Consider the following 57,671-nt stretch of genomic DNA (forward strand, 5'->3'; position numbering starts at 1 on the left):
CCCACGGCATTGAAGGGCCCCGGAACGGGGGCTCCGTCTGTCGTCCCGAAAAAGGCCGTCGTGGACTGGAAATCCAGGCTGGATCCATCGGGTCGTGTAAAGGTGACCGGCCCGCAACGAATGGGACGATCCGGATTACCTCCCGTACTCTCGTAGTAACAGATGGTATCCAGCTTGTAATCCAGATTGGTGGTCCACGTTCCCACGTTTGTCGTGCATGGAGCGTTGGATCCAGCGCAGGAAAAACGGGAGTTGTAATACCTTTCGAAGGTCAGACCCATTTCGCCGGGTTCGGCGAAATCGGTAATCTTTTCTATCTTGCTGCCTGAGCTTGTATCAATAGGATCGGCGACGGTTGCTGCGCTCTTTTGTGGCGTAGCTTCATCGCATGGGGTTTTTGGATGTTTGCTGTTCTGCTGGTTGGCCGTGGCCTGAGTACTGTTACTGGTATGTACAGAACCGGCACCGTCTGGGCCCGCGCTAACGGAACCATTTCCGTAGCCTCGATCATCGTTAACCCAAACCCACCCACAACCGCCACCGGTGACGTTGGTAGTTACCGTTCCATCATCATTAGGAGAATATGAAATTGTTTGCCAAGTGCTTCCGCACTCCCACTCCATACGGTCCACCGCCTTGGCCTGGCGGGGTGCAGCGAGTAGCCCCAAGGCCATAGCAAGGAACAAGAAAAAACACGGCAAGGAAGTCATTCGGACCTGTGGCCATAGCGTACTGGGTCTGAAGCTTTTTCCTTTGTCTTGCATCGCAAGCGAAGCCAGTGCGACTGCCGACAGGCAGTTCCCTTGCCAATTCAGCTTCATGTCTGTCCCCTGTCTGGTATGACGTCTAAGCCCCGTCCGAAGACTCCAACTACGACAACGGCACTGTCAACAAGCAAGTTCTTGCGGATGGTCCTATATGGGTCTTCAATGCATGCACCTCTAATCTCCCAAAACGGACTCGCCTAGAGCCAGTCACGTCGGCCGGCGGAAACGCCATATAATCAAGCCTATTGCCAACTGTGCGCGGTAATCCCCCGCAGGTTGGCTGACGCCAGAAGTGGAATTTTCTCGTAGTCTTTCCCGAGGAGGTTCCATGAAAAAGTCCCGATTCACCGATAGCCAGATCCTGGCCGTACTCAAGCAAGCCGAAGCGGGAACACCGGTGCCGCAGCTGTGCCGCGAGCACGGCATCAGCTCGGCGACGTTCTACAAGTGGCGCAGCAAGTTCGGCGGCATGGATGCGTCGCTGATGTCCCAGCTCAAGGAGCTGCAGGACGAGAACCGGCGCCTGAAGAAGATGTACGCCGACACGCAGCTCAGTGCTGATCTGCTGAAGGAGGCGATGGCAAAAAAATGGTGAGGCCATCTCAACGCCGGGAGATGGCCCGATGGGCAGTGGAGAACGGGCGCACGAGTATCCGGCACGCCTGCCAGACGTTTGCACTGAGCGAGACCGGCTATCGCTACCGGGCCAAGCCGAGGGCTCGCTCCGAACGGCATCACTGTCGAGGCATGATCCCGCCTGACTCCGCGAGAATACGCTGAATCGACGAATGGTTACGGTCAAACAGCTGTGCGATTTGCTGCTGCGACTGACCCTTTTGCCAGCACTCCCACATCTGCGCCTTCTGGCTATCGCTGTAGTAAATCCGATGGCGATACTTCATCTGCAACACTCCTGCTGCTCAAGGCAGCGTCCAGTGTGTGTTGCATCCACCGATTGAATCCGCCGCCGAAGTTGGCCGTTCGACCCCCGCCGCTGGCGAGCCCGGCCAGTTCTACTGGCAATGGGGACAGGCTCGAAATCAGGATGTGGGCAACGCGATGGCGGTGATGGGTAGCGTGGCCGCCGGCCGCGGTCAGTTTCGCTGGCGAAGCTGGTCAGCTGCTGTGGCGAAGATGGGCAGGTGGCTGGCGCTTTTTGCATCAACTGCGGTCAGCGCTGGTAACCACCATTGCTGAATGGCTTCTCGCAACACATTTTTTGGGATGCCGGTTTCACGTATCAAATAAGCCAAGAGTCCTTTCCGTGACAGTGGCTTGCTGTGCCTTAGACGCCAAGTCTGGATTTCGTTGAAAGTGGCCTCTCGAGCTTGAATTTTCTTTCGGTTGAGCTCTGCTGTGAGATGGCCGGCCCACGCCAACGACAATCGATTCACAAGCCCAGGAAAATGGTAGCGCATGGCTCCGACTGTGGTCCCAATGTCTCGCGCAGCTTGCCTCAACGATATTGGGGTACTTGCTTCCAGCCCAGCTAGCAGCCTCTCCTCGATCGCCTTAGTGTCGACTTTTGATCCACGTTTATTTGGTTGCATGGACTCCGGCAGAAGTTGCTCTGTCGCAAAGCCAAATGACTGTACGGACGGAAAGTCACCCTGGAGGAGCTCGCAGAGCGGCATTTCCAGCAGATAGGCAATTCGGCGCGCGGCAGGCAAGGTTACTGGTTCGTCGGCGGACGCGTACCTGATGCACTCATCGCGAGGCAGCCGCTTCCAGAGTTCTCTCTCGCGCTCGCTCGCCCAGGCCGCGTTGAATACTTGGTCAACATAACGATTGGTGGCCCCATCAGGGAACGGGGCATTCCTGTGCACTAGATCACCAACGAACCTGATCAGATCAGGCGCTGTTGCCTCTGGGTCGATCTCAAGAACATCATCAGCGCTTACTCTGTTCAAGGGTGCCGCACAGTGCTGGCAGGCCGCGAAAGCGCCCCAACGGTTCATTGGACGGGCCATCTGTTGGCAGATCGGGCATCGATCCCGGAGTCGGATACGGTGGACTGCACAGGTCTCCACTCCATTCAGAAACCAAACTAGTTTCAGATAATCGGCACCGTGCTCAACCTCCTGTTCGCCCAGACATCCCGGACACCATCGAACAGTATTTGTATAGGTGTTCGCTGACCGCTTGAGCGCGGGCATGAGATGAGCAAATGTTCCATGAATCAGCGTATCGAGCGGCTCGATGACATGCGTAGAAGTACATTTGAGAACCCCCAACGTAGTCGCATTCGGGCGTACCAAGCCCGCAAAAGGCTGCGATTGGACCCCCGCTGCCAACGCGTTGCATGTACCTGCGTCCTCCGCGAGCAACAGTCGCAATAGGTGCCCCGTGGTGATGCCGTGGCTGGACGCTAGGCGGATGAGATACGACGGGAAAGCTTCAATATCCTGCGTTCCCATTCCGATCATCTTTAGCGGAAGTAGGTCGGCCATTAGGCTCGCCCGCCGGCCGCACTGCGCCGCGATTTTCGTTGAAACGGTTTTCGGGTCGACGTTTTCTTCTCGCTCGCAGGTTTAGGCGCAGAGCTTTGGACAGGAGGGGAAATTTGCTCGTGGGCACGTTTGAGGTCCTCTTCTCCGATCAAAATTTCCGCGAGAAGATCGCGCTCTTGCAACGAAGGAAGTCTAGTGGACTGGAGACGTTCGAGAGTTACGGTATCGGCCTCGTCGGCCAGCATCGAAGCCAGGCATGCACGAATCCATTGGGACAACAGACCAACGCAGCCCAACGAGCCATCAAATAGCGTGCGATTCCAAGTACTGAGCGATTCGCCGTCTTTGAGCTGAAGCAGTTCATTGAACTCGCGCAGCACCTGTTCCCAATTCTCTACCTCAGTACGAGAAGTTGCTTTGTAGCGACCGAAATTAAGAGGTTGCTGACGCCCAATCAGATGAGGCGCAAGACCCAATAGCGAGAGGAGCTTGTAGGAACCGGAGAGTACGAGTTTGACCTTGGCCTTGCTGGCCAGACATTTCCACGAATCAAGCACTCGGGTAGCCGCATTGTCCCCACCCGCGACATATTGAACGTGATGAGCCTCATCAATGACCAAGTACTCGACCTGTCGCAATTTCAGGGCGCGCTCAAATGCGTCGCGTAAGGTAGCTTCAGATGTCTTATGCAGCAGCTGATCGAATTTGGACCCCCAGAGGTCATCGTTTGCCGGACCTCCATAGATGGGATGTCGGATCGCTTTGAGGCAAGCGACCATAAAAGCCTTGGTCGAGAATTCTCCGCCTTTAGACGAATTCTCCGCCTCGACCATCACCACGCGCATCGTGCCTTCGGTATCAGGCACATTCACAAACGGAACAGAAAGCGCGTCGCTGATACAGCGTGACTTGCCAACTCGCGAAGGCCCCACTAGGACGATCAGTTCTCCAGGCCAGATGGCACGCACGCCGGAAAGGATGCGTCTTCTGATATGGACGTATCGTTTGTGCTATATCTTTCGGTCACCGATGGCATCGATCGCTTTTGGTATCCAATCTCCCTTCTTCACCATTGCGGCGTCTCCAGCTTGTGAAGCTCGCTCGACGCTGCTTCGGCGAAGAAGTCCACTGCTCCCGGCGGCTCGACGGCTTCAGTCATGAGAGGAGGTGCCGTCGCGGCGGAGCTTTGGAAAGTAGAGCCTGCCTGACGCGCGCGAACGGCATGGACCAGATTGCGGTCGGCGTCTTCTTTCACGACCTCGCGCATCTTGCTGCCGTCCAACATCACGACGCCTTCGACCGCCTGCGCCAGTGACGTCTGGGTGAGGTAAATGGGTGCCCTAGACGCCAGACAAGTCACCCATGTCTCTCTAACCAATGCATAGACACGGTATGGGTCTTCGGGATCAATGCGCGCCTCAGCGGCACCACGGCGACGCAGTCCCGATAGCCGCGGATCCCAGTAATAAAACGCGCCGATATGCAGACCGCGCTGCGGATCGAGCTTGTAGGTCTCCGCATCCACCGCTGTAGCGATAACGAACGTGTCGTCGTAAGCGCACTTCCGGCCCGAGCAACCATACTGGGCCAACCCTCGCTGCATGAGTACCCTGGGCGCCGCGAGACTTGAATCGGTAGCGTAGCTATCGAACCATGTGTTGAAGACAAGCAGATCTTCCCAGAGGTCGAGCAGTGTCAGGCACGCATGCCTTTCCGGCCGATGGCTACCGGAAACACTTCGAATCTCTTTGATAGAAATCTTGTTGCCTGGGCGAAGCGATAGCCAAAGGTCCTTGAACTGGCCGAAGAATCGTTCACTTTCGCACCCATAACGAGGGTGCCCCGAAGGGCGGCGCATCAAGTTGACCTTGCAATGTGCCAGCAGCCCGGAAAAGTACACCGAAGAAAAATCTGCACCACCATCAACGATGATCGTTTCGGGCAATCGCCCGTGAGTGCGCAAGCACTGACGCATGATCAGTGCACAATTGCGGCGACTTGGCGCCTTCAACTGAAGCCAGAACGCCAACACCGACTTCGTATAGCAGTCCCGTAGCACAGTGAGCCAAGGCAGCATCGCATAGGTCATGCCGTTCGCATCAAGCACCTCGCAGTACAGGTCGATGAGGTAGTGATCACAGGAGGCCAACTCGAATGGCCTGCTGGCCTGGAGCGCACGATCCATGACATCCGTCGGCTCTTCCACGGCGTTGGCGGCACGGTTGCCTCCACGCGCGCCCGCAAGTGCATCCTTGAGCTCGTCAAGAATTTTGCGAAACGTGGGTTTGGTCAGCGGCTTGTAATCCGGATGAAATGCCTCTGCATCGGTCCAATAAATGCGATATAGGGCTCTTGGTGTCGGTCGCTCCATTGCCGGCCAGCAGGTTCTAATCACATGCTCGGCGAAAGCCAGTACGACCTCCGGTCGTTTCGGGTCCCGGTTTCCCGAGAGATGATGTTTTGGTGTGAGCGCTACTACCGGAGAGAGACCAGCTAGTTCTCCTTCTCGAAGCTTGCTTTTCCAGCGTCTTGCGCTTCTTCCTACCAGCCCATCCTTCAATTCCTCAACAATGGCGACGCCTCGCTTCAGGTACCGGGCCGAAGGCAGCTGAAGTCGACCAGCTTGTCCCGCGAGTTGATGATCGGGATCGCGGGACAATTGAAGCCAAGCCCCATACACTTCTTCGCGAAGCAGGCATGGATCGTCGGTTATGAAGCACGCTTCCGGCTGAGTCAGTGAGAAGCGAGCCAAGTCGGTGAATAGCCGACGATGAGCCAGCAGCCCCAGCAGGGGGGTCAAATCTACCAAACCTAAAGCCCTGGCGACTTCGCCTAGCGAGCTAATTCCCGACTTTCGCAAGTACGCTAGGCATGCTTCTGTCGTCGCGTCATCCGCGGAAGGCTCGTCCAGAGATTGAATGAGCAGCGCAATATTTGAAGTTCGTTGTCGATCCAAATCTGCGCTACACACCACTTTGTGCGGAAGACCGACGCGGGATAGGCCTTCCTCTGCAGCGATGTCTCGATAGATCCCCCTCTCGAAAACCCAGTCCGCCGAATTACCCACCAACTTATCGAGAATATGTTTGGGCTTGATCTGCGCGAGGAATGGGCCGTCTTTATGCAGTACCAACATGTCGGGAACATAAGTCGTCAGCCTGCGCTTTCCTGACTTCAGGGATCGACTACAGTCAACTTTTGGAGGTTGCTCAAAAAAGCCTACGACCATGGGGTCAAAATCTAAGTGGATGGCATAGGACAGCTCACCCGTACGGCTCTCGGTGTTGACGGAGAAACCCATTTTGTATGACTGATATTCGGTTTTGATGCAGGTGTAGTTATTTCCTCCCACATCTCTCGCAAGGCCCGCTGCCGCATAGCGAATGTAGTCGGCAGTTTCTTGAGCTAGCTCGTGATCAGAAATGTAGGCTTCAAGGTCGGGCCGTGAAAAGGACATAGTCACCCCTTCGCCGCGTGCGGCAAATTCGTTGCAGGAGAGTTTGCCCACGACAAATCAGAAGGCTGCGACTGTCGATCAGACAGCACCAAGCCTCCCGGCCTGATCGGGGCTTGCAGTCAAGTCGAAAAGGGGGTTACAGTCAGAACACGCGCTACCAACGCTGGTCTACGACAACCTCGGCCCCAAGCCGGGGTTTGTCGTTTCTGGCCCCCTATTGCCTAGCCCATAGGGGGTTCCTCCTTAGAACAAAACCACGACTCTGACGAGCGGTGGCTTTTTGACTGGACGAATCCTCGGCCGTCTCGCACCGGCCTGATGAGGCCATCGCCACTTTGGCCCACCAGGTGGGTGAGTTCGCGCGCTTCATGAAGCAGGACGGAACTCGGACAACTGCTCGGAAAGGCGATAGGCAGCTGATAGCCATTTCGCCACATCAAGGCTTCGCAGGAAGGTTCCACGACGTCCGGGAAGCGAGACACAGGGAATAGGAAGCGAACCTCTGGAAGCCGCTTTGCGCGCCACATCCAAGCTTGGATAGGACAACCTTCGCCAGATACGAGAGAGCGGAATGTATGGCCCGTACTCATCATCCAATTCTTGGCGAAGCAGTTCGTACTTTGCTTTCATGCGACCACCCGAGCGACCTTCAATCAATCGCGTTATTCGAAATAAACCACGTCGTCCGGACATAGACAAGTACTTTTGGACGTCCATATGCTCAATTGTTCGTCGTGCAATGTTTTTGCAAAAGTACGAATCCGCGGCGTTAAAAACATGTCTTTCCGATGTTGTGTTTAGTCACTACAAACACGAAGGCATCAAACTGCTGTAGTTGTCCCGGATGTACGTACCTGCACGATTGGATGCAATTTCTAGATGCCTTGCGCAAGGCGCAGGCGATTGCTGCCGATCTGCACTGGGAGGTGCCGCGTGACGGCGTGGTCTATCACTGTAAGACTTAAACTACGAATAGATGGTTGGACGCGTTGTGAGACTTTTTCTCGATGTGGAATGGGCCGATGTGCTTGCCAGCGAACTGGTGTCGATTGCGTTGGTTTCCGACGATGATCAACACCAGTTCTATGGCGAGCGAGATCCACTGCCTGCCGAACCTTTGCCGTGGGTGGCTTCGGTGGTGTATCCGCTGCTGGAGCGTGGGGCGTCAGCGATGAACGATGCTGCCCTCACCCGCTTCTTGCGCGAGTTCCTGTCCACGATTCCGGAACCATGGATCTGCTATGACTCGGGTCAAGATCGAGGTCTCTGCCAGTTCGTCATCGATGGCATGAATGAAGTCGAGCCCGATGGGCCCACGGTCGAAGTGTGCTGGCAGCGTCTCGAAGACATGGCTTCGGCGTGTGAGCGGTGGTGGAAAGACCATCCGGAGCATCGATTACAACGGCACCACGCGCGCTTCGATGCGATGGCGTTGCGCGGGGCCTATTTGAGCCGCTGGAGCACGTGAACGCATGCGGATTTTCTTCTGCGGTGATCCACATGGCCACTTCGAGCACATCCATGCTGCTGTGCGTGAGCATCGCCCGGCCGCGATTGTGCTGTTGGGCGACTTGCAGCCGCCGGAGCCGCTGGAGCATGCCTTGAAGCCTATCTTGGGTCTCACCGAGGTCTGGTGGATTCACGGCAACCACGACACCGACAGCGATGCCGACTATGACAACCTGTTCGGATCAGCACTGGCCGACCGCAACCTGCATGGCCGAGTGGTGGAGGTGGCTGGAACGCGTGTCGCGGGACTGGGTGGCATCTTTCGAGGACAAATTTGGAATGCACCCGACGTGCCACTATATGCGTCGAAAAACGATTTCCTTGCTCGCTGCGGAAAGGGGAATCGTTGGCGTGGGGGGATGCCACGGAAGCATCGGAGCACCATCTTTCCTGATGACTACCAAGCACTCATGAACGAACGGGCCGACATCCTTGTGACCCATGAAGCACCAAGCTGCCATTGGCATGGTTTTCGAGAAGTCGATAATCTTGCGCGTGGCTTGAAGGTGAAAACGACTTTCCATGGCCATCACCACGAACAGATCGACTATGGTCAAGACGAAATCGAGCGGCTTGGCTTCACGCCTTACGGTGTCGGGTACTGCGGGATTCGAGATCAATTCGGGACGATCGTTCCGATCGAAAATCGACGTCCCGCAAAGTTTTGAGTAGCACACCGGTTTGGAGTCCAATCCCCCACTTGAAGGAGATTGGACGTGAAGAAGCGGTTTACCGAAGAGCAGATCATCCGACCGCAGGCTTGGCACTAGCCTTGCTGACCGTGAGACAGGCAGCAGACAGGAAGAAGATGACATGGGGAAGAAGTCCCGAGAGAAGCGGGAGCGTAGACTTGCGCGAACGGAAGCCGATCCTAACTTTCTGCTGCGTGGAATGCTCGAATTTCACAAGCGGATCGCCTCCGAGGTAGATCAGGAAAACCCTTTTCACAAGCGCCTTGAGGCGACACGAGCGTTACTACGCCAATTTGAGCGCCTCGACGCAGCGATTGCTTTGAGTGTCTCCGAGCTGTGGCCGGCCAACACTGGAAGCCCTGTCAAGCACATCTTCGCCTGGGGTGTTCTGCTAGCCCTTCCGCACGATGGTCAAGGCGGAATGCCCATCGCCAGCTATGCAGACTTCAAGGCATTTGTGGAGGCTATGTACGAGGCATGGCCCGAGTTCCCGATGCTTGAGGACTTCTCTCCCGAGGCCGATTGGGGTCAAACCAAGGTACGCCTTGGTCGGGCCTTCGTTCCGATGTTCTACGGTAGCTGCATAGAGCGCACACCTGACTTCGCAGAAGCATTCCGCATCACGTATGCACACGTTCCAGAAGCCCAAGCCCACATGGATCTCGCCATCGCGCTGCAAGCACGGATCATCGAATCGATACCTGATCTGGGGGCGGCAGCTGCAGAGGAGTCACAACGAGCCCATGTCGAGGTGCCTCCCGAAGACTTCTGGTTGGCTTGCAGGTCGACGCTTTTGCAGATCGGTGTTGATATTGCTGACTGGCGAGATAAGGCGGGGCGCGCGCTCGAGACTCGTTTTGGTGCTTTCAAAGCGCCACTGACTTGGGACGCTTTCGGCGACGCGGTAATGCAGGGTACGGCCCTTCCTTTTTTAGCGATCGAAAGCGACGGCACTTGGGTGCCGATGTCAGTTCGTAGCGCCCCAGGGGTCGTCATTGACCATTGGGCCAACAAAGAAGTGGTTGGGGTCAGTGCGCATACGCATCGGAGGCTTGCTCGGTTCGTTGCCGAGCGATTCCGAGGGACGGTTATGGGCCCTCTGACGCTCTTCGTCGGTGACGCCGTCTGTGAAGATCTCGCAATCAGCTGCATCATCTCAGCCGACTCCGGTGTATACCTCATTTGCGCATGCGACCACGCATCGAACGAGCGGCTGTCAAACGCAGCAAAAGCTACGTACGCCAAGATGAGGTGCGACGCGCCGATCCACTTCCGTCTCGCAGACGGGCGCGGACTCATGTTGTCCAAGAATGGATCCACTGGACCAAGCGCCGACGAACTTCGCATCGTCATTGTGGTCACCCAGGCAGGCACAGCATTCGGCTCTATAAGCGTTCCCGATAGGCCCACACGCTTATTGCCACTGGCGGACTTCATCACTATCTGCGATAGCCTGAATGACCTCGGCGAACTGGAGCGCTACTGGAAATTCGTCGACTCTCATAGACGCTCTCTCAGCCCCTTCTCGACCGGCCCCGCGGATCTGTATGCGTCATTCAAGGACACACACGGCGTACTTGTGGAAGGGGCGATTTCACCCACTCTTATCGGATTGGACACCCATTGGGGAACCTCTTGGCGTTTCAAAGCGCTTACAGACTTCTGGTCTCATGCTCCGAGAGTGTTCCCAGATGGCTCCGCTGGTTGGCGGCTATCTCCTGAAACTAAAGGCGTCGTTGAGCTCCAATCGCGCCATCACAAAGCTGTTGCATATTCAACATCGGTTGGCTCCTGCACCGTTCAAACCTTGGTGGAAATCTCTGAAGGCCTGCGGATTGAGGATGCTCGGCTGGTCGACCTCTTCGCCCAACTCCTTGCGGACTGCACCTATCGCTGTAGCGAACTGATGCCGGACATCCCGCTGTTTCGACAGCCACATGTTCTGTTTATCTGCGACCCAGATACCTACAGCCTTGTTGATGCGGAGGAAACTCCTCAGCCAATAGAGGGATTCGCGCGAGTAGTGAATTCAGCGGAAGAAGATGACGCTCGTAAGGGCCTGTTTCATCTGCAAGTTGACACTCGCGCAGTACTTTCAGGATTAAATGCAGCCCAGGACGAATCGTTTGAAGTTCGTTGCTTACTGGAGACGCTCGAAAGGTGTCACGCTGCATGCGGATTGGAATTGCCAAACGATCTTGAAGACCGGCTTTGCGGCAGAGCGTCGGAGCCGGCTCGTTACCACTTAAGAGTCGTTGCCCGAAACGTGGATGTCCCTGACTACGTGGATCCCGTCATCCCCTCGCCCAGCGATTACAAGCTTGCACGCAAGCATTTGGCTGCGGAAATCATGGCGCTCGGTCTTTCCCCAGGGCGATATGAGCTGTCCGATGCCAAGACCAGGATTGATCCTGCCGGTGCCCGCCTGAGTCTTCACATCGAGAATCGGCTTGCATCGCTCGACAGGCATCAACGTCTACAGGCATTCATTGAACAGCATGATGCACTCCTGGTCACCGAGAGAATGAAGATTCAACGGGCCCGTCAGAGCCTAGCCCATGATGTGGAATACGACAGACTAGATGCCGTTGAGCAAGCTCGCAAAGAGTTCGGCTCGGTAGCTCGCCACTATCGATATCTGCTGGAGAAGACTGTCAGCTCACCGGCGACCGGCAACGGGAAGGTCACTGATGACGTACTGCGTGAGCTGGTTGGCCTAGTTGATTGGTACATGGTACTGACCGGAGCCAGCGACGTCCTTCACAACGGCATAGACGTTGGTGGCGTTGTGATCGATGATTCGTATATTCCAGAGGTTTTCTACTCGACCGGCTCCGACAACCGAGAGTCGGACTTCGCACGCGAGTATGCGAAGTCAAGACTGGGGCTTGGAGCAAACAACGAAGATGTTGTGGAAGGCTCGTCGGAAGACTTGCTGCCATCAGAGAAGCTCAAGAGTGCTTTCACCGCCGACCTAGGATTTGACCTGCAGAGCATGGTGACCGCTCTTGCGGTTCTGTCGCAAGCTGAGAGGTACGGTTTCGGCGATGAGCTCTCGCTATCCTATGCCGCCGCTCCAAGCCGTGTCGCTCAAGGACTGACCGAGAGCATTGAGAGGCTTGATCTTGCAGAGGCGGAAAGGATTGTGGCGTTCCTCACGCTTTCGGAGAAAGGCGTTCGCAGGCTATCCGGGAGGGATGTTGACGAGGCTGATGTCCCGTACTGGGAACACCGTAAGCGAATCCATCGATACGCAATCAGGCCGCTGGTTGTCGATGGCACAGACTTGCGTTGGGGTGCAGAGGCAGTCAGCAGATCGATGTACAACTGGATGTCGGCGGTGCGGGACGGCTACCTCCCTGCGGACTTCGAGTGGCCCCATGTTGAACCGGTCATCCGGGAGGTCAAGGAGAGCATCGAGAAACGGCTGGAGCTTCGCACCGAGGAGATATTCCGTCGGTACACTCCATTCGTCCAGCGAGGCATCGACTTTTTCAGGAGGTTCCGCGGCGAGGGGTTCGAGGACGTTGGTGATTTCGATGTCTTCGCTTATTGGCCAGATGAGAACCTGCTCGTGACGGTGGAGTGCAAGTACAACCAACCACCCTACACAGTGAAAGATGGCCGTCGACTACGCGACCGAATATTCGGCAAAGCGGAGGAGGACAAGGCTGGGCAGTTCAGTCGAATCCTACGCCGCAGGCAATTTCTCGAGAAGAACCGCTCAAGGATGCTTGATCTGCTGAAGTGGCCGAAATCGGAAACCACGCCTTCCAGGAATGTAGAGCTTTACGTGAGCCGCGACGTGTACTACTGGATGGTTCATCCGCCTTACCCTGTTCCGACCAGGTTCGTGCGAGTGGATGCCCTGGACACCTGGATAAAGACTGAGCTCATCACGTCGCAAAACCATGTCTGAGAACATCAAGAACACCGCAATCACTGCGGCCGGCTACATTTACCAAAATCGGCAGGGTCTCAAGATCCTGTGTGATTGGCTCGACGCGCCGGCTCGCTACAGCCGGGTGAAATTCGAGTGCGACGATGAAAACGAAGCACCTCAAGGGCTGGATGACATCGCCATCGAACGAAGCGATGGTTGTGTTGACCTTCAACAAGTCAAGTTCACCCCCGCCCCTGACACGCATCTGCTTTCCTGGGATTGGATGCTTGAGAAGGCCGGCAAGACGGCACGGTCGAGGTCGATGCTTCGCAAGTGGTTCGATGCCTTCAAGAAGCTCGATCTCGCTCGCATTGGCGAGATCTCGTTGACGACAAACCGCCGGCCCGATGCCGCCATCGAGGCCTGCCTGAATGCTGGCAGGATTTCCTTTGCCAAGATTCCGGAGCCCAAGCGATCGGAGGTGATCGCTGAGCTTGGCAGCGCTGAGGACTGTGAAGCATTTTTCGACCAGTTGCGCATTCGGCACAGTGATAAGGGGTACACCGCGCTGGAGCACGACATCGCTGCGCGCCTTCGGCTGCATGGTACCCCTGAAGGGATCGCGAACCTCAAAAACGTCGCCCTGAACTGGGCGACACAGAAGAATATCCCGGCCCCGGATGGTTGGGTCACGCTGGCAGAGGTCCGCACCATCTTGCGGGCGTCGCCGCCGGCGCCGCTGCCGGAGGACTTCGTAGTTCCCAAGGGGTATGAGGTTCCTGACGAGACGTTCCACCAGGAGTTTGTCCAAGACGCAATCAACGCTGTCGGGAAGGCGATTGTTCTGACAGGGCCGCCTGGCCGCGGAAAGAGCACCTACCTGAGCGCCTTGTGCGACTCGCTCACCGAGCGGGACATCCCGACGGTTCGCCATCACTACTTCCTCTCTACAACGGAGCGTGGCCGCGATCGGGTCAATAGCTATACTGTCGAGCAATCCATCCAGGCGCAGGTCGAGCAGTTTCACGAGGGTGTCCCGAAGACGGCAGGAGGCTTGCGTGCGCTCCTGGAGGCCTGCGCTTCCTACTACAAGGCTCTGGGCAAGCCGTTCGTGCTCGTCCTCGATGGCCTGGATCATGTCTGGCGCATCAACGCTGAAGACAAACGGCCGCTGGACGATCTTTTCTCTCAGGTGATCCCTTGCCCGGACAACATGGTGCTGCTCGTCGGCACCCAACCTGTGGATGACGCTCAGTTGCCGACTGATCTGCTCGCCTCCGCACCGAAGGTCGAATGGCGCACGTTGCCGGCGATGTCCGAGAACGCAGTCCTTTCCCATCTTCGTAAAACGGTTCAAGAGGGCAGGCTCACAACTGGCTTCGAAGGTGAGGTGCAGGCCGAAGAGCAACTGCAAGGTGCAGCATCCGCGCTCTGTTCAAGAACCAACGGCCATCCCCTTCACGTTATCTACGCGACTGCGGAGTTGGAGCATGCTCGTCGCAGGCTGTCCAGTTGGGATGTTGAGCAGTTGAAGGGAGATCTGAGCAAGGACGCAAAGTTCTACTATGCATCGCTATGGGAAAGTCTTCTTCCCAGCCTGAAAGACACGCTGCGGCTCGTCTGTGCTTTTCCGTTCTTCTGGCCAAGGACAGCGTTCGCTGAGATCGCCGCTGCAATCAAGACGGCTGAGCCTGAAGTCGGGAACGTGGAACATTTGCTTTACTCATCGGCGGCCGGACTGAAGGTCTTCCACGAGAGCCTGGCGGTCTTCGTGCGCGCGACCGCAGGCTACGAAGACCGCATCAAGGAGCTGATGCCTTCAGTCGCGAGTTGGCTGGAGAGCTCCGCGCCCACCTCGCTACGAGTGAACTGGCTATGGACGGTTCAAGCGAGGCTCGGCGACCCCAAGAACCTCATCACGGGACTGACCCGCGACTGGATCATGCTGCGCCTTGAAGAGGGGTATCCAGAGTCGCTGTTCGACACGCTGCTATCAGACGCCCTGGTTGCAGCGCTTGAGACCGCCGCATTCGCAGATGCCTATCGACTGGAGCACCTAAAGGCCCGGATGGTTGGTGGCAGCGAGTTCCAAATGCAGAACGACGAGCTGGCTAGGCTCATCTCCTTCACGTTGACGCTAGCTGTGGAGGAAGGCGTCATACGTGAGGCCGTTGCCTCCAGACATGAGGCGGATATCTTACGTGTTGCCGCGCTCGGGTTGGCCTTGCGCTCGCGAGGCGATCAGGTTCTGTCTGAAACGTGCGGTGAAGAGGCGCTTCGTCGGCTCAGGGGTTTGAGCCGGTTCTCCAGCAGGTATGGATCGAGAGCTGGCTCTGATGAGTTTAAGTTCTTGATCGGCGCCTTCGCGCGACTTGGCGCCATGGGCACCACCACCGCAGCACTCGCCAGATTGGTGGCCAAAAACGGCCCGGCCGTATGGCTACCTCGGGTTCAGATATTGGTTGAGGAGGGCAACCTGGACGACTTGATGGCGGTTGTTGCTCAGCTCGCCAGCGGAGAGAACAAAGACGTCATCAGCGATGCTTGCATCCGTGCGGCTGCGAAAGCTGGTGCAAGTATTGCTGAGCGCGATGACTTTCACGCGCTTGCCCGGACCCCCTTCGTTGCTGCAGTAGAGGCGGCGCTCACGCGGTCCTCTCAACCACTGAATGAGCCGATCCCAGTGGATTGGCTGAAAGGCGACTACTACGAACGCAAGGAAAACCTCGCGACGCTCGCGCACCACTGGTTCTTCAGAGCGGTGCATCTAGGCCTTTGCATGGCCGCAGAAGACCAGGCTGCCCTCGAGTACACCCAAGCCCCTGTCTATGAAGGCAGAGAAAACATTACCGCTTTGCTCAATGCACTCTCTACCATCGGTGCTCAGGTCGCCTATCGCTGGTGGCACAGGGAGTTTGTGGACTTCCATGAGCTTTTCGAGCTGCTCAAGCCAGTGGAATTCCGGCGGTTCAGGCAGAGCCATGATTGGAGCTCCGCCGCCGAGGACTTCCGAGGGGCGCTGCATCACATCGCTTGCGACATCCACCTTGGCAGCATCCTGCTGAACACCGTCGACTATGCAGCTCTCACCAAAGAAACCATGGACGCGGCCAGGCAGTGCACTTGGTTCGACAGCGCATCTTTTCGCACCCAGTACGCAGCTGGATCACTGACGAGGATGGCCGACGAAGCGGCTGAGGCGTTCGTTCGGTCTCAACGTTCGCTGCTTGATGCGGAGGTCTGGGAGGAGACCAGCGTGCGCCTTCAGACTCCGCTGCAGCTCTGCGCGATTGCGCTGGCCCACGACTTGACCTCAGAAGCTCGTGAACTCTGCAAGCAGACCTGGGAGCTGACGACCGGCTATGGACATCGCAAAGATCCGACGCTGAACAATACCGTCGACGCCATCGGCTACCTAGTCGACGTTGCAGCAGAGGATGCTCGCCGGTTGCTTGGCCAGATCGCGCCGCAGATCCACCATGTTCTGAATTACACGGACGGAAAGGGCACAAGGCATGTCCTAGCGGATGCTGATCGGCTGTTGGCGAAGCTGATGCCTTCAGCACTGGTGGTCAAGTATGAGGAGCACATTCATGCGGGCGACTGGTCGCAGGCAGAGAACAGCCTGCGAGCGTACGTCCAGCAGGGGGTGAAGGACGGTTGGCCCCTTGACGCACTGATGCGCACAGGACCGCACTCCGAAATACGCGATACCCTTCAGCAGCTGGCACGGGACGGCAGCGCGAGCGCTGCGGAGCGGCTTCGCGTTCTTCAGGAGCACGGCGGTTGGGACGTGGGCTTGTTGCGGCGTCAAGAGCACTCTGGGAGTGGCATTGACAGCAGGCCCTATGAGGGCGATGTCACGATCTTTGAGCCCGAACAATTGGACGACCTGCTCAATAGTTTGTCAGCGAGCCACAACGAGCGAACGGTGCTTCTTCGTGCCTGGTATCAGCACTGGGCAACCAAGGGTCAGGGCAGGAGGTTGCTCGAAGCACTCGACGGCCTGCTTCTGTCAGAAGAGGGGCGGCAAAAGGACGTCCTACTCCTGTCCGACCTCGCCTTTCAAACGAGGCGCAAGCTGAGTGGGGCGAACGCGGCATGGAAGTACCTTGTCCGTGCACAGATCTTGAGCGGCGGGTGGATTGGGTACATGGAGAGCGAGACGAAGACCCGCAGCAGGCTTGATCTGGTCGCCCAAAACTACCCACAGCGCTGCGACGCGTTTGTGGTCGAGACGACCTATGGCATGTTCGACGGCCTCGCGCCACTCCGTGTCGCGCCCAAGGAAATCATGGTCTATTTCTACCTACGGCAGGGCCGCATTGTGGAAGCCGTGAAGTTCGCGGAGACGATGGTCAATTGCGTCATCGACGATACCCGTACCCTCCCGTTGGAGCAGCCTCGCTGGGCGGTTGAGCTGACCTCACCTCCCGTCTTGAGAGCTTGATGAACGATCTTCGCATTCTCATTGCCCGTCTCGGGTGGCCTTCCACGTCAGCACGATGGTGGACCATGCAAGAACTCGCAGCTCGCCTGGGAGAGCCAGCTGTGAGGATCGAAACCGAGTCCGGGCTGCTTCAGTTGCTGCGCTCGCGCAAGCTTGAGGCCGAGGTTGTTGAGGTGCTGTGCATTTTCTGGATAGCGGCGAAGGAACACGGTTACTCCCCCGCCGCAGAGCTGGCGGAGAGCATCGTAAGGCCCTCTCTGCTCTCAGATCTGCTGGCAGCGAGTCTAGGGCTGTCAGTTCAAGTCGACGACACGGACTTAAAGGAGGTTCCGAAGGGCTTCGAGATCCCAGATGACTTCGACGGTGTACAAGGCGTGGACTTGCCCAGGATCTTCCGGACATCCATGAGCGGGCTCGAGGCCCATTCCGGGCTTCCGTTCGTCCGGCAGATGGCCTTTGAGTGGGCAGAGAATCGAGCGACTTACCCAGACGCGCCATACCAAGGCGACCCGTGGCACTTTACGCGATCGCTGGGTGATGGTCTCGTCGGTCAGCTTTCCGCACGTGCCGCGCTTCGCGCCATTTCTGCCTACCTTCGTGCGCTGGCGGTGGCCAAGAAATTCTGGAACATGCCGTCGAAGTTGACGGATGAGAATTCGCTTTTGGCGCTGCCACTCCATCCGACTCTGGCTTTGCTCAGGCCACAGCGCCCTGACTGGTTCCCGGCATCAGCTAACTTCGATGGCGATACCGAGGCGATCGAAGCAACATTTCGAACCCTGATTGCCAGCGTCGAGGCGGTGCGTCCTGGTGATGAACTGATCTCCTTCATCTCGCCAGTTGTGATATCGATGGAACGGTGTGTGGAGGTTTCTCTGGTGAGGTGGTCGCAGGGCCTAGGAAGCAGCGTTGACGATGCGAACCTAGCGGCTCATCTCGACGCCTTCTGGACACGCGCGGGGATGCTTCCCAGCGCAGCTGCAGAACCTATCAGCACAACGACCATCGTAGCTCCACCGACTCTCGAACAACTGGTGGACAAGGACTGCAAGGCTTGGCCTCTGGCCGCAACGCTCGATTTCGACCGGATCGGCTATCTCCAGCATGACCTGTATCCCTCGCGGCTGTTCTTCCCGACGATGCCTGGTTTGCATGAGGTTGAGATCGCGCCTCGTGACGGACAGTTAGAGGTCAAGGTAGAAGATCAGGTCGTCGCTGATTTTAGCTACTGGAACGCTGGGTGGGGACCGGCTCGACCAAAGCAGCTTCGTGGAAATTGTGGGACGGCACTCATTTCACGCGGCAAGGCGTATCGCGAGGGAGCGAGCTCTGAAGCCAGGTCGCTGCGCGCGTTCTATCTTTGGCAGATGCGTACGCTTCACCGAAGCGGCAGCTTTGGCGCGTTCAGCGAGACATTAACTGTAGGCGCCATGTTCGTTTAGCTCATCCTTCGTAGCTTCAGATTCAACCTTCAGCCATCGAGCTGCGTGCCTCGCTGCTGCAGGTTGTTTGCAGCGTGCGCAGCGAGCGGCGGCTGATGGAATAGCTCATCTACAACCTGCTGTTTCACTGGTTTGCCAGCCTAACATCGACGATCCGATGTGGAATCACTCGACTTTCTCCTTCAATTGCCAGCGGCTGTTCGACGAGGCCATCGCCCAGCACTTCCTCGAGCACATGGTGTTGCTGGCGAGCCTGCGCGAACGACGGGGTACGTCGCCTTCGCCAGAGACGGTTCCGCTGCCCACCGCAAAGGCGGTCGACAAACCTCATAGAGTTACCACCGCGGGGCCAAACTATGGTTTCAATGAAAGGGTAGTTTGGCCAGATGTGCATGTGCTTCCTCCTCATTGCGACCAAAGTGCGATGTCAGGGTGACCTGATTAGCTTCGAGCCACAGCCGTGTGTCGCGTGATCTGCAAAGGCGTCGGAGAGGACTCAGATTCGTTCTGAACAACTGGTCAGCTCCAAGTTTCCGCCGTCTCCAACTGTGGAGTGAGCCATGAGTCGTCGAGCAGCTCCTCGACGATCGCCAACGGAACTGTGCGCCAGCCGTATCGGTCCATGACGGGCGAAAAGTACTGTGGAAAACGTCGCTGAAGGAATGTCCGCTCGTCCTTCAGAAGAACCACTTGATCGTCGACCCACGCATATATCTCGTAGGGACTTTTCGCCGATTTCAGCAGGAGCTGGATGCGCTTTCCATCCACCCGCCAATACTCCCTGTCAGGGTGATCGAGCGTAGCGGTCAACACGTCGGAACCTTCGCATACCGCTCGCTTCAAGAAATCGACCACGCACCGATGGATCGGAAAGACGCTGACCCTGACGCCCCTAAGAACGGCACCATCACCATATTTGTCCGTCAACCATGCTCGCGCCGCTATCAAGCGATGGTTACCGTTGCCGCATTCGGCCACCCCACCGTAGACCAATAATCTCAGCTGATAGCGGCTGTTCGGCGCCGGGAAATGCTCTTCTTTTGTCTGCGACTCGAAATAGTCAAAAACTGCGCTCGACCAACCTTCACCTTGAAGGTGATACGTTATCGTTCGCCAGGTATCGCCCGGTGACCAGAAGTCCCGTCGACCCAACGCGACGATTCTGACAACCGGTACGTCGACATAGACCGTCTGCCTGGCTTCAAGGTCGACGAGTCCATACAGCCCAAGATCGTTGTCCAGGTAGACCCGTCGATCCAGCGATTTGCCACGAGCAGCTCTCGCTGCGTCGTGAATGCGTTCAATGGCAGTAGGCGACATCATATCGTGCTGGCACGTGGATTCTCCCCAGTATGCCCAAAGTTCCCTACTAACCGCCGCTTGGACCGACCGCGATTGATCGCCTGGCTGCGCGGCCAAACTATGCTTTCTTAGTTCGGTCAAACTATGCTTTCCAGAACACTTTGTGCGAGAAACCATAAAGTGGCCACTTTGGCCACTTTATGATCTCGTTGAAAGCACGACGTCCCCCCCGCTTTGAGTAGCGGGACGGTTTAGAGTCCGGAGTTACTTTAGCTGCTTCGCGTCGGCGGCAGGTGTCAACTCGTCCTTGGCTCGTGTGCGCTCAAACAAGTTGTCGAGCGCCGCCCGCACTTTACCTAGGAACACCGCTTCTAAAGTCGATGTTTCTTCATCCACGGCTTCCGCTCCATCAAGTCATTCCGCCGCTCTGTTCGCAAGGTCCGCTTCGGGTCGACCTATGCCCGTCGCAGCTTGCCCGGCCATCACCAGCACTGCAAGGGCAACCATCGGCGGAAGCCGACATTAGAAATCGGAGACGAATTCACCGAATGCAAGCACTTTGATCAAAACAGGTGAATGCCAATCACTGCGATAAGAGCGGCATAGTGATTCAGCGGTTCGCGGGGGCCACGTGCTCAAGAGCCCGGATCAATTCTTTAGCCTCTGGGCCCATTTCGGTGGCGCCTCCCTGATCCTTGTAGCTTTGTTGATCGCGTAGCCGTACGTAAGATACGGAGTGCGGCGGCACCACATACTCTCGAAATTTAGATTTTGCGGTCCACACGGCGTTACCCGCGCACACCAGCCTAGCTACGTCGGATTCGCTGAGTTTGACCCAACGTACCACGATGATATGGGTGACACCGCTCTCCGTACGAGTGAAACTCGCAGCGAACTTGTCCGATGGGGCGGGAGCCTCGGGGAGAGGTTCAGAGCCTTCCTTTGAACAATCCCTAGCCGAGTACGCCATTCGGCGTTCGATATCCGCTGCCACAGTGGATCCGCAGCTGAAGCCAGAAGACTCAAAGGCCATGCCACGCGTGATCTCAGGGATCTCAGGCGGAAGTCCGAAGACTTTGCCTGTTACGCCGACTGGTTCAACCTTGATCGCACCGAATTGCTGCCCGCGACATGCCGGTGCGACGGAGGCACACGCACTCAACATCCATGCCATGACGACTACGACGATGTAACGCATCCGCTGTTCCCTCTGCTTGGCCGAAATGTGGCGACTTGTCGACGCGAAAACGCCTGCTTCGGGTCGAGCGCGCATGCCAACGGGCCAGCGATGAACGCCGCTGCCGTCGGTGCCAAGAATATCACTCAGCACATCAGCTCCTACCCGATATGCGATCATGGACTTCGTGGCCAGAGGCCTTTGCCAGAATGGCGGAAGCAGGGGGGATGGATGCGAAAGTTGGGAATTTGGTTGTTACTTTGGCTAGGCACAATGGCTATTGCGCTAATAGCTGGATACGTCGAATACACGCATGCGGCAGCAAGTCTGACCTGGCCAACCACGTCCGGAGTCGTTGAGGTGGCACAAGTAAATCAGGTTGGTGGTCGTTATTGGCCCAAACTCGTCTATGCGTACCAAGTTCAAGGCGTAGATCATAAGGGCCACAATATTGGCTACTTGGATCTGATGCATGGCCCTTCGCTGAATGGCTCTACCGATCCCCAGTGGCCCCGTGACCACTTGGCGCACTTTTCGTTCGGTGACCGCGTGACGGTGCACTACGATCCCTCCAAACCTAGTCAATCATTGTTGTTGGTCGCGCCAATCAACTTCTGGCAATGCGTGCCAGGATGGGGATTCTTCTTGCAGCTGGTTGGAGCCACTGCGCTAATGCAGCGGCTGTTCGTTACAAGAAAGGTGTGGCTCATCGTGCCTGGTCTCTTTTGCATTTTCGCATTGTGGGTGTGCTTTTTCATTTCTATGAGGCCACCCGACTGAAGTGCCCGCTTGGGATGGCGAAAGTTTCCGCCACGGTCGATCGAGGTTGCGCATGCATCCCGTCTCGACGCGCGGCGCGGCCTGCAGCTGCCCGCCTTACGCATCCTGTGCCCGCGCGAGACGCATGCGGATCGATGCCCTCGCCCGGCATTCGGCCGTATCGGCGCCGATGAAGAAATGTACGGTCGGCTCGCCCAGCACCACGCGTACACAATCACGCTGCAAATCGACCACACGTAGACCGTTCGCAGTGAGGTCGGACGTCTCGTAGGGATGGCTGACCTGCGTAGTGACAGGCAAACCGGCCGCGTCGCGCAGCGTGTTGCCATCGGCATCCACGGCCCGGGCGCGCGCGTTGACATGGGTGGCACCGGTCAGCTCGGCCATGGTTTCGATCCCCACGGCGATCAGCGCATCGGTATCCAGTTGCACGATGATGTCCTGAAAGCGCGCCCACGGGGGTTGCGGATCAAGTTTCACGTGCGAAGGTTGGTTGGCGCTCATGGTGGTTTCGTGGCGTGGCGTTGGGCAGCCGCCCGCTAATTGCCAAACGGCGGCTCCACACCCGCTGCCATATGAAATTGACTGATGCCCTCGAACAGCAGGGGCAACGCCGCGCGTTCGGCCGCACTCAGCTCCGGGTGCCAGGCGTCCAGCACCAGGGCCGTGCACGGGCCAGGGCCGTGGTTCCATAATTCATGCGCAAAGCTGCCGTCGTACGCCACGCACGCCCCCATGCGCCAGGTTTCCTCATGACCGGCAACGCTGCGCACGCAACGGCCGTCCACTTGCAGAGGAATCTCCATGTTGACCCGGGCGTTGGTGATGCCGCAGCTTGGCAAGATATGCGTACCGGGAGCAAGCGTGGCGAAATACACGTTGGGGCCGAGGTTCTCCACCTGCACGCGTTGCGGCAGCGATTCCACCGCCGCCAACGAGCGTGGCAAATGTTGCCGCGCGGCCGGCTCCCGGTCGCCATTACGATAAAGGAACCACGCGGTGAGCCGCGCGCCGGTGTCGCCGTCGAGCACGCCCTGTTCACGCAACAGCGCCAGGTCATGCGTGCCGAAATAGGGCTCACCCAACTGCTCGGCGGCAGCTGTATCCAGCTCGGCCAGCCAGGTGTCGCCGGCGGTCGCCAGCGCCACCATGCCTGGCATGTGCGCGGCATCCAGCATCGGTTCGGCGGACAGGCCCGGTATGTAGAAAAACGCGCAACTTTGCCGCGGATCGGGGTATTGCGCCGCTGCGTGCTTGAGGTAAATGGCAAGGCCCTGCTCCACGCGCGCAAGTGCTGCGGCTCCGTACTGCGCGCGCACCGGTTGCATGAGTTCCATGAAAATCTGCTGCTGGTTGCGCTGAATGTAATCGATGGCGTGCCGCACCACCGGCTGCAGCACCGGTGGCGTAGTGTTGCGGTTACGCCAGCTAAACGCCGCCTGCGCGGTAGCGATAGCGTGGTAGTACGCCGCCGTAGCGTCGTAGGTGCTGCCCAGCTGTTCCAGCGCGGCCGCCCGATGCAGCGGCGCCGAGAGCTCCTTCGGATCCATCGCGATCACTTGATCGAAGGTGTCGATGGCATCCTGCGCGTGGCCCAGTGCCAGCTGCAGGATGCCGAGGTTCTTGCGGAAATTGGCTTCCTCCGGGTCGATGTGCACGGCCTTTTCGAGGTGCTCGCGGGCGCTGTCAAACTCGCCCCGACCCAGCTCGCACATCGCAACGAAGTTCAGCGCTTCCGCGTTGTCCGGCTGCGTTTCGAGCGCCTTGCGGTACAGCGCTTCCGCCGCCTGCGCGCGGTGCACCATCACCTCGCCGCGCGCGCGCAAAATGGGATCGCTTTCGGCGCCACTCGTTGTTGTCATGCCGGCCTGCCCAATCGACTGCATGGGACAACTATGCGACGTTGTACAAATTCTTCCATGACCTGGCACAAGCCCCGCCATCGCAGTCGTGCCGAGCGGCTGGCTCTGCACGCCCGGCGGCCGTTCCAGCGCCGAAGCTGATTCAGGTCATGGCGCCGGTGCGCCCACCCGCTACCGTGCAGTGGCTTGTCATGCGCGAAGGTGCCCGTGTCGCTTCCGCTTCTCCTACCGAGCACGCCGCTCCCGAGCGGCTGGTCGATCGATCCGGTTACTGGCCACTGTGTGCGCATCAGCGATGGTGCCCAGTTCGGGCCGGCCACCAGCCGCGCTATCGCGTGGTCCACCCAGGACATTGCCATGCGGCTGCCCACGGCAACCGGTCTTGCCGTGGATGTCGCACGACTGCGCAACGCGCTCGGTTGCGTGGCCACCGCTACGGACGCGGCAGCGGCGGCCGACGACGATCCCGTCACGGACGAAGCCGTCCATGCCGTCGGGATGGAGCTTGTCGCGCACGGATCCGATACCTGGCAATGGCAACCGCCCCGCAGGATTACGGCCCGCTTCCATCAACGCCTTGGCTGTTTTCTCGATGCCATCGGCGTGGACCGCGCACATCATCCGGCCACCCAGGCACCGGCCGGTGAACTCTGGCTGCTTACCGGGCGTATCGGTCATCTGGCGATACGCAGCGAAAGCATCGTTCGCGGCACCGCGGACGTCACCGTCATGCTGCTGGCGCAAGGTTGCGCCAGCGCCGGTGACGCCATGCAGCGCGCCCGCACCTGGGCCATCGAGGCCGCCTGCCAGTACCTGGTCGAGTCGGCCGAAATCGCGCTGGCCCTCGTGCGCCAGGTGCCGTTCCACGAGCACGACTCCGGCTGTGCCGCAGTAACGCACGCCGTGCACCAACTCTTCGCGGGTTTGTCATCAGCAAGCGCAGAACGCCGGCCGGCCACCCCGCCCCGCCCCGGAACCACCCATGGCCATACCTGACTTGTCCGTCATCATCTCCGCGCCCGCCGAACACGACCCGACCCAACCCACGCCGGAGGAACTTGCCGCCATGCATCACTTGGCGGAAGTGGCACTCGGCAACTCGGGCCAGGCCAGCCGCTGCGCCAACTTTCTGCTCGCCTGGGCGGATGCCGACAGCTTTGGTGCCTACGACCCCACCGACATCTGGGCGTGCGACCCGACCGTGATTCGCGACACCGTGACGGTTTTTGGCCTGATTGCGCGCGTATCCGAATGCCCGGAATTGCTGGATCCCACGATCCGCGACGAGCTGGCCGCGATTGCCACCAAATGGCGTCGTTAGCCGGTTCGAATCGCGCGTTTGCAGCGCATACGCCACGTTGCGCACGAAAGAGCTTGATGGAGGTCAGGGCGTCGCCGGTGGCACTCGCTACCATCGAGCAACCAGCGCGAGCGTGCGATGGGCGGTGCCGATCGGGTGTGGCTGCGGTGTACGTCGAGTTCGTCATTCTCACACGCACGTTCCCGTGTCAGGACGAATGGGCCGCGCGGCGCCGCTCGCTGCCGGGTGATGAAACGCCGGATCCCGCACTCACGTGCGAAACGCTCAGCGGCCGCCGACTGCAGCCGCGTCGGCGGAGTTATTGCCGGGCTGACCGGACAGCTTCAGGAGGTTTTTGCCGTGCACAATCCACGCCCCCTTTCACCGCACCTCGGCATCTACCGCTGGCGCATCAACATGGTGCAGTCTTCCTTGCACCGCCTGACCGGGCTGTTTCTTTCCATCGGGGCCGCAGTATTGACGTGGGGCCTGATCGCCGCCGCCGCCGGCCACCATGCGTGGCAACTGTTTGCGGATTTTTCCGGCAGCTGGATCGGCCTCATGGTGTGGTTCGCGTGGATCTGGGCACTGCTGTTCCACCTTTGCAACGGCATCCAGCATTTGTTTCACAGCCTGACTTGGGATTACGGCCCGCAGCACACCCGTGACCGCACGCGCAACCCCTCGTACTGGGCCACCGGCTGGGTGGTAGTGGGCGTGAGCACGGCATTGACCGTACTGACTTGGGTGTTGTTGATCATCAAGTTGACGGGAGGTGCGGCATGAGCGAGTTTCCGGGCCAATCAGGCATGCGCGATCCGCTCAAGACAGCCCGCCACTGGGGGCCATCGCGCACCGGCGTTCAGCACTGGTGGGTGCAGCGCCTGACGGCGGTGGCGCTGATTCCGCTGACTCTCTGGTTTTTGTTTTTTGTCGCCGGCCTGCTACACGCCGACTATGACGCCGTGCTGGCGTCGATCGGGCAACCCGTTCACGCGTTCCTGCTGATCGTGCTGACCGTGTGCAGCTACTGGCACGGCATGCTGGGGCTGGACGTAATCATTGGCGACTACGTGCATGCGCGCGGGCAGGAAGTCACGTTGCAGATTGCCTTGCGCTTCGGTGCGTTGCTCGGTGCGTTGGCCACGATCCTGGCGGTACTCGCCGTCTGGTTCACGCGCCTGCATTGATTCCACTTTGATTTGAAAGGACAACGTTCAACATGCCTGCCGAAGCGTACAAGGTTGAAAAGCATCAATACGACGTGGTGATTGTCGGCGCGGGCGGCGCCGGCCTGCGCGTAGCGCTGGGCCTGGCTGCGGCCGGGCTGTCGGTAGCCTGCGTAACCAAGGTGTTTCCCACCCGTTCACATACGGTGGCTGCCCAGGGCGGCATTGCCGCGGCCCTCGGCAACATGGGCGAAGATGATTGGCGCTATCACTTCTACGACACCGTCAAGGGCGGCGATTGGCTGGGCGATCAGGACGCCATCGAGTACATGTGCCGCGAAGCGATTCCTGCCGTCATCGAGTTGGAACACTTTGGCGTGCCGTTCTCGCGCACCGAAGACGGGCACATTTACCAGCGCCCGTTTGGCGGTCACACGGTTCGCCACGGCGAAGCGCTGGCGCAACGCAGCTGCGCAGCGGCCGACCGTACCGGCCACGCCATTTTGCACACCCTGTACACGCAGGCGTTGAAGCACAAAGTCAAATTCTTTGTCGAATATTTTGTTACCGATCTGGTGACCGATCCGCGCACCGGCGACGTTGCCGGTGCGCTGGCCATCAACCTCACCGAAGGCAGCGTGCACTTTTTCCGCGGCCATGCGGTCATCCTGGCAACTGGCGGCTACGGACGCACGTACTTTTCCTCCACCTCGGCACATACCTGCACGGGCGATGGCGGCGGCATGGCGCTACGTGCCGGAGTGGCCCTGCAGGATCTGGAATTCGTGCAATTCCACCCTACCGGCATTTACGGTTCCGGCTGCCTGATTACCGAAGGCGTGCGTGGCGAAGGTGGTTATCTCACCAACGCCGACGGCGAGCGGTTCATGGAGCGCTACGCGCCGCACGTGAAGGATCTGGCTTCACGCGACGTCGTCAGCCGCGCCATCACGGTCGAAATCCGGGAAGGCCGCGGCGTGGGCGAACACAAGGATCACGTGCTGCTGAACCTGGCGCATCTGGGCAGCGACACGCTGCACGAACGTCTGCCGGGCATTTCCGAAACCGCGCGCATTTTCGCCGGCGTGGATGTGACCAAGGAGCCCATTCCGGTGCTACCGACCGCGCATTACTGCATGGGCGGCATACCCACCAACATGTACGGCCAGGTGGTGCAAAAAGTGGGTTCGGACAACGACCACATCATGCCGGGCCTGTTCGCCATCGGCGAAGCGGCGTGTGTATCGGTACACGGCGCCAACCGCCTGGGCACGAACTCGCTGCTCGATTTGATCGTGTTTGGCCGCGCTGCCGCGCAGCGCTGCGCCGAGCTCATCAAGCCGAACACGCCCTTTGCCGGATTGCCGACCGACGCGTTGGATCCGGCGCTGGCCCGGCTTGACAAGGTGCGTCACGCCAAAGGCGGTACGCCCACGGCACAGCTGCGCGAAAAAATGCAGCGCACCATGCAAAACGACGCGGCGGTCTTCCGCACGGCCGAAACGCTCCAGCAGGGTTGCGAGCGGATTGACGCGATCTACGCCCAGTTCGAGGACGTGCACGTGTCCGATCCGTCCCTGATCTGGAACTCCGACCTCATTGAAAGCTTCGAGCTCGACAACCTGCTGGTGCAAGCCGTAGGCACCATGCATTCAGCGGCGGCGCGGCCGGAAACCCGCGGCGCCCACGCGCGTGACGACTTTCCCGAGCGCGACGACGTCAACTGGATGAAGCACACCCTCGTCAAAGTCGATGACAAGGGCCGATGCACGCTCGACTACCGGCCGGTACACATGCAGCCGCTCGACGACGAGGTGGAAACCATCCCGCCGGCCAAACGCGTGTACTGACGGATGCACCGCGGCACCCGCCGCGGGCAGACAAACTGTTTCGTTCAAGGGAGAATTTCATGGCCCAGTTTCGATTGCCGCAGATGTCCCGGGTACAGAAGGGCAACTACTTTGCCGCCGAACCGGGCGCCAAGAAAGTCCGCAAGTTCAAGGTCTACCGCTGGGACCCGGAGGTCGGGGGCAATCCGCGCACCGACACCTACGAGGTCGACGTGAGCGACTGCGCGATGGTTTTGGACGTGCTGCTTAAAATCAAGAACACCATCGAACCCACGTTGACGCTGCGCCGTTCATGCCGCGAAGGCGTGTGCGGTTCGTGCTCGATGAACATCAACGGCGAGAACACGCTGGCATGCACCAAATCGCTGGACGATTTGCGCGAGGGCCAGGTGAATATCTACCCGCTGCCGCACATGCCGGTCATCCGCGATCTGGTGCCGGACTTCACCCACTTCTACGCGCAATACGCCTCCATTCAGCCCTGGCTCAAGACCGACAGCCCGGTGGGCTCACGCGAGCGCCTGCAGTCGCCCAAGGATCGCAAACAGCTGGATGGCCTCTACGAGTGCATTCTGTGCGCCTGCTGCACGGCCTCGTGCCCAAGCTACTGGTGGAACCCGGATCGTTTCCTCGGCCCGGCCGTCTTGCTGCAGGCCTACCGCTGGATTTCCGACTCGCGCGACGAGGCCACCGGTGACCGTCTGGACGAGCTCAACGACCCCTTCAAACTGTACCGCTGCCACGCCATCCTGAATGGCACCAACACTTGCCCGAAGGGCCTGAACCCAGCCAAGGCGATTGCCAAAATCAAACGCCTGATTGCCGAACGCACCATCTGAGGGCGCGGGGCGCGGGTCGGAAACCACGCCTGCCGGCACCGTACCGCCCCATGAACGCGCCCAGCACGGCAGCGCGACCGTGTGCCCCGTGGACGGCCATGGCGCGGGTCATCGGCAACATGATCGGAGTTGGCACTTCGTGCTGCCGCATCACTCGCACCGTATGGCCTGAACGCACTGTGGGCGTGGGCGGTGGTGCGCGTTGGCGCGCTGGCACTGGCCGGCACCTTTGCCGGGCTGGCGCATCCGTTGCCGCGCTCCGACGTCCGGTACGGCTATATGCGGCAAACCCCGGGCGAGATGCCAGCACCACTGGCGCTCTGCGCCTGCCGGGTATCGGTGTGGCTGTCCAACGCCACGAGCGGCTCACATGCCGTTGTAGATCGGCCCTTCGCCACCGTGCGGCGTCGTCCAGACGATGTTTTGCTTCGGGTCCTTGATATCGCACAATTTGCAGTGAACGCAGTTGGCGGCGTTGATCTGCAACCGCACCGCGCCGTCCGGTCCATGCACGAATTCGTACACGCCCGCCGGGCAGTAAAAGGCCTCCGGGCCGCCGTATTTTGCCAGGTTCACTTGCACCGGCACCGCAGGATCCTTCAACGTGAGGTGCGCCGGCTGGTTCTCGTCGTGGTGCGTATTGGACAAGAACACCGAGCTCGCGCGGTCGAACGTGAGCTTGCCGTCGGGTTTCGGATACTCGATCTTCACGCACTCCGAGAGCGGCCGCAGCCGGGCATGATCGGGCGTGTGGTGATGCAGGTTCCACGGGATGTGCCCGCGCAGCAGCCATTGCTCCACTCCGGTCATCACCGTGGCCACGCGCCGGCCGTAGTGGAACCACTGCTTGAAGTTGCGCGATTTGCGCAGCTCCCGATACAGCCACGAGGCACGCAACGCCTCGGGATAGCGCGTGAGTTCGTCATGGCTGCGTCCGGCCACCACCGCATCGAACACCGCGTCGGCCGCCAGCATGCCGGTTTTGATGGCCGCATGGCTGCCTTTGATGCGCGACGCGTTCAGCACACCGGCTTCACAGCCGATCAACGCGCCGCCCGGAAATACCATTTTTGGCAGCGACGCCAGGCCGCCAGCCGTCAGCGAGCGCGCACCGTAGGCAACCCGTTTGCCGCCATCGAATACCGTGCGGATGGCCGGGTGGGTCTTGTAGCGCTGCATCTCTTCGAAGGGCGACAGCGTGGGGTTGCGGTAGTCGGTGCCAATCACGAAACCGACGGCCACCAGATTGCGCTCCAGGTGATACAGGAACGAACCGCCATAGGTCTGCGCGTCGAGTGGCCAACCGGCCGTGTGCATGACCAGACCCGGATGCGCCTTTGCCGGATCGACCTCCCACAATTCCTTCACGCCAATGGCATAGCTCTGCGGATCGCAATCGGCATCAAGATGAAAGCGCTCGATCAACTGGCGGCCCAGATGCCCGCGCGAGCCCTCGGCAAAAACCGTGTAGCGCGCCACGAGCTGCGTGCCGGACTCGTAGGCATCGGTATGCGTGCCGCCCTTGGCTACGCCGGTTTCGCCGGTTTCCACGCCGCACACCGCGCCATGCTCGTCGTACAGCACCTTGGCGGCGGCAAACCCCGGAAAGACATCCACGCCCAGCGCTTCGGCCTGCACGCCCAGCCAGTGCACCACGTGCCCCAGCTGCACCACGTAGTTGCCCGCATTGCGGAAACAGGGCGGCAGCAGCCAATGCGGCGTTGCGCGTGTGCCGGTCTGGGTGAGAAACACGAAGCGATCTTGTGCCACCGGCAGCGTCAGCGGCGCTCCGCGCTCGGCCCAGTCGGGAATCAACTCGGTGAGCGCGCGCGGATCCATGATGCAACCGGAGAGGATCTGCGCGCCAATCTCCGGCGCCTTTTCCAGTACGCACACGTTGATATCGTGCTGGCGTTCACGGGCCAACTGCTTCAGGCGAATGGCTGCAGCCAGCCCGCCCGGGCCGCCGCCCACAACGATCACGTCATATTCCATCGCCGTGCTGTCGCTCATGCACCACCTCGTTCAAAGCCTCATTCCGGCGTGTCTGCTTGCGCGCCGAACCATTGTCCATGATCGGACCAACCGGCCAAGCACCGGGCCCCGTCACCGGCCAGTTCGATCTAATCCATCCGTATCGTGGGCCGTGCGCTGGCGTTCAAGCGGTCGATCAGCCATAGCAGCCAGCCGCGCAACACGCCATGCAATTGCATCTGATGGCGGCGATAGAGCAACACGTGGCTGAAGTGCGCCAGGCGACCGCGAAACGTGACACTCTTCATCAGACCGTAGTCCCCGAGCGAGCCGAACGCGTCGTAATCGGCCAGCGATACCAGCGCGCCGAAATCGTGATAGCGGAACGGTGGTACTGACCTGCCGTGGAGCACCGCATCGGGCAAGTAGCGAATCAGGTGCTGGGCCTGCTGGTGCGCCACCTGCGCGGTTGGCGGCAGTGGCCGTTCGGCCCCCGCGAGCCGCAAGCTGGAACAATCGCCCACGGCAAAAATATGCGGATCATTGGTGGTGCACAACGACGCCGTCACCACCAATTGATTGCCGCGCGTGGTCTCCAGCCCATCCAGCGCGGCCAGGAACTCCGGCGCTTTCACGCCGGCCGCCCAGACTTTGAGCGAGGCTGGAATGCGGTCCTTGGTATTGAGGATGAAGGCATCCTCCGTCACCGAGTTCACGGCCGTGTGCGTCAACACCCGAACGCCCAACGCTTCCAGTTGCCCTTGCACCGACGTCGAAATGTTTGTCGGAAACGCCGGCAGCAAACGTGGCCCGGCCTCCAGCAAGGTGACGGACAGGCACGTCGGCAACTCCTCACCGCCATAGGCCACCACCGCATCCTTCAAGCGAATCAACTCGGCCGCCAGCTCCACGCCGGTGGCGCCGCCTCCCACAATGCCGATGGACAAGTCCTTGCCCTGCGTAAGGCACTGGGCCACGCGCACACGAATTTCGCGGTTGAAGGCATTGGCCTGGCGGCGCGAGTCGATCACTCGGCAATACTCGGCCACGCCCGGCGTGCCAAAATCATTGACAAGGCTGCCGACCGCAATGATGAGCGTGTCGTAGCGAACGCGCCGCTCCGGAATCACCACGCGACCGTGACGATCGCGTAGCGGCAACAAGCGCAATTCCCGGGCCGTGCGATCCAGCTCGGCAAACTCGCCCATCTGAAAGGCAAAACCGGCCGCATGCGCCTGTGCCTGATACGGGGTCTGCTGCTGCGAAATATCGCTGGTACCGGCCGCAATGGTGTGCAACATCGGCTTCCACACGTGCGCGGTGTCGTGATCGACAAGCGTGACCGACGGCCCCTCGCCGTGCCGCTGCCGTTCGCCGCGGAAACGGCGTCCCAAGGCGGTGGCAATCTCAAGACCCGCCACACCGCCCCCCACTACCACTACCCGATGCAATTGCGGCCTGACGGCCATCGCGTTCCCCACCCGGTTCAACAACCGGTGCCACTGTATCCATAACCGTCCCGCGCGACGCTGCCCTGGATCAAGGTCGACGAGCGCTTGTGTGCATCGAGGCTCACGCGAGCCAATCACCTCGGCGACGGTGGACGCGTCAGGACTGCCCCGGCGGCGGCATGGCGCAACAGCATGCGTGACAGCCGCGGTGCCGCCGCTGCGGGCGAGCCACATCTGCATAGGCAAATGTGACGTCGCCAGCGCTACGCTGGCCTCTTTGGCTTGGTCGCGGCGATTCTCCCTACAGAAGATTCATCGGCACAATCGCCACGCGAGTGCGTAAGCATGGCCACGAGAAGAACATCCGGCAGCGAGTTCAAGCGTGAGGCGGTGCGGCTGTTGCAAAGCCGGGCCCGCTGAGGATCTTCGCCTGCAGGCGGCCATTTCCTGGACGTGCCGGCTGGCGGACAAGTCATGCCTTATAGCCGCGGCCATTTTGTGGTTTCCGGCACACGTGCACCGCATCCGTCGCAGCGAAACCGGCGACCCGCCCGCCGGCACCGCGTCCGACCGCAGGCGGCCGGCATCCGCGGCACCTAAACGTGATACAGATCACGACCTGCCCGGTCGGTAAATGGAAAAATGTGAACGGCTTCACTCTGTGCAGCCAATCTCTCGCCGTGAGGCGATCATCCCGGCCATCCCCCGGCATAGATGGATCCAAGCCCGCTCTGGCGGGCTTTTTCATGCTTGAAACTTCGGCCTGCCGGCCTCACCCAAGCCTGCACGACGCCCACCGGGGACGCCAGCATGGTCAAGGAAAGCCCGATGCAGTATCCGCTTCAGGCCTGGATCGAAGGCCACTACGCACGCGACTGCGGCGAACCGCGGGAAAAGTGCCCTTACGCGCATGGCTCCACGATGGCGCTCGCCTGGTACGGGGGGTGGTCCAACCGCGACCAGCTGGACGCCGCGAAAGACCCGGCAGCGGAGACCGGCGACTAGCCACGGCGCCTGCCGCGCCTCGTGCCGCTCACCGCTCCCGTGCCCGACCGGGACGGCGACCGGCAAGCGCGCCCGGTGCAGCCGTGGCGCACAGGCCGCCGCCCGCTGCATCCGATTTCCCGTTCCCGTCGTATGCCATGGGCATGAAGCACGCGAGGCGGCCGGATCGTCCGGCGGTCGTCGCAGGCGGGAAGTTGCGTATGATGGATTCCGACCAAGCTGCTGCCGAGGTAGCGCCCTTCCGGACGAAACGAGACGTGGCCCCTCCCGCGAGCAACGCCGCCCCCGATGCGCACGACTGGTCGCTCCTGATGGCCGCCGTGTCGACCCAGCGCGACCGCGCCAGCTTCATGCGCATCTACGACCATTTCGCGCCGCGCTTGCAGCGCTACCTGCGCAACCTCGGGGTGGCCGAGTCGACGGCCGACGAACTGGTGCAGGAGGCGCTGCTGACGCTGTGGCGCAAGGCCGCCCTGTTCGATCCGGCGCGTGCCAGCCTCGCCACCTGGCTGTACCGGGTGGCGCGCAACCTGTACATCGACCACGTGCGGCGCGAACCGCACTGGTTGCCGATCCAGGACGGCCTGGACCGGCTCGATCACCTCGAATCCGTCCGGCTCGACTCGCAACCGGAGTCGTCCTTCGACCAGGACCTTCTGAAACAGGCGATCGATCGCCTGCCGCCCTTGCAGGCCAAGCTGGTGCGCATGTGTTATCTCGAAAGCAAAAGCCACAGCGAGATCTCCGGTGAACTGGCCATGCCGCTGGGCTCGGTCAAATCCTCGCTGCGGCGCGCGTTCGCGAAACTGCAGGGCAGCATGAGGGCGCCGCGATGAAACCGCATCACCATCTCGACGACGCCACCCTGCTCAGCTACTCCGCCGGCGCGCTGCCGTCCGCGCTCGCCGTGGTGGCTTCCACCCACCTGGAGCGCTGCGCGCAGTGCCGCGAAAGCCTGCACGCCGCCGACCGGATCGGTGGCGTGCTGCTGCAGCAGCAACGCGTCGACGCGCCAACCGACGACGCCCGCGCGGCCATGCTGGCGCTGCTCGACCGCGAACCTGTGCCCGAACACCCGGCACAGCCGGCCGACATCGTCGAACGGGACGATCCGGATCGACTGCCGGGCGCGCTGCATCCGTGGTTCGGCAACTCGCTGCGCGCGCTGCGCTGGAAACGCGTGGCGCCCGGCGTGCAGCGCATCCGCGCCAGCCGCATCGACGGCGGAACCCTGATGCTGCTGCGCATCGCGCCGGGCAGCAAGCTGCCGCTGCACAGCCATGGCGGCAACGAGCTGACGATGATCCTGGACGGCGCCTACGACGACATGCTTGGCCATTTCGGCCCCGGTGACGTGGCCGATCTCGATGGCGAGATCAACCACCAGCCGGTGACCTCGCCCGGTGTGCCTTGCATCTGCGTGGCGGCCACCGATGCACCGCTGGTGTTCTCCGGCTGGTTCGCCCGCACGCTGCAACCGCTGTTCGGTTTCTGAGCGCTGTGCTTTTTCGACGGAGCGCGAGCCGATGAGCACCGCGCTGGTGCTGTTCCGGCGCGACCTGCGCCTGGCCGACAACCCCGCGTGGAGCGCGGCCTGTGCGGAACACGCGCAGGTGCTGCCGGTTTTCATCCACAGCGGCGACGAAGGCCTGTGGTCGGCCGGTGCCGCCAGTCGCTGGTGGCTGCACCATTCACTGGCCGCCCTCGCTCGGCAACTGCACGGCGCAGGCGCCAGCCTGCACCTGCGTCGTGGCGAACCGCTGGATACTCTGCGGGGCCTGATCGCAGGCAGCGGCGCCAGCGCGGTGTACTGGAACCGCCTGTACGAACCGGCCGCGATCGCCCGCGACACACACATCAAGCATGCGCTGCGCAGCGACGGCATCGCGGTGCACAGCCACAACGCCGCACTGTGGTGCGAGCCGTGGGCGATCGCCACGCAACAGGCTGCGCCGTACAAGGTGTTCACGCCGTACTGGCGCAAACTGCGCCCGCGGCTGCAGCCGGTCGAACCGCTGCCCGCGCCGCGCGTGCCGGGCTGGCACGAGTTGCCCGACGGCCTGCCACTGGCCGCGCTCGAACTGCTGCCGCGCATCGCCTGGGCCGGCGGGCTGGCCGAAAGCTGGCAACCCGGCGCCGCCGGTGCGCGCGACTTGCTGGAGCTCTTCGCCGACGACGCCCTCGGCGACTACGCGCACGCACGCGACCTGCCCGCGCGCCACGGCACTTCACGCTTGTCGCCGCACCTGCACTTCGGCGAGATCTCGCCGCGGCAGATCCACTTCGCGCTCGATCGTCGCGCCCGCGCCACCGACGCCAAACGCCGCCCCGACCTCGAGCCGTACCTGCGCGAACTGGGCTGGCGCGAATTCGCCCATCACCTGCTGTATCACTTTCCGCGCACGCCCACCGACAACTTCAATCCGCGCTTCGACGCTTTCCCGTGGGCGCCCGCGGATGAAGCCGCGCTGGAACGCTGGCAGCGCGGCCGCACCGGCATCCCGCTGGTCGACGCCGGCATGCGCGAGCTGTGGCACACCGGCTGGATGCACAACCGCGTGCGCATGATCGTGGCCAGCTTCCTCACCAAGCACCTGCGCCAGCACTGGCAGCACGGCGCGCGCTGGTTCTGGGACACCCTGGTCGATGCCGACCTGGCCAGCAACACGCTGGGCTGGCAATGGGTGACCGGCTGCGGCGCCGACGCGGCGCCGTATTTCCGCGTGTTCAATCCGGTGACGCAGGCAAAGAAATTCGATCCGGACGGCATCTATCTGCGGCGCTGGTTGCCGGAGCTGGCGGAGGCGCCGCTGGGGTTGCTGCATGAGCCGTGGCGGGATGCTGGTCTGCTCAGGCGCAGTGGGTATCCGGCGCCGATGGTGGAGTTGGGGCGGTCGCGCCAGCAAGCGCTGGATGCCTACGCCGCGCTCGCACGCTGAAACCCCGATGGCAGGGCCGAGGTAACTTTCAGAGCCTGCCGGGCAGATGAAATGTCGATCTGCCGTCGATGGAATGGCGGCGGGTTCGGCCCTTCTGCTGTTCGCCGCCGTACTGGCGTGGGTGCGACGGGACGAAGTGTTCCCGAGCACGGCGCGCGGAGCACCGACGATGCCCCCGCCAGCTGCCGCCAAAGCGAACCTCGAGGCCATCGAAGGCAAGCCCGCCGCAGCTGTGCCGATCCACCAAGGGCAACGGTGACTCAGCCGAGGATCTGTGGATTCGACTGCCACACCGCGAAATTGAGCGCCGCGGCAAAGCTGACCCAGCCCAGGTACGGCAGCAGCAGCGCCCCAGCCAGTGGCCGCACGCGCCAGAAGGCGATCGCGGTGGCGGCGATCAGCAACCACAGCAGCACGATGTCGGCGAAGGCCAAGGCGCCGCGATGCCAGCCGAAGAACAGCCAGCTCCACAGCGCATTGACCGCCAGCTGGAGCACGAACAGTGCGAGCACGCCGCGCTGGCGGCGCCCGCCGCCTTCGCGCCAGACCAGCCAGGCGGCGATCCCCATCAGCGCGTACAGCAGCGACCACACCGGGCCGAACACCGCCGAGGGTGGCGCCCAGGTGGGTTGCGCCAGCTGCCGGTAGAAGGCGGCGGCCTGTATCGAGGCGATCGAACCGATCGCGGCGGCGGCGAAGCTGAGCAGCAGCCAGCCGATCAGTCCGATGATCTGTTTCATGCCTGACATGATGTCTCCCGGTGATGTGGTCGGATACGCAAGCGGTGGCCTGCCGGATCCGTTTCTTCGCACGCGCCGGGGAGAGGCGACGTGAAGCCCGGCCATTTGACCGGCGCATGCATCCGCCGCGGGGGTTCCTGCGTATCCGTCATTGAACCGCTGACAGGTATGTTTCCATGGCCAACCCCGATCCACTCGTGACCGCACCGCCTGACCGGGTCGATGCCTCGACTGTTGGCGGGGCCGGTCGCACCCGCCTCCGGCGGTCCTGGCCGGTGCGCACCGCAAGGCGCTGGTTCGATACCAGCGCGGTGGTGGAAGCGGACGAGGCGCGCGAGGACCGCATCGACTGGCTGCGCGCGGCGCCGTTCGTGGCGATGCACCTCGCTTGCCTCGGCGTGATCCGGGTCGGCGTGTCGCCGGTGGCGCTGGCCGTGGCGGTGGCGCTGTACGCGCTGCGCATGTTCGCGCTCACCGGCTTCTATCACCGCTACTTCTCGCATCGCACGTTCCTGACCTCGCGCGCGGTGCAGTTCGTGTTCGCCACCATCGGCGCCTCCTGCGTGCAGCGCGGGCCGCTGTGGTGGGCGGCGCATCATCGCCATCATCATCGCGTCACCGACACGCCGGCCGACCCGCATTCGCCGGGCGTGCACGGCTTCCTGTGGAGCCACGTCGGCTGGTTCCTGACTCCGCGCAATTTCCGCACCGACCTGGCGCGGGTGCCGGATCTGGCGAAGTATCCGGAGCTGCGCTGGCTGGACCGCTTCGACATCGCGATCCCGCTGCTGCTCGCCATCGGCACGTACGCGCTGGGCGCGCTGCTGCAGCACGTGGCGCCGCAGCTGGGTACCTCGGGCGGACAGATGCTGGTGTGGGGCTTCTTCGTCTCCACCATCGTGCTGTTCCACGCCACCGCGACGATCAACTCGCTGGCGCATCGCTACGGCGGGCGCCGTTTCGATACCCGCGACGACAGCCGCAACAACCTGTGGCTGGCCCTGCTCACGTTCGGCGAGGGCTGGCACAACAACCATCACTTCTTCCCCGGCTGCAGCCGGCAGGGTTTCCGCTGGTGGGAAGTGGACCTGACCTGGTACGGCCTGAAGCTGATGGCGATGCTGGGCCTGGTGCGCGGGCTGAAGCCGGTACCCGCCTGGGTGCTGGCCAGGGCGGGGAGCTAGGCCATGCGCATCGCCGTGGTGGGATCGGGCATCGCGGGGCTGGCCTCCGCGTGGCTGCTGTCGCGCAAGCATGAGGTGACCCTGTTCGAGGCGAACGGCTATCTCGGCGGGCACACGCATACGCATGAGGTGGAACAGGCCGGCCAGCGCCATCGCATCGACAGCGGCTTCATCGTGCACAACCCGGCGCACTACCCGCTGCTGACGCGGATGTTCGCGCAGCTGGGCGTGGCCTCGCAGCCGACCACGATGAGCTTCTCGGTGCACAGCGAGGCGAGCGGGCTGGAGTACAACGCGGCCACGCTGGACACGCTGTTCTGCCAGCGCCGCAACCTGCTGTCGCCGCGCTTCCTCGGCATGGTGCGCGACCTTGCCCGTTTCTATCGCGAGGCCCAGGCGCTGCTGTCGCAGCGTGACGACACGACCACGCTGGGCGCCTACCTGGAGCAGCACCGCTACGGCAGGGCGTTCCGCGACGAGCACCTGATCCCGATGGCGTCGGCGCTGTGGTCGTCGCCGCCCATGCAGATCCTGCAGTTTCCGGCCCGCTACCTGGTGCAGTTCATGGCCAACCACCAGATGCTGCAGCTCGGCGACCGCCCGCAGTGGCGCGTGGTGAAGGGTGGCTCGTCGACCTACGTGGCGGCGCTGCGCGCGCACTGGCCGGTACACGAACGGCTGAACTGCCCGGTGTTCTCGATTCGCCGCCACCACGACCGGGTCGAAGTGGACAGCGTCGCCGGCATCGGGCATTTCGACCAGGTCGTGCTGGCCTGCCACAGCGACCAGGCATTGCGCCTGCTGGACGACCCCAGCGAACGCGAGCGGTCGATCCTCGGCGCGATGACCTACCAGGCCAACGACACCGTGCTGCACACCGACGCCAGCGTGCTGCCGCGCCGGCGCAAGGCGTGGGCGGCGTGGAACGCGTGGCTGCCGCGCGATCCCGAAGCCCCCTGCACGGTCAGCTACTGCATGAACCTGCTGCAGGGCATCGACTCGCCCGAACCGTTCGTGGTCACGCTCAATCGTACCGACGCGATCGACCCGGACAAGCTGCTGGCGCGCATGCGCTACCAGCATCCGGTCTACACCCAGGCCGCGGTCAACGCGCAGGCGCGCAAGGCCGAGATCCAGGGCTGGCGCCGCACCTGGTTTGCCGGCGCGTACTGGGGCTGGGGCTTCCACGAGGACGGCATGCGCAGCGCGGTCGAAGTCGCCGCCGCGCTCGGCGTGCGCTGGCCGCTGGGCGGCGGCCCGCTCGAACCGCTCGGAATGCACAGGCAGGAGCTGGCGGCATGACCGTGAAACCCGCCAGCACGCAACCGCAACTGGCCAGCGCGGTGTACGAGGGCGTGGTGCGCCATCGCCGGCATGCGCCGCACGCGCACGCGTTCGACTACCGCATGGCCCAGCTCTATCTGGACCTGGACGAAGTCGAGCAGGTGTTCGCGAACCGCTGGCTGTGGTCCAGCGAACAGCGCAACGTGGCGCAGTTCCGCCGCCGCGATTATCTCGGCCCGGCCGAACTGCCGCTGGCCGAGGCGGTACGCCAGCGCGTCGAACAGGCCACCGGCCATCGTCCGGTCGGGCCGATCCGGCTGCTCACCCACCTGCGTTATGCCGGCCTGGTGTTCAACCCGGTCAGCTTCTACTACTGCTTCGCCGAAGACGGCGAGACCCTGGTGGCCGTGGTGGCCGAGATCACCAACACGCCGTGGAAGGAGCGCCACGCGTACGTGCTGCCGATCGAAGACGCGCAGGTACTCGGTCGCGGCCTGCACTGGAGCTTTCCCAAGACCTTCCACGTATCGCCGTTCATGCCGATGGACTGCGCCTACGACTGGCGCTTCACCGTGCCGGGGGACGACCTGCGCGTGCACATGGACGTGAGCCGCGGCGGCCAGCGCACGTTCGACGCCACCTTGACCCTGCAACGCCGTCCGCTCACTGGCGCATCGCTGGCGCGCGTGCTGTGGCGCTATCCGCTGATGACCGCGCAGGTGGTCGGCGCGATCCACTGGCAGGCGCTGCGGCTGTGGCTGAAGCGCAATCCCGTCCACGGCCACCCTGCGCGGCATTCCCATGATTCAGACTGAAGACGTCCCGAGAGCCGACATGAACGACATCGCCACCACCCTCACGGGCGAGAACGCCCCCTTCGGCGCCATCGACCGCTTCCTGCGCCAGCGACTGCTCGACCGGCTGCGCGGCCTGCGCCACGGCCGGCTGGTATTGCAGGACGCCTGCGGTACGGTCGAGCTGGGCGACCCGGCCAGTGCGCATCCCGACCTGCAGATCCAGCTGCAGGTGCTGGACGCCGAGTTCTATCGCGCGGTGGTGCGCAACGGCAGCGTCGGCGCCGGCGAGTCGTACATGGACGGCCATTGGCGTTGCGACGATCCGGTGGGGCTGATCCAGCTGCTGCTGCGCAACCGCGACCTGCTCGACGGGATGGAAAGCGGACCGGCCCGCCTCGGCGGCATGGCGATGCGCGCCTGGCACACGCTGCGCCGGAACACCCGCGACGGCAGCCGGCGCAACATCGCGGCGCACTACGACCTCGGCAACGACTTCTTCGGCCTGTTCCTGTCGCGCGACCTGATGTATTCGTCGGCGCTCTGGACCGACCCGACCGACACGCTGGAGACCGCTTCGGCGCGCAAGCTGGAGCGGATCTGCCGCAAGCTGGACCTGAAGCCGACCGACCGGGTGATCGAGATCGGCACCGGCTGGGGCGGCTTCGCGCTGTACGCGGCCACCCATTGCGGTTGCCATGTCACCACCACCACGATCTCGCGCGAGCAGCATGCGCTGGCCAGCGCGCGCATCGCGGCCGCGGGCCTGGGTGATCGCGTCACCCTGCTGCTCAAGGACTACCGCGACCTCGACGGCCAGTACGACAAGCTGGTCTCGATCGAGATGGTCGAGGCGATCGGCGCGGCCTACCTGGACGTCTATTTCGAAAAGCTGGGCCGCCTGCTGAAACCGGACGGCCTGGCCCTGCTGCAGGCGATCACCATCGAGGATCACCGCTACGCGCAGGCCTTGAAATCGGTCGACTTCATCAAGCGCCACGTGTTTCCCGGCAGCTTCATCCCCTCGATCAACGCGCTGCTGGCGGCGAAGACCCGCGCCAGCGACCTGACGCTGACCCGGCTGGAGGACTTCGGCAGCTCCTACGCGCTGACCCTGAAAGCCTGGCGCGAACGCTTCATGGCGAAGCTGCCGCAGGTGCGCGCGCAAGGCTTCGACGAGCGCTTCATCCGGATGTGGGAGTTCTACCTGGCCTACTGCGAGGGCGGCTTCCGCGAGCGCTCGATCGGCGTGGCGCATTTGCTGATGGCCAAGCCCGGCCACCGCCGCGCCGCCGTGCTGCCCGGGCTGGCCGCCGACGTCGAGTTGCCGGCATGAGTTTCTGGTCCAGCCTGATCGGCTACCAGGCGGTGTGGTTTGCCGCGGTGATCGGTGCCGGCCACGGCACGGCCTGGCCCGGCGTGCTCGGCATGCTGGTCTACGCGTTGGCGCAGTTGGCCCTGGCGCGGAATATCCGCGTCGATCTCAGCCTTATGGCGGCCGCACTGGTGCTCGGTTTCCTGCTCGACGGCGGGATGATCCGCTATGGCCTGGCCAGCTATGCCAGCGGCTGGCTGAATCCGGGACTGGCGCCGGCGTGGATCCTGGCGCTGTGGATCACTTTCGCGCTGACCTTCAGCCAGTCGCTGCGCTATCTGCAGACGCGGCTGGGGCTGGCGGCACTGCTGGGGCTGGTCGGCGGCCCGCTGGCCTATCTGGGCGCCGCGCGCGGCTGGCAGGTGGTGAGCTTCGCCGAGCCGGCCTGGCGCGGCCTGCTGGTGCTTGCCGCCGGCTGGGCGCTGGCGACCCCCGCGCTGGCCTGGCTGGCGCGGCGCGCCTCGACGTCGTCGCGCACGGCCGCTCCGTCGCGCACGGCACGAGGACATGCCGCATGAATGCCTGCTGGCAACTGCTGATCGTGTGGGTACTCGCGGCGGCCATGATGAGCCTGGGCTGGCGCTGGCAGCGCGCCCACGCCAATGCGGGCATCGTCGACGTGCTGTGGGCCGCCGGCGTGGGCGGCAGCGCCGTGCTGCTGGCCGTCCTCGGCAGCGGCGCACCGTGGACACGGCTGCTGCTGGCCGTGCTCGGCGGCCTGTGGGGCAGCCGTCTGGCCGTCCATTTGTGGCGACGGGTGCGCGGCGAGCCGGAGGACGGACGCTACCGCAGCCTGCGCGCACACTGGCACGGCAGCCAGTGGAGGTTCTTCGCCTTCTTCCAGTTCCAGGCCGTGCTGGTCGTGCTGTTCGCGCTGCCGTTCGTGGCAGTGTCGCGCAACCCGCAAGCTTCCGGCCCGTGGCTGCTCGTCGCCGCCGAGATCTGGCTGCTCGGCGTGGTCGGCGAGTCGATCGCCGACGCGCAACTGGCACGTTTTCGCAGCGACCCGGCCAACCAGGGCCACACCTGCCGCCAGGGTTTCTGGCGTTACTCGCGCCATCCGAACTACTTCTTCGAGTGGCTGCACTGGTTCGCCCATGTCTGCCTCGCCATCGGTTCGCCGATCGCCTGGCTGGCCTGGTCCGGCCCGCTGGTGATGTACGTGTTCCTGCGCTGGATCAGCGGCGTGCCGTACACCGAGGCGCAGGCCTTGCGCAGTCGCGGCGAGGACTACCGCGAATACCAGCGCACCACCCCGATGCTCATTCCCTGGTTTCCCAGGAGGAACGACCGATGAATACCAGCGCCACCGCCATCACCGAACTGCCGGGCGAGCGCCCGGCGCCGGGCCTGCTGGGCATGGCCGAACGTGGCCACATCCCCGATGTCCTGCTGCGCCTGGGCATCCGCCGGCTGTGCGCGCAACGCCTGCGCGAAGAGCAGGCCGGCGGCCTCGACGCCCAGGCCGCACGCTACGCCGAGCGCATCGCGATGCTGCGGCACAGCCCGGTGGCGATCCATGCCGACAAGGCCAACGCGCAGCACTACGAACTGCCGCCGGCGTTCTTCGAGCTGTGCCTGGGCAAGCGGCTGAAATACTCCGGCTGCCACTACCCGCGCGGCGACGAGTCGCTGGACGAAGCCGAGGAGGCCATGCTGGCGCTGTACGGCGAACGCGCCGAACTGGCCGATGGGCAGACGATCCTGGAGCTGGGCTGCGGCTGGGGTTCGCTGACCCTGTGGATGGCCGAGCGCTATCCGAATGCGCGGATCAAGGCCGTCTCCAATTCCAACCAGCAACGGGAATACATCGAGGCGCAGTGCCACAGCCGCGGGTTGTTCAACGTGCGCGTGCTCACCTGCGACGTGAACCGGCTGGAGCTGGAAGCAGCCCGGTTCGACCGCTGCGTGTCGATCGAGATGTTCGAGCACATGCGCAACTACGAGACCCTGCTGCAGCGCATCGCCGGCTGGCTGCGGCCCGGCGGCAAGCTGTTCGTGCACCTCTTCGCGCACAAGACCGCGATGTATCCGTTCGAGACCGCGGGCGACGACAACTGGATGGGCCGGCATTTCTTCACCGGCGGGCTGATGCCGGCATCGGACACCTTGCTGTGGTTCCAGTCCGCGCTGCACCTCGAGCAGCGCTGGCACGTCGACGGCACGCACTACCGGCGCACCGCCAACCACTGGCTGGCCAACCAGGACGCCCACCGCGAGCGGGTGATGAACGTACTCGCCGAAGCCTACGGACGCCAGGCGGCGCCGCTGTGGTTCCAGCGCTGGCGCATGTTCTGGATGTCCTGCGCCGAACTGTTCGGCTACGCGGACGGCCAGGAATGGCTGGTCGCGCACTACCGCTTCGCGCGGCCGTGACTCCACGCCCCTCACCACCTTCGCCCGGAGCGACCATGAAACTTTCGAAGACCCTGCTGCTGGCCTGCGCCGTGCTGCTGAACGCCAGCGCCTGCGCCAGCGAGCTGCCGCCGATCACCCCGGTGGCCCACGTCGACCTGCCCCGCTTCATGGGCAACTGGTACGTGATCGCCAGCATCCCCACCCGCTTCGAGAAAAACGCCTACGACGCGCTGGAGGTCTACACACTCAAGCCCGATGGCGACGTCGCCACTTCGTTCCATTTCCGCGAAGGCAGCTTCGACGGCGAGAAGAAGGATATCCACTCCACCGGCATCGTCAAGCCCGGCAGCGGCAATGCGGTGTGGGGCGTGCAGGTGTTCTGGCCGCTGAAGGCGCAGTACATCGTGGCCTGGCTCAAGGACGACTACAGCCAGGTCATCGTGGCCCGCGATGCGCGCGACTACACCTGGGTGATGGCGCGCACGCCCACCATTCCGCAGGCCGACTACGACGCGTTGCTGGCCCGGGTGCAGGCGCTGGGCTATCCGATGAACAAGGTGCGCAAGGTGCCCCAGCAAGCCCGGCAATGACCGAACAACCCGCCGCGCCCGCCAGGGACCCCCGCCGACGCAGGGCTTCTTGGTTCCGGCGAAGGTCCGATCTCGTGGGCGCGCCGCGCCCTACGATAAACTCCCACGCTCGCGGGCCTACAGCTCAATGGTTAAGGCCGCCATGCGGATAGTGGTCCGCGACGGGTTGCAACGGCACGCCTTGCATCCCTATTCGCAACGGAGTGACACGATATGAACGACGACCGTATCCAGGGCAACTGGAAACAGCTGACCGGCAAGATCAAGGTCAAGTGGGGCGACCTGACCGACGACGACCTGACCCGGGCCGAGGGCAATACCGAATACCTGGTCGGCAAGGTGCAGGAGCGTTACGGCATCGCGCGCGACGGGGCGCAGCGCCAGGTGATGGAGTTCGAACGCACGCTGTAAGTGCCGCGCCCGATCGCATAGGGCCGGCAGCCTCGTCTCGGCCCTGCCGCGTTCAGTCTTTTCGCGTCAGCAGCGGCACCCTGCGAGCCTTCTTAGCGTTCGCAGTCGCGGGACGGCGCGGGCGCCGCGGAGCCGGCGCGTGGCACTGTCAATTTGCTACTAATTCCGCTATTAATTAGTAGCAAATTGACAGGTGCCCCATGAAACTCCCCATGCCACCCCCGGCGCTCGGCGACCTGTTCGAGCGTTCCGACGTCCGCAAGATACTTCTCGGCAAGCTTGGCCCCGAGGTCAAGGGACGATACGAGCACTGGGATCAGCTACGCCATCTCACGCCACCCGAGAACCTGACGCCGGAAGAATGGTGGCTGGGAATCAAGATGGCGCGCCGCGGGCTGCGCCAGGAAATGCCGTTGAAGGACAAGGCAGGCAACCCGTTCACCGTCGTTCTGAGCGACAGCATCCAGCGAAACCTGTTCCTGATCGGCCGTGATGCCGCCGGCGCGCTTCGTGGCCAGGAGGCCTCCCAATCGGAAGTCACCCGCGAACACTACCTCGTTCGATCCCTGATGGAAGAAGCGATGACTTCGTCGCAGCTTGAAGGAGCTGCCACGACCACCCAAGTCGCAAAAGACATGCTTCGCAGCGGGCGAGAGCCGCGGGATTACGGCGAACGCATGATCTACAACAACTACCTGGCCATGCGCGAACTGAAAGCATGGAGGCAGCGGCCGCTGACTCCTGCGGCGGTGTTCGAGATCCACCGCAAGCTGACCGATGGAACGCTCGACGACGAGGGATGCGCGGGAAGGTTCCGGTTGCCCTCGGAAGACATCGTCATCGAGGACGAGACCGGTCGCGTTCTCCACGTGCCTCCACCGGCACGGGAACTCGAGCAGCGCCTGCAGTCCCTTTGCGACTTCGCCAACCAGTCGGACGACAGCGAGCACTTCGTGCATCCGGTGGTCAGGGCGATCCTGATCCACTTCCAGATCGGCTACGACCATCCGTTCGTCGACGGAAACGGCAGGACCGCCAGGACGTTGTTTTACTGGTCGCTGCTGAGATCGGGTTTCTGGATGGCCGAGTATCTATCGATATCGAGCATCCTGAAGCGAGCCCCCGCTCAATACATGCGGTCATACCTGTATACGGAGACTGACGAGGGGGACACCACCTATTTCGTGGCTCACCAGCTGACCGCCATTCTCGAAGCCATCGACGGCGTTCATCGCTACATCACGCGAAAACAGAATGAACAGGCAGCCGCCGCGGCGCTGCTCAAACCCGGCAGCCCGTGGGCTCACCAGATCAATCATAGGCAAAGAGCGCTCCTTCTGAACGCCCTCAAGAACCCGGGAAAGGTCTTCACCATCGAAATGCACCGCAGAAGCCACGGTACGTCATACCAGACCGCCAGGGCCGACCTGCTTGCCCTGGTGGCCGAAGGGTTCCTGCGCCAATCCCGCGAAGGGAAGGCCTTCGTGTTCGTTCCGGTGCCCGATCTCGAAAAACGATTGCATGCATGACCACGGCTTGGCCTCATCACACGCGGGATCGCGCGTGATGAGGCCAGGCGACAGGGTGTTCTAGCGGATACGGCAGGCGGTTCGCCGTGGCATCGGATCGCCGGGCCGGCCCGTTCGCCTCGGTCCGGCTCCGTAAGCGCTCTCGCCCAATCAGTCCCGCGACGTCAGCTGCGGCACCTCCTGCGAGCCTTCCTCGCGGTCGCGGTACAGCGCGGCGCGCACCAGCAGCATCAGGGTGATCGGCGTGGTCAGGGTGAGGAACACGCCGATCAGGATCTCGTAGACGATCGGCCGGCCGTGCAGCACCGAGAAGCAGGTGATCGAGCCGGCCAGCATGAAGAACGTGCCCAGCGTGGTGCCCAGGGTCGGCGCGTGCACGCGCTGGTAGAAGTTCTGCAGGCGCAGCAGGCCGAGCGAGCCGACGAAGGCGAACAGCGCCCCCAGCAGCACGAGGGCCGCCACCAGGATCGCCGCCCACGGCGGCAGGGCGTCGAGGTGGCTCATTCGATCACCTGTCCGCGCATCAGGAACTTCGACAGCGCCACCGTGCCGGCGAAGCCGAGCAGCGCGATGATCAGGCCGGCCTCGACGTAGAGCAGGCTGCCGCTGCGGATGCCGATGGTCAGCAGCAGGATCATCGCGTTGACGTACAGCGCGTCCAGCGCCAGCACGCGGTCCTGCGCGCGCGGCCCGCGCACCATGCGGATGACCGAGAAGCTCATCGCCAGCAGCAGCAGGATCTGCGCGACGAGGATGGCGGCGTGCAGCAGGCCGTGGCTCATTGGAAGATCTCCAGCAGGGGGCGCTCGTAGCGCCGCTTGATCGAGTCGATCCAGCCCGCCTCGTCGACCAGGTCCAGCACGTGGATCAGCAGGATGTTCGCATTGGAGTCGTAGCTGACCCAGATCGTGCCCGGTGTGGAGGTGATGATGCACGCCAGCACGGCGAGGCCGTAGCGGTCGGTGAGGGTCAGCGGGATCGCCACGAAGCCGGAGCGCGTGCGGCTGTCGCGGCGCAGGATGAGCCGGGCCACCGCGAGGTTCGAGCGGAAGATGTCCAGCACCACGCGCAGGAACAACCGGCCGAGCAGCGGATAGTGGCGCAGCCGCGCCTTCGGCGGGCGCAGCAGGCCGAACACCTTCGCCAGCGCGACGCCCAGCAGCGCGCCGAGCAGGATCGTGCCCGGCGCCACGCTCTGCTGCAGCAGCAGCCAGACCGCCAGCAGCAGCGCGGACAGGATCGGGTACGGCAGCCAGCGCCGGATCATGGTGCGGCCTCCCCCGGTGGCAGCACCGCGTGGATGTAGCCGGCCGGCGCATGCAGCTGGCCGGCGGTATCGCGCAGGTAGCGCAGCGGCCGCTCGACCAGCACGGTGAGCAGCAGGCACAGGCCGAGCAGGATCGCGATGGAGGCGCTCTCGACCAGGCGCACCTTCGGGAAGATCCGCTCCGGCTCGACCCAGAAGATCTGGATGCCGGCGCGGCACAACGCGATCACCGTGCAGAAACCGGCCACGACGACCAGCGCGAACAGCACGCCCGCACCGGACCGCGCGCCGCCGTCGAGCATCGGCGCCAGCAGCGCGAACTTGGCCAGGAACCCGGACAGCGGCGGCAATCCCGCCAGCAGCAGCGCGCAGGCGCTGAAGCTCACGCCCAGCATCGCGATCGGCGCGGGGATCACCACCGGCCGCTCGTCCTCCTGCGCGTACAGGCTTTCGTTCGCTGCCGTTTCGCCCGGCTGTTCGTACGGCTCCAGGCTCAGGCTGTCGTCGGTATCGTCGTCGCCGTCGGAGGCGAGCAGGCCGACGACCAGGAAGAACGCGGCGATCGCCAGCGTGGAGATCACCAGATAGGCCAGCGCGCCGGCAGTTACCGCCGGCAGTTGCAGGCCGATCGCGCCGAGCAGGGTGCCGGAGGAGATCAGCACGTTGTAGCCGGCCAGCTTGGCCAGGTCGCGCGCGCCGAGCATGCCGACGGTGCCGGCGACCACGGTCGCCACGCCGCCCCACAGCATCCAGCCGCTGCCGAAGTGGGCGGATGCCGACCCGGCAGCGTCGCCGAACAGCAACAGGCCGAGGCGCAGCAGCACGTAGATGCCGACCTTGGTCATCAGCGCGAACATCGCGGCCACCACCGGCGACGCGGCCGCGTAGGTGCGCGGCAGCCAGAAGCCCAGCGGCCACATCGCGGTCTTGATCAGGAACGCCACGCCGAGCAGCGCCGCGCCCGCATGCAGCAGCGCGCGGGTGCGCTCGGGCACGTGCGGGATCAGCTCGGCCAGCGCCGCCATGTTCAGCGTGCCGGTGACGCCGAAGATCAGGCTGACGCCGAGCAGGAACAGCATCGAGGCGATCAGGTTCACCGCGATGTAGTGCAGCCCCGCGCTGACCCGGCGCGCGCCCGAGCCATGCAGGGCGAGGCCGTAGGATGCCGCCAGCAGTACCTCGAAGAACACGAACAGGTTGAACAGGTCGCCGGTGAGGAACGCGCCGTTCAGGCCCATCAGCAGGAACTGCAGCAGCGGCTGGAAGTGGCCGCCGCGATGCTGCCAGCGGCCCAGTGCGTACGGCAGCAGCGCCAGCGCGAGCACGCTGGCGAGCAAGACCATCAAGGCGGAGAGTCGATCCGCCACCAGCACGATGCCGAAGCGTGCCGGCCAGTCGCCGATGCGGTAGACCGCTGCCAGCGCGCCGTCGGCGGCCACCGCCAGCATCAGCGCGGCGGCGAAGGCGACCAGCGCCGCGCACGAGCCGATGCTCAGCGCCAGCACCGTGCGCCGGCGCTTCTCGCCGACCAGCAACTGCAGCGCGGCGACCAGCAGCGGCAGCACGATCGGCGCGATGATCAGCTGGCTGCTCACGGCGTGCCGTCCTCGCCGTCGACGTGGTCGTTGCCGGTCAAGCCACGCGAGGTCAGCAGCACCACCAGGAACAGCGCCGTGGTGGCGAAGCCGATCACGATCGCGGTGAGCACCAGCGCCTGCGGCAGCGGGTCGGCGTACTGCGCGATGTCGCCGGCCGCGCCCTGCAGCACCGGGTCGGCGCCAGTGCGCAGGCCGCCGATCGAGAAGATGAACAGATTCACCGCGTAGGAGATCAGGGTCAGCCCAATGATCACCTGGAAGGTGCGCGGGCGCAGCAGCAGCCACACGCCGGAGGCGGCGAGAATGCCGATCGCGGCAGCAAGGACCAGTTCCATCAGCCCGGCCCTCCCGCCGCGGCTGGCGCATCCGCCAGCTGGCGCGGACGGCGCAGCGACTGGTGCGCCAGCGCGATCAGCATCAGCGTGGTGGCGCCGACCACCACGCTGAACACGCCCAGGTCGAACAGCACCGCCGAAGCCAGCGGCAACCTGCCCAGCACGGGCAGCTCCGCGTAGTGGAAATACGAGGTGAGGAACGGACGGCCAAACGCCAGCGAAGCCAACCCGGTCGACACCGCCAGCAACAGGCCCGCGCCGATCCAGCGCACCGGCAGCACGTGCAGGCGCGATTCCACCCAGCGCGCGCCGCGCGCCATGTACAACAGGATCAGCGCCACCGCCACGGTGATGCCGGCGACGAAGCCACCACCCGGCAGGTCGTGCCCGCGCAGGAACAGGTGCAGCCCGAACAGCAGGATCACCGGGAACATCAGCTGGATGATCAGGCCCGGGATCATCAGGTAATCGGTCAGCGAATGGTCGGGCGCGCGGCCGGGCTGGTCCGCGTCGGGCGCAGCCTGCCGCTGTTGCTGCAGCGGCGCGCTGATGCTCTCGGCGGCCGGGCGGAAGCGGCGCAGCAGGGCGAACACGGTCAGCGCCACGATCGCCAGTACGCTGATCTCGCCCAGCGTGTCGAAGCCGCGGAAGTCGACCAGGATCACGTTGACCACGTTGCGGCCGCCGCCCTCGGTATAGGCGCGTTCGAGGAAGAAGTGCGAGATCGAGTCGGCCACCGGATGCATCATCGCCGCGTAAGCCAGGCTGGCCACGCCGAGGCCCACCACGATCGCGATGAAGACGTCGCGCCAGCGGCGGAAGCGGTGCGCGCGGCTCTCCGCCGCCAGCCCCTCGATGCGCTTGGGCAGCCAGCGCAGGCCGAGCAGGATCAGGATGGTGGTGACCACCTCGACCAGCAGCTGGGTCGCCGCCAGATCCGGCGCCGACAGCCACACGAAGCTCACGCACGACACCAGCCCCGCGCCGCCGGTGAGCACCAGCGCGGCGAGGCGGTGGAACTTGGCCTGGCTCGCCGCGCCGATCGCGCAGGCCGCGCCGAGCAGCCACAGCAGCGCGAACGCCGGGTCGACGCTGGACCAGCGCGGCCGGAAGCCGAACGGCACGCTGGTCGCGGCCAGTGTGCCGGCGACCAGCGCCAGCAGCACGATCCACAGCAACTGCGACTGCAGCCGACGGCTCGGGTAGCGGCGCTCGATCCGTTGCGGGATATCCGCGGCGAACACGGCCAGCGCGCGCTCGAAGAGGCGCTTGCCACTGAAGCGGCTGGTCAGCGGCGCCGCCTCGATGGCATCGAAACGGCGACGCAGGCTGACGAACAGCAGGCAGCCGGCCACGAACGCGAACACGCTCATCAGCAGCGGCGTGGTCAGCCCATGCCACACCGCCAGGCTGTAATCCGGCAGTTGGCCGGCGCCCAGCACCGAGCTTGCCGCCGCGCGCAGCGACGGGCCGATCACCCGCGCCGGCAGCATGCCCACCAGCAGGCAGGCCAGCGCCAGCAAGCCGATCGGGAAACGCATCCACAGCGGCGGTTCGTGCGGTTCCCGCGGCAAGCCGGCGGGCACGCGGCCGAAGAACACGCCACGCACGAAGCGGATCGAATAGGTCACGCCGAACGCGCTGGCGGCCACCGCAACCACCACCGACACCAGGTCGAGCAACGGACCCTGGCGGGTGGCCAGCGTCTCGGCGAAGAACATCTCCTTCGACAGGAAACCGTTGAGCAGCGGCACGCCTGCCATCGCCGCACCGGCGATCAGCGCCAGCGTTGCGGTGACCGGCATGAAGCGGCGCAGCCCGCCAAGCTTGCGCAGGTCGCGCGTGCCGGCCTCGTGGTCGACCGCGCCGGCAGCCATGAACAGCGAGGCCTTGAAGGTGGCGTGGTTGACGATGTGGAAGATCGCCGCGACCACGCCGAGCGCGCTGCCCAGGCCGACCAGCATGGTGATCAGGCCCAGGTGGCTGATTGTCGAATAGGCCAGCACGCCTTTCAGGTCCTGCTCGAACATCGCCGAGTACGCGCCCAGGATCAGCGTCACCAGGCCCACCCCGCCGACGACCCAGAACCATTGGTCGGTGCCGCCCAGCACCGGCCAGAAACGCACCAGCAGGAATACGCCGGCCTTCACCATCGTCGCCGAATGCAGATACGCCGACACCGGCGTCGGCGCCGACATCGCCTGCGGCAGCCAGAAATGGAACGGGAACTGCGCGCTCTTGGTGAATGCGCCAAGCAGGATCAGCAGCAGCGTCGGCGTGTACAGCGCATGCGCGCGCACCGCGTTGCCCGCGGCGAGGATCGCGTCGAGGTCGTAGCTGCCCACCACGTGCCCCAGCAGCAGCACGCCGGCGAACAGGCACAGGCCGCCGCCGGAGGTGACGATCAACGCCATCCGCGCGCCGTCGCGCGCCGACGCGCCGTGGTGCCAGTAGCCGATCAGCAGGAACGAGAACAGGCTGGTCAGCTCCCAGAAGAACACCAGCTGGATCACGTTGCCGGACATCACGATGCCCAGCATCGAACCCATGAACGCCAGCAGCAGCGCGAAGAAGCGCGCCAGCGGATCGTCCGGCGACATGTAGTAGCGGGCGTACAGGCCCACCAGCGTGCCGATGCCGCAGATCAGCAGCATGAACAGCCAGCTGAAGCCGTCCACCCGGAACACCAGGTCCAGCCCCAGCCCCGGCACCCACGGGATCACCTGGCGCAGCACGTGGCCGGCGGCAATCGTCGGGTACAGCCACAGGGAAAGCAGCAGACCGAGCAGCGCCGTGGCGGTCATCAGCCACGCCGCCAGATTGTGGCCGCGACCGCGGCCGCGCAGCAGGAACACCACGACGCTGGCCGCGAACGGAAGGCAGATGATGGCGCTTGGCAGGGCGTTGTCAGGCATCAGTCACTGCGCTCGGTCGAAAGGTTGTCGGTGTCTCCGGCAACCGGGGCGGACACCCCGGCACTTCATGAGCGTTCGCACGCCTCGGCGGATGCAACGCCTGTGCGTACCCTGGCGCGGGCAATCATTGCGATCGCCCGAATGACCTCACACCGCTTCGTTCGATTCTATAGGCCGGCCCGACCGGTCGGCAAACGCACGGCGCAAGGGCGGCCAGCGGGTTTAAGCACTTCGTAAGCGGATGCACGGATAATCTCCCCACGAGTCGCGCCGCCCCGCGGTTCCCGCGATCGAAGGAGTTGTCCGTGCACATCATCCTGGTCGAGGACGATCCCCAGCTCGGCGCGGCGATCCAGCGCGCGCTGGAGCGCCTCGCCTATACCGTCAGCTGGCTGCGCGACGGCCGCGAGGCGCTGCTCGCGCTGCGCGACCAGACCGCCGACCTGATCCTGCTCGACCTCGGCCTGCCCGGCAAGGACGGGCTCGACGTGCTGGTCGAGGCCCGCCGCCTGCACGTCAGGACCCCGGTGCTGGTGATGACCGCGCGCGATACGCTGGACGACCGCGTGCGCGGCCTCGACGCCGGTGCCGACGATTACCTGGTCAAACCCTTCCACCTGGAGGAACTGGCTGCACGCATCCGCTCGCTGACCCGGCGCGCGCAGGGCCTGGCCGCCAACCGCATCGATGCGGGTGCGTTGAGCCTCGACCTGGGCACCTCCGAGGTGAGCTTCCGCGGCGAGCGGGTCGAGCTGACCAAGCGCGAGTTCGCCCTGCTGCAGATCCTGATGGAACGCGCCGGCCGGCTGGTGCGCCGCGAGAACCTGGAGAACTCGCTGTACGGCCTCGACAACATGGTCGGCTCCAGCGCGCTGGAGGTGCTGGTGCACACGCTGCGCCGCAAGCTGAGCTTCGACACCATCCAGACCGTGCGCGGCTTCGGCTACATGATCCCGCGGGAGCCGAAATGAGGTTGGCGCGCCTGCTGAAGCCGGCCAGCCTGCATGGCCGGTTGCGCCTGCTGATCATCCTGGTGCTGCTGGCGGTGCTGCTGCCGCTGGGCGTGCTCAGCTTCCATCGCACCATCACCGAGGTCGACGAGCTGTCCGACGGGCGGCTGGCGCAGTCGGCGCGGACGCTGCAGGTGCTGATCGAGCATGCCGACGTGCAGGCCCTGCAGGGGCGCGACGAGGCGGACACGCTGGTGCCGATCGAAGCCGGCCGCAGCCACCCGCCGAAGCGGCACCGGAACACCTACGAGTCCGAGGTCGGCTTCCAGGTATTCGACGGTGCCGGGCGCACGCTGCTGGCCACCGCGAACCTCGCCGCCATGCCGCCGCCGGCGGCCGGCGACGCGGACTTCCAGGACCTGCAGCAGGGCGGCTACCGCTGGCGCGTGTTCACCCTGCGCGACATCGTCGACGGCATGGTGATCCGCACCGGCGAACGTTACGACAGTCGCCACGACATCATGCACGCGGTGTGGCTGGAGCACAGCCTGCCGCTGCTGATCGGCCTGCCCCTGCTGGCCCTGCTGGTGGGCTGGGCGGTGCGGCGCGGATTGCGTCCGCTCGAAGTGCTGACCCGCGCCCTCTCGGCCCGCGAGCCGGGCAGCCATGAGCCGGTGCAGCTGCCCGCTGCGCCGCTGGAATTGCAGCCGGTACTGGCCGCGTTGAACGGCCAGCTGGCGCGACTGGAGGATGCGCTGGAACGCGAACGGCGCTTCAGCGCGGACGTGGCGCACGAACTGCGCACGCCGCTGGCCAGCGCCATGATCAATCTCGAAAGCGCGATGGCCACCACCGATCCGGCCGAGCTGAAGACCGGCCTGGGCAGCGCGCAGCACGGCATCGCCGGGCTGGCACGCCGGATCGAACAGTTGCTGGCGCTGGCCCGGCTGGAAGCGGGCGCGGCGTCGAGCCAGCGCAGCCGCGTCGACCTGGTCGCCGTAGCGATGGGCGTGATCGAGGAACTGTCGCCGCTGATCGCCGACAGCGGCGTGGAGCTGAGCTTTGCGCGGCTGACGCCGCAAGTGTCCGTGCAGGGTTACGAAGCCGCCCTCGCGGCCCTGCTGCGCAACCTGCTCGAGAACGCGCTGCGTCACGCCTCGGCCGGCGGCCAGGTGCAACTGTCGATCGAACAGGGCGAACACGCCGCGCTGATCGACGTGATCGACGACGGCCCGGGCATCCCGGCCGAACGCCGCGCCAGCGTGTTCGCCCGCTTCCATCGCGAAGCCGTCAGCCACGGCGACGGCTACGGCCTGGGCCTGTCGATCGTGCAGCGCGCGGCGCAGCTGCACGACGCCACCATCGAACTGCTCGACTCGCCTTACGGTAGCGGCCTGCGCGTACGCGTGGCGATTCCGTTGCGGTCCTGAGACCGGCTCAAGGCCGCCCGACGATGAGGATGCCGAAGCTGTCCGGCTCGATCGTGCGGCGGCCGTTGGCCTGCCGGGTGGCGCCCAGCCGCGCTGCGGAGAGGTACAGCCGGTGCAGCTTCGGATCGAGCGCGAGCGTGCGCGCGCTGGCCTGGGTGGGAACGGTCGCGGTCACGCGGTAGTGGTCCGGATCGTCCTCGTGCACCGCGGTGAGCGTGCCGCTCCCGCCATTGGCGCTGTAGATCATCGCCTCGGCCGGATCGAACACCACGCCATCCGGACCATCGCCGATCGGCACCTCGGCCACGCGATGGCCGTCGAGCGCATCGAGCACGGCCATCGTGCGGTTGTCGCACACCGCGAACAGCCGATGGTGCGCGTTGTCGATCGCCAGCCCGCTCGGCGATTCGCACGACGCCAGCGGCCACACCTGCAGCACCTTGTCGCGGAGCGAATCGAGCTGGACCAGCTCGGACTTGTCCTCGATGTTCACGTAGACATGGCCGGCGCCATCGGCCACCGCGAACTCCGGCTTGCCGGGCAGCGCGATGCTGCCGATCACCGCGTTCTTCGCCGGGTCGATCACGCTGGCGCTGGCGCTCCTGCCGTTGAAGGTCAGCACGTGGTGCGAGGCGCCGTCGTACAGGATCGCATCGGGATTCTGGCCGGTGCCGCTGATCGTCGCCACCGTCTTCAACGAAGCCAGGTCGAACACGGTCACCGAGGCGCTCCTGCCGTCGCTGACGAAACCGCGATGCAGGTCATCGGCCAGCGCAATACCGTGCACGCCTGCGGTGCCAGCGATCATGCCGATCTGCTTGCCGGCACCGACGTCGATCACCAGCACGCGGTCGCCGCGGCTGACGAACAGGTGCCGGCTGGGCGCATCGAACGCCAGATAGTCCCAACCGCCCGGGCCGCCCAGCGCCAGTCGCGACAGCAACCGGACGGCCGGCGGTGGCGAGGCTGCCGCGCTTGCCAGCGGGACCGTGGCCAGCGCCAGCAGCGCAACGGGCAGCAGCTTGCGAATCAGTCGCGGCATGGTCGGCACCTTGGATGAAGAGGGACGGCGGCCAGCATGTGCGCGATCGCTTATGCGCGCCTTAGCCGGCCGGTTCTTGCGCATCGCGGCGGCGCAGCAGCGCGTACAGCACCGGCATCAGCAGCAGCACCAGCGGCACCTGCACCAGCAGGCCGGAGATGATCGCCACCGCCAGCGGCTGCTGCATCTGCGAGCCCCCGCCGAGCGCCAGCGCCAGCGGCAGCAGGGTGAGCATCGCGGCCAGCGTGGACATCAGGATCGGCCGCGTGCGGTGCCGGCCGGCTTCGTGCAGCGCCTCGTGCAGCGGCATGCCGGCGGCGGCCTGTTCGAGTTCGGAGAAGTAGAAGATCGCCACTTCGGTGACGATGCCGACGATCATCGTCATGCCCATCATCGCCGAGATGTTGAGCTCGATGCCGGTCAGCCACAGCCCGGCGAACACCGCCGGGATCGCCAGCAACGGCATCGCCAGGATCACCAGCGCGACGCGGAAACTCTCGTACAGGAACAGCAGCAGGGTGAACACCAGCGCGATCGCCGCCAGCAGCACGATGCTGAGGCCGCGGAACGCCTGCTGCTGTTGCTGGTACAGGCCGCCGAGCTGGTAGTACATGCCCTTGGGCAGCAGGCCGGGCCGGGCCAGCACGCGCTTGACGTCGGCGATGGTGGCGCCGAGGCTGCGCCCGCTGATGCGCCCGGTCACCGCGACCATCCGCTTCAGGTTGTCGCGGGTGATCTGCGGCTGGCCCTGCACCTGTCGCAACGTGGCCACCCGCGACAGCGGCAGCAGGTGGCCGTCGCCGGCGCGGATCGGCAGCGCGGCGACCTGTTCCAGCCGCTGATGCGTCGCGGCCGGCAGGCGCACGCGCACACCCACCAGCTTGCCGTCGGTGGGAAGTTGCGCGGCCACGGTGCCGTCGATCGCCGCGGCGACCTGATCGGTGATGCTGGCCGGGTCGAGCCCTTCCAGCGCGGCCCGATCCGGATCGACCTGCACGGTCAGCGCATCGCCGGCCGGATTGATGCCGTTGCGCACGCCGACCACCCCGCCGATCCTGCCGACCGCCGCGGCGACCTTGCCGGCGGTGGCGGAAAGCTGCGCCGGGTCGTCGCCGTACAGCTGGATCTCGATCGGTTGCGGCACCGCCACCAGGTCGCCGATCAGGTCCTCCATCAGCTGCGACAGCTCGATGTCCAGCCCCGGCACATTCTTCTCGACCTCGCCGCGCACCTGCCCCATCACCGCCTCGGTATCCGGGCGCGAACCGCTTTTCAGGCGCACGAAGAAGTCGCCCTGGTTCGCCTCGGTGAGGCCGCCGCCGAGCTGCAGGCCGGTGCGCCGCGAGTAGGTATCCACATAGGGATTCGCGCGGATGATCGCCTCGACCTGGCGCAACAGCCGGTCGGTTTCCTGCAGCGAGGTGCCCGGTGGCGACAGGTAGTCGAGGATGAAACCGCCCTCGTCCATCTGCGGCATGAAACCGGTGCCCACGCGGGTGAAGGCCAGGCCGCCGACGAGCAGCAACGGCAGCACCAGCAGCAGCACCAGCAACGGCCGCCGCAGCCAGCGC

Annotated in this window: 49 protein-coding genes and 2 pseudogenes (1 of these 51 running past the window's edge); 29 read left to right on the forward strand and 22 right to left on the reverse strand. The window is 63.5% G+C overall.

Annotated elements, in window-relative coordinates:
- Positions 1–821: DUF6531 domain-containing protein (locus tag RHOOR87_RS20660; RefSeq protein ID WP_231381814.1), on the reverse strand; the 821-nt coding region annotated here is incomplete at its 3' end.
- 274 nt (positions 822–1,095) lie between these two features.
- Between RHOOR87_RS20660 and RHOOR87_RS0115750 the strand changes: the two are divergent.
- Positions 1,096–1,472, forward strand: a pseudogene (locus RHOOR87_RS0115750) (transposase); the annotation flags it as partial.
- Between the two features lie 32 nt (positions 1,473–1,504).
- Here the strand turns inward: RHOOR87_RS0115750 and RHOOR87_RS20495 are convergent.
- The 5 genes and pseudogenes from RHOOR87_RS20495 to RHOOR87_RS20500 all read right to left on the reverse strand — a co-directional run.
- Positions 1,505–1,669, reverse strand: a pseudogene (locus RHOOR87_RS20495) (IS30 family transposase); the annotation flags it as partial.
- 192 nt (positions 1,670–1,861) lie between these two features.
- The gene (locus RHOOR87_RS20000) at positions 1,862–3,217 is read right to left on the reverse strand and encodes a TniQ family protein (RefSeq protein WP_081700016.1); all 1,356 of its coding nucleotides are present in this window, start codon (positions 3,215–3,217) and stop codon (positions 1,862–1,864) included.
- A complete protein-coding gene (locus RHOOR87_RS20005) occupies positions 3,217–4,185 on the reverse strand; it encodes an AAA family ATPase (RefSeq protein ID WP_196806988.1) in 969 nt (322 codons plus the stop codon). Before RHOOR87_RS20005 ends, RHOOR87_RS20000 begins: the two co-directional genes overlap by 1 nt.
- Positions 4,186–4,283: 98 nt before the next feature.
- Positions 4,284–6,725, reverse strand: coding sequence for a DDE-type integrase/transposase/recombinase (locus tag RHOOR87_RS20010; protein WP_155950963.1), 2,442 nt, complete (start codon positions 6,723–6,725; stop codon positions 4,284–4,286).
- Positions 6,726–7,040: 315 nt separating this feature from the next.
- Positions 7,041–7,304 carry a hypothetical protein gene (locus RHOOR87_RS20500; protein WP_155950964.1) on the reverse strand — a complete coding sequence of 88 codons (264 nt, stop codon included), beginning with the start codon at positions 7,302–7,304 and terminating at the stop codon, positions 7,041–7,043.
- A 361-nt stretch (positions 7,305–7,665) separates the two neighbouring features.
- Here RHOOR87_RS20500 and RHOOR87_RS0115770 point away from each other — a divergent pair, with 361 nt between their 5' ends.
- The 5 genes from RHOOR87_RS0115770 (at position 7,666) to RHOOR87_RS0115785 (ending at position 18,650) form a co-directional block, all read left to right on the forward strand.
- Positions 7,666–8,142 (forward strand): hypothetical protein, encoded by a 477-nt coding sequence (locus RHOOR87_RS0115770; protein WP_027485558.1) that lies wholly within the window; start codon positions 7,666–7,668, stop codon positions 8,140–8,142.
- Positions 8,143–8,146: 4 nt separating this feature from the next.
- Positions 8,147–8,851, forward strand: coding sequence for a metallophosphoesterase (locus RHOOR87_RS20015; protein WP_081700019.1), 705 nt, complete (start codon positions 8,147–8,149; stop codon positions 8,849–8,851).
- A gap of 145 nt (positions 8,852–8,996) precedes the next feature.
- Positions 8,997–12,794 (forward strand): hypothetical protein, encoded by a 3,798-nt coding sequence (locus RHOOR87_RS0115775; protein ID WP_027485559.1) that lies wholly within the window; start codon positions 8,997–8,999, stop codon positions 12,792–12,794.
- Positions 12,787–17,208, forward strand: coding sequence for an ATP-binding protein (locus RHOOR87_RS0115780; protein WP_027485560.1), 4,422 nt, complete (start codon positions 12,787–12,789; stop codon positions 17,206–17,208). Before RHOOR87_RS0115775 ends, RHOOR87_RS0115780 begins: the two co-directional genes overlap by 8 nt.
- A gap of 65 nt (positions 17,209–17,273) precedes the next feature.
- Positions 17,274–18,650 carry a hypothetical protein gene (locus RHOOR87_RS0115785; protein ID WP_196806989.1) on the forward strand — a complete coding sequence of 459 codons (1,377 nt, stop codon included), beginning with the start codon at positions 17,274–17,276 and terminating at the stop codon, positions 18,648–18,650.
- A 519-nt stretch (positions 18,651–19,169) separates the two neighbouring features.
- Here the strand turns inward: RHOOR87_RS0115785 and RHOOR87_RS19610 are convergent.
- The 3 genes from RHOOR87_RS19610 to RHOOR87_RS20505 all read right to left on the reverse strand — a co-directional run bounded on the left by RHOOR87_RS19610 (position 19,170) and on the right by RHOOR87_RS20505 (position 21,150).
- Positions 19,170–19,970 (reverse strand): hypothetical protein, encoded by an 801-nt coding sequence (locus RHOOR87_RS19610; protein ID WP_155950965.1) that lies wholly within the window; start codon positions 19,968–19,970, stop codon positions 19,170–19,172.
- A gap of 246 nt (positions 19,971–20,216) precedes the next feature.
- Positions 20,217–20,348, reverse strand: coding sequence for a hypothetical protein (locus RHOOR87_RS20900; RefSeq protein WP_255325567.1), 132 nt, complete (start codon positions 20,346–20,348; stop codon positions 20,217–20,219).
- Positions 20,349–20,562: 214 nt separating this feature from the next.
- A complete protein-coding gene (locus tag RHOOR87_RS20505; protein WP_155950966.1) occupies positions 20,563–21,150 on the reverse strand; it encodes a hypothetical protein in 588 nt (195 codons plus the stop codon).
- 90 nt (positions 21,151–21,240) lie between these two features.
- Here RHOOR87_RS20505 and RHOOR87_RS20020 point away from each other — a divergent pair, with 90 nt between their 5' ends.
- A complete protein-coding gene (locus RHOOR87_RS20020) occupies positions 21,241–21,909 on the forward strand; it encodes a DUF3592 domain-containing protein (protein WP_081700020.1) in 669 nt (222 codons plus the stop codon).
- Between the two features lie 96 nt (positions 21,910–22,005).
- On the opposite strand, the gene RHOOR87_RS0115795 is transcribed toward RHOOR87_RS20020, so the two are convergent.
- A complete protein-coding gene (locus RHOOR87_RS0115795) occupies positions 22,006–22,413 on the reverse strand; it encodes a hypothetical protein (protein WP_015446516.1) in 408 nt (135 codons plus the stop codon).
- Between the two features lie 35 nt (positions 22,414–22,448).
- Positions 22,449–23,795 carry an aspartyl/asparaginyl beta-hydroxylase domain-containing protein gene (locus RHOOR87_RS0115800; protein WP_027485562.1) on the reverse strand — a complete coding sequence of 449 codons (1,347 nt, stop codon included), beginning with the start codon at positions 23,793–23,795 and terminating at the stop codon, positions 22,449–22,451.
- A 183-nt stretch (positions 23,796–23,978) separates the two neighbouring features.
- Here RHOOR87_RS0115800 and RHOOR87_RS0115805 point away from each other — a divergent pair, with 183 nt between their 5' ends.
- The 6 genes from RHOOR87_RS0115805 (at position 23,979) to RHOOR87_RS0115830 (ending at position 28,929) form a co-directional block, all read left to right on the forward strand.
- Positions 23,979–24,767 (forward strand): hypothetical protein, encoded by a 789-nt coding sequence (locus tag RHOOR87_RS0115805; RefSeq protein ID WP_231381815.1) that lies wholly within the window; start codon positions 23,979–23,981, stop codon positions 24,765–24,767.
- Positions 24,754–25,092, forward strand: a complete 339-nt coding sequence (locus RHOOR87_RS0115810) for a hypothetical protein (protein WP_015446513.1) — start codon at positions 24,754–24,756, stop codon at positions 25,090–25,092. The genes RHOOR87_RS0115805 and RHOOR87_RS0115810 overlap by 14 nt, the downstream gene beginning before the upstream one ends.
- Positions 25,093–25,320: 228 nt before the next feature.
- The gene (sdhC, locus tag RHOOR87_RS0115815; protein ID WP_231381816.1) at positions 25,321–25,857 is read left to right on the forward strand and encodes a succinate dehydrogenase, cytochrome b556 subunit; all 537 of its coding nucleotides are present in this window, start codon (positions 25,321–25,323) and stop codon (positions 25,855–25,857) included.
- Entirely contained in the window at positions 25,854–26,261 is a 408-nt protein-coding gene (gene sdhD / locus RHOOR87_RS0115820; protein ID WP_007508846.1) for a succinate dehydrogenase, hydrophobic membrane anchor protein, read from the forward strand. Before sdhC ends, sdhD begins: the two co-directional genes overlap by 4 nt.
- 32 nt (positions 26,262–26,293) lie before the next feature.
- On the forward strand, positions 26,294–28,090 hold the full coding sequence (gene sdhA / locus RHOOR87_RS0115825; RefSeq protein WP_015446511.1) for a succinate dehydrogenase flavoprotein subunit: 1,797 nt from the start codon (positions 26,294–26,296) through the stop codon (positions 28,088–28,090).
- 59 nt (positions 28,091–28,149) lie between these two features.
- Complete coding sequence (locus tag RHOOR87_RS0115830) at positions 28,150–28,929, forward strand: succinate dehydrogenase iron-sulfur subunit (RefSeq protein ID WP_015446510.1); 780 nt, start codon at positions 28,150–28,152, stop codon at positions 28,927–28,929.
- Positions 28,930–29,295: 366 nt separating this feature from the next.
- On the opposite strand, the gene RHOOR87_RS0115835 is transcribed toward RHOOR87_RS0115830, so the two are convergent.
- Together RHOOR87_RS0115835 and RHOOR87_RS0115840 are read right to left on the reverse strand one after the other, a co-directional pair.
- On the reverse strand, positions 29,296–30,942 hold the full coding sequence (locus RHOOR87_RS0115835; RefSeq protein WP_015446509.1) for an electron transfer flavoprotein-ubiquinone oxidoreductase: 1,647 nt from the start codon (positions 30,940–30,942) through the stop codon (positions 29,296–29,298).
- Between the two features lie 110 nt (positions 30,943–31,052).
- Complete coding sequence (locus RHOOR87_RS0115840) at positions 31,053–32,372, reverse strand: NAD(P)/FAD-dependent oxidoreductase (RefSeq protein ID WP_015446508.1); 1,320 nt, start codon at positions 32,370–32,372, stop codon at positions 31,053–31,055.
- Between the two features lie 810 nt (positions 32,373–33,182).
- Here RHOOR87_RS0115840 and RHOOR87_RS0115845 point away from each other — a divergent pair.
- From RHOOR87_RS0115845 to RHOOR87_RS0115860, 4 genes are all read left to right on the forward strand, one after another.
- On the forward strand, positions 33,183–33,359 hold the full coding sequence (locus tag RHOOR87_RS0115845) for a hypothetical protein (protein WP_231381817.1): 177 nt from the start codon (positions 33,183–33,185) through the stop codon (positions 33,357–33,359).
- A gap of 257 nt (positions 33,360–33,616) precedes the next feature.
- Complete coding sequence (locus tag RHOOR87_RS0115850; RefSeq protein ID WP_231381818.1) at positions 33,617–34,195, forward strand: sigma-70 family RNA polymerase sigma factor; 579 nt, start codon at positions 33,617–33,619, stop codon at positions 34,193–34,195.
- The gene (locus RHOOR87_RS0115855; RefSeq protein WP_027485565.1) at positions 34,192–34,854 is read left to right on the forward strand and encodes a ChrR family anti-sigma-E factor; all 663 of its coding nucleotides are present in this window, start codon (positions 34,192–34,194) and stop codon (positions 34,852–34,854) included. Before RHOOR87_RS0115850 ends, RHOOR87_RS0115855 begins: the two co-directional genes overlap by 4 nt.
- A gap of 31 nt (positions 34,855–34,885) precedes the next feature.
- Positions 34,886–36,298, forward strand: coding sequence for a deoxyribodipyrimidine photo-lyase (locus tag RHOOR87_RS0115860; protein ID WP_027485566.1), 1,413 nt, complete (start codon positions 34,886–34,888; stop codon positions 36,296–36,298).
- 260 nt (positions 36,299–36,558) lie between these two features.
- On the opposite strand, the gene RHOOR87_RS0115865 is transcribed toward RHOOR87_RS0115860, so the two are convergent.
- Positions 36,559–37,047: a TspO/MBR family protein gene (locus tag RHOOR87_RS0115865; RefSeq protein WP_027485567.1), complete on the reverse strand. Its 489-nt coding sequence runs from the start codon at positions 37,045–37,047 to the stop codon at positions 36,559–36,561.
- 266 nt (positions 37,048–37,313) lie between these two features.
- Between RHOOR87_RS0115865 and RHOOR87_RS0115870 the strand changes: the two genes are divergently transcribed.
- The 10 genes from RHOOR87_RS0115870 (at position 37,314) to RHOOR87_RS0115915 (ending at position 46,563) form a co-directional block, all read left to right on the forward strand.
- Positions 37,314–38,222: a fatty acid desaturase gene (locus RHOOR87_RS0115870; RefSeq protein ID WP_027485568.1), complete on the forward strand. Its 909-nt coding sequence runs from the start codon at positions 37,314–37,316 to the stop codon at positions 38,220–38,222.
- 3 nt (positions 38,223–38,225) lie between these two features.
- Positions 38,226–39,524, forward strand: a complete 1,299-nt coding sequence (locus RHOOR87_RS0115875) for an FAD-dependent oxidoreductase (protein ID WP_027485569.1) — start codon at positions 38,226–38,228, stop codon at positions 39,522–39,524.
- Positions 39,521–40,321, forward strand: coding sequence for a DUF1365 domain-containing protein (locus tag RHOOR87_RS0115880; protein ID WP_051357963.1), 801 nt, complete (start codon positions 39,521–39,523; stop codon positions 40,319–40,321). The genes RHOOR87_RS0115875 and RHOOR87_RS0115880 overlap by 4 nt, the downstream gene beginning before the upstream one ends.
- Positions 40,322–40,340: 19 nt before the next feature.
- Complete coding sequence (locus RHOOR87_RS0115885) at positions 40,341–41,636, forward strand: cyclopropane-fatty-acyl-phospholipid synthase family protein (protein WP_027485571.1); 1,296 nt, start codon at positions 40,341–40,343, stop codon at positions 41,634–41,636.
- Positions 41,633–42,193, forward strand: a complete 561-nt coding sequence (locus RHOOR87_RS0115890; RefSeq protein ID WP_027485572.1) for a DUF2878 domain-containing protein — start codon at positions 41,633–41,635, stop codon at positions 42,191–42,193. Before RHOOR87_RS0115885 ends, RHOOR87_RS0115890 begins: the two co-directional genes overlap by 4 nt.
- Positions 42,190–42,972 (forward strand): DUF1295 domain-containing protein, encoded by a 783-nt coding sequence (locus RHOOR87_RS0115895; protein WP_027485573.1) that lies wholly within the window; start codon positions 42,190–42,192, stop codon positions 42,970–42,972. Before RHOOR87_RS0115890 ends, RHOOR87_RS0115895 begins: the two co-directional genes overlap by 4 nt.
- Entirely contained in the window at positions 42,969–44,051 is a 1,083-nt protein-coding gene (locus RHOOR87_RS0115900) for a cyclopropane-fatty-acyl-phospholipid synthase family protein (protein ID WP_027485574.1), read from the forward strand. The genes RHOOR87_RS0115895 and RHOOR87_RS0115900 overlap by 4 nt, the downstream gene beginning before the upstream one ends.
- Positions 44,052–44,086: 35 nt before the next feature.
- Positions 44,087–44,623 (forward strand): lipocalin family protein, encoded by a 537-nt coding sequence (locus tag RHOOR87_RS0115905; RefSeq protein ID WP_027485575.1) that lies wholly within the window; start codon positions 44,087–44,089, stop codon positions 44,621–44,623.
- 213 nt (positions 44,624–44,836) lie between these two features.
- Complete coding sequence (locus RHOOR87_RS0115910; RefSeq protein ID WP_027485576.1) at positions 44,837–45,034, forward strand: CsbD family protein; 198 nt, start codon at positions 44,837–44,839, stop codon at positions 45,032–45,034.
- Positions 45,035–45,234: 200 nt separating this feature from the next.
- Positions 45,235–46,563: a Fic family protein gene (locus RHOOR87_RS0115915; RefSeq protein ID WP_027485577.1), complete on the forward strand. Its 1,329-nt coding sequence runs from the start codon at positions 45,235–45,237 to the stop codon at positions 46,561–46,563.
- Between the two features lie 150 nt (positions 46,564–46,713).
- On the opposite strand, the gene mnhG is transcribed toward RHOOR87_RS0115915, so the two are convergent.
- From mnhG to RHOOR87_RS0115945, 6 genes are read right to left on the reverse strand one after another with little or no spacing between them, the layout of a single operon-like run.
- Positions 46,714–47,067 carry a monovalent cation/H(+) antiporter subunit G gene (gene mnhG / locus RHOOR87_RS0115920; protein WP_015446492.1) on the reverse strand — a complete coding sequence of 118 codons (354 nt, stop codon included), beginning with the start codon at positions 47,065–47,067 and terminating at the stop codon, positions 46,714–46,716.
- Complete coding sequence (locus RHOOR87_RS0115925; RefSeq protein WP_015446491.1) at positions 47,064–47,345, reverse strand: K+/H+ antiporter subunit F; 282 nt, start codon at positions 47,343–47,345, stop codon at positions 47,064–47,066. The genes mnhG and RHOOR87_RS0115925 overlap by 4 nt, the downstream gene beginning before the upstream one ends.
- Positions 47,342–47,830 carry a Na+/H+ antiporter subunit E gene (locus tag RHOOR87_RS0115930; RefSeq protein WP_027485578.1) on the reverse strand — a complete coding sequence of 163 codons (489 nt, stop codon included), beginning with the start codon at positions 47,828–47,830 and terminating at the stop codon, positions 47,342–47,344. The genes RHOOR87_RS0115925 and RHOOR87_RS0115930 overlap by 4 nt, the downstream gene beginning before the upstream one ends.
- Positions 47,827–49,425, reverse strand: coding sequence for a monovalent cation/H+ antiporter subunit D (locus RHOOR87_RS0115935; protein ID WP_027485579.1), 1,599 nt, complete (start codon positions 49,423–49,425; stop codon positions 47,827–47,829). The genes RHOOR87_RS0115930 and RHOOR87_RS0115935 overlap by 4 nt, the downstream gene beginning before the upstream one ends.
- Positions 49,422–49,763 carry a Na+/H+ antiporter subunit C gene (locus RHOOR87_RS0115940; RefSeq protein WP_007508800.1) on the reverse strand — a complete coding sequence of 114 codons (342 nt, stop codon included), beginning with the start codon at positions 49,761–49,763 and terminating at the stop codon, positions 49,422–49,424. Before RHOOR87_RS0115940 ends, RHOOR87_RS0115935 begins: the two co-directional genes overlap by 4 nt.
- The gene (locus RHOOR87_RS0115945) at positions 49,763–52,678 is read right to left on the reverse strand and encodes a monovalent cation/H+ antiporter subunit A (RefSeq protein ID WP_027485580.1); all 2,916 of its coding nucleotides are present in this window, start codon (positions 52,676–52,678) and stop codon (positions 49,763–49,765) included. Before RHOOR87_RS0115945 ends, RHOOR87_RS0115940 begins: the two co-directional genes overlap by 1 nt.
- A 305-nt stretch (positions 52,679–52,983) precedes the next feature.
- On the opposite strand from RHOOR87_RS0115945, the gene RHOOR87_RS0115950 reads away from it, so the two are divergent.
- Positions 52,984–53,649, forward strand: coding sequence for a response regulator (locus tag RHOOR87_RS0115950; protein ID WP_007508797.1), 666 nt, complete (start codon positions 52,984–52,986; stop codon positions 53,647–53,649).
- On the forward strand, positions 53,646–55,058 hold the full coding sequence (locus RHOOR87_RS0115955; protein WP_027485581.1) for an ATP-binding protein: 1,413 nt from the start codon (positions 53,646–53,648) through the stop codon (positions 55,056–55,058). The genes RHOOR87_RS0115950 and RHOOR87_RS0115955 overlap by 4 nt, the downstream gene beginning before the upstream one ends.
- 7 nt (positions 55,059–55,065) lie before the next feature.
- On the opposite strand, the gene RHOOR87_RS0115960 is transcribed toward RHOOR87_RS0115955, so the two are convergent.
- Positions 55,066–56,100: a YncE family protein gene (locus RHOOR87_RS0115960; protein ID WP_027485582.1), complete on the reverse strand. Its 1,035-nt coding sequence runs from the start codon at positions 56,098–56,100 to the stop codon at positions 55,066–55,068.
- A 61-nt stretch (positions 56,101–56,161) separates the two neighbouring features.
- On the reverse strand, positions 56,162–57,671 hold the end of the coding sequence (locus tag RHOOR87_RS0115965) for an efflux RND transporter permease subunit (RefSeq protein ID WP_027485583.1). It continues 1,550 nt past the right edge of the window; only the last 1,510 of its 3,060 coding nucleotides appear in the window; its start codon lies off the right edge, out of view — the gene reads right to left on this strand; the stop codon is at positions 56,162–56,164.

Origin of the sequence: Rhodanobacter sp. OR87 (genome assembly GCF_000473345.1) — a bacterium.
In the GTDB taxonomy this organism is placed as follows: Bacteria; Pseudomonadota; Gammaproteobacteria; order Xanthomonadales; family Rhodanobacteraceae; genus Rhodanobacter; species Rhodanobacter denitrificans.

Excerpts from the sequence above, each read along its gene's own strand:
- RHOOR87_RS20000 (WP_081700016.1), bottom strand. The coding sequence starts at position 3,217 with ATGGCCGACCTACTTCCGCTAAAGATGATCGGAATGGGAACGCAGGAT.
- RHOOR87_RS20500 (WP_155950964.1), bottom strand. The coding sequence starts at position 7,304 with ATGAAAGCAAAGTACGAACTGCTTCGCCAAGAATTGGATGATGAGTAC.
- RHOOR87_RS20015 (WP_081700019.1), top strand. The coding sequence starts at position 8,147 with ATGCGGATTTTCTTCTGCGGTGATCCACATGGCCACTTCGAGCACATC.
- RHOOR87_RS0115775 (WP_027485559.1), top strand. The coding sequence starts at position 8,997 with ATGGGGAAGAAGTCCCGAGAGAAGCGGGAGCGTAGACTTGCGCGAACG.
- RHOOR87_RS0115780 (WP_027485560.1), top strand. The coding sequence starts at position 12,787 with ATGTCTGAGAACATCAAGAACACCGCAATCACTGCGGCCGGCTACATT.
- RHOOR87_RS0115785 (WP_196806989.1), top strand. The coding sequence starts at position 17,274 with ATGCAAGAACTCGCAGCTCGCCTGGGAGAGCCAGCTGTGAGGATCGAA.
- RHOOR87_RS19610 (WP_155950965.1), bottom strand. The coding sequence starts at position 19,970 with ATGTCGCCTACTGCCATTGAACGCATTCACGACGCAGCGAGAGCTGCT.
- RHOOR87_RS20505 (WP_155950966.1), bottom strand. The coding sequence starts at position 21,150 with ATGCGTTACATCGTCGTAGTCGTCATGGCATGGATGTTGAGTGCGTGT.
- RHOOR87_RS20020 (WP_081700020.1), top strand. The coding sequence starts at position 21,241 with ATGAACGCCGCTGCCGTCGGTGCCAAGAATATCACTCAGCACATCAGC.
- RHOOR87_RS0115795 (WP_015446516.1), bottom strand. The coding sequence starts at position 22,413 with ATGAGCGCCAACCAACCTTCGCACGTGAAACTTGATCCGCAACCCCCG.
- RHOOR87_RS0115800 (WP_027485562.1), bottom strand. The coding sequence starts at position 23,795 with ATGCAGTCGATTGGGCAGGCCGGCATGACAACAACGAGTGGCGCCGAA.
- RHOOR87_RS0115810 (WP_015446513.1), top strand. The coding sequence starts at position 24,754 with ATGGCCATACCTGACTTGTCCGTCATCATCTCCGCGCCCGCCGAACAC.
- sdhC (WP_231381816.1), top strand. The coding sequence starts at position 25,321 with ATGAAACGCCGGATCCCGCACTCACGTGCGAAACGCTCAGCGGCCGCC.
- sdhD (WP_007508846.1), top strand. The coding sequence starts at position 25,854 with ATGAGCGAGTTTCCGGGCCAATCAGGCATGCGCGATCCGCTCAAGACA.
- sdhA (WP_015446511.1), top strand. The coding sequence starts at position 26,294 with ATGCCTGCCGAAGCGTACAAGGTTGAAAAGCATCAATACGACGTGGTG.
- RHOOR87_RS0115830 (WP_015446510.1), top strand. The coding sequence starts at position 28,150 with ATGGCCCAGTTTCGATTGCCGCAGATGTCCCGGGTACAGAAGGGCAAC.
- RHOOR87_RS0115835 (WP_015446509.1), bottom strand. The coding sequence starts at position 30,942 with ATGAGCGACAGCACGGCGATGGAATATGACGTGATCGTTGTGGGCGGC.
- RHOOR87_RS0115840 (WP_015446508.1), bottom strand. The coding sequence starts at position 32,372 with ATGGCCGTCAGGCCGCAATTGCATCGGGTAGTGGTAGTGGGGGGCGGT.
- RHOOR87_RS0115845 (WP_231381817.1), top strand. The coding sequence starts at position 33,183 with ATGCAGTATCCGCTTCAGGCCTGGATCGAAGGCCACTACGCACGCGAC.
- RHOOR87_RS0115855 (WP_027485565.1), top strand. The coding sequence starts at position 34,192 with ATGAAACCGCATCACCATCTCGACGACGCCACCCTGCTCAGCTACTCC.
- RHOOR87_RS0115860 (WP_027485566.1), top strand. The coding sequence starts at position 34,886 with ATGAGCACCGCGCTGGTGCTGTTCCGGCGCGACCTGCGCCTGGCCGAC.
- RHOOR87_RS0115865 (WP_027485567.1), bottom strand. The coding sequence starts at position 37,047 with ATGTCAGGCATGAAACAGATCATCGGACTGATCGGCTGGCTGCTGCTC.
- RHOOR87_RS0115875 (WP_027485569.1), top strand. The coding sequence starts at position 38,226 with ATGCGCATCGCCGTGGTGGGATCGGGCATCGCGGGGCTGGCCTCCGCG.
- RHOOR87_RS0115880 (WP_051357963.1), top strand. The coding sequence starts at position 39,521 with ATGACCGTGAAACCCGCCAGCACGCAACCGCAACTGGCCAGCGCGGTG.
- RHOOR87_RS0115885 (WP_027485571.1), top strand. The coding sequence starts at position 40,341 with ATGAACGACATCGCCACCACCCTCACGGGCGAGAACGCCCCCTTCGGC.
- RHOOR87_RS0115890 (WP_027485572.1), top strand. The coding sequence starts at position 41,633 with ATGAGTTTCTGGTCCAGCCTGATCGGCTACCAGGCGGTGTGGTTTGCC.
- RHOOR87_RS0115895 (WP_027485573.1), top strand. The coding sequence starts at position 42,190 with ATGAATGCCTGCTGGCAACTGCTGATCGTGTGGGTACTCGCGGCGGCC.
- RHOOR87_RS0115900 (WP_027485574.1), top strand. The coding sequence starts at position 42,969 with ATGAATACCAGCGCCACCGCCATCACCGAACTGCCGGGCGAGCGCCCG.
- RHOOR87_RS0115905 (WP_027485575.1), top strand. The coding sequence starts at position 44,087 with ATGAAACTTTCGAAGACCCTGCTGCTGGCCTGCGCCGTGCTGCTGAAC.
- RHOOR87_RS0115910 (WP_027485576.1), top strand. The coding sequence starts at position 44,837 with ATGAACGACGACCGTATCCAGGGCAACTGGAAACAGCTGACCGGCAAG.
- RHOOR87_RS0115915 (WP_027485577.1), top strand. The coding sequence starts at position 45,235 with ATGAAACTCCCCATGCCACCCCCGGCGCTCGGCGACCTGTTCGAGCGT.
- mnhG (WP_015446492.1), bottom strand. The coding sequence starts at position 47,067 with ATGAGCCACCTCGACGCCCTGCCGCCGTGGGCGGCGATCCTGGTGGCG.
- RHOOR87_RS0115925 (WP_015446491.1), bottom strand. The coding sequence starts at position 47,345 with ATGAGCCACGGCCTGCTGCACGCCGCCATCCTCGTCGCGCAGATCCTG.
- RHOOR87_RS0115930 (WP_027485578.1), bottom strand. The coding sequence starts at position 47,830 with ATGATCCGGCGCTGGCTGCCGTACCCGATCCTGTCCGCGCTGCTGCTG.
- RHOOR87_RS0115940 (WP_007508800.1), bottom strand. The coding sequence starts at position 49,763 with ATGGAACTGGTCCTTGCTGCCGCGATCGGCATTCTCGCCGCCTCCGGC.
- RHOOR87_RS0115945 (WP_027485580.1), bottom strand. The coding sequence starts at position 52,678 with ATGCCTGACAACGCCCTGCCAAGCGCCATCATCTGCCTTCCGTTCGCG.
- RHOOR87_RS0115955 (WP_027485581.1), top strand. The coding sequence starts at position 53,646 with ATGAGGTTGGCGCGCCTGCTGAAGCCGGCCAGCCTGCATGGCCGGTTG.
- RHOOR87_RS0115960 (WP_027485582.1), bottom strand. The coding sequence starts at position 56,100 with ATGCCGCGACTGATTCGCAAGCTGCTGCCCGTTGCGCTGCTGGCGCTG.